We start from the raw sequence: 57,671 nt of genomic DNA, 5'->3' as shown, positions 1-57,671 counted from the left end.
AGCGCATTTTGCGTGGTTTTATGTTGCGTTTCAACATTGGGTTTCTGCGTAACAGAACTGAATAACGATGAGGGATATATTCTTGTTGCGATGAAAATTGAGCAAGGTTACGTACCTAGTCATATTACGGTAGAAGGCGAAGGATGGTTGTCTGATTTGAAGTTTGAGCAAGTTAAGCCTGATTATAATTACTGGATCGAAGTGGTCCCCGCTGGACGATACACATGGGATCGCGTGTATTTAGGAAAAAGAACTTACATTGATATAGCTGATCAGAAGTACGTAATCAATGTTGAGGCTGGAAAAATCAATTATGCAGGCCATCTTTCAATGTATACCGAGATGAATGGTAGTTTAGATACGCTGATTGGTGGCGCGCGATTCTATTTTAATAACAAAGCCAGTAAGGCTTTGTATTATATGGAATCTAATTATCCCGAAGTATTGGCTCAGTATAATTTGAACTATACTGGCAAAGAAAAAGACCATTTTTTTGAATATGCTAAAGAAATTGAAGGGAATCAATTATGAAGCTAATTAAGTCTATTCTCATCGTGTTGATGTTTTTCTCATTCACAGTAGATGCCAATCTTGAAGACGATTTCTTCAGAAATCCAGATGTTGTTGCACCGAAGTTAAGCCCGCAGGGGCAATTCTTGCTATATAAAAAGTTGGTCGATAATAATTATACCGTGGTACTTGCCAGTACAGATTTTAGTTGGGATACCAAGGTGATTAGTTTCAGCCAAAGTTCTAAACGAGCCATTAGTGACTTTAGTTGGTTAGGCAAAGAATATTTTAGTATCACGACATTTGATCGTCATTCCGGGATACAGTTACTTGTATATAAAGTTGATGTAGCGAAAAATGTCACTCAGGTTGCTTTACTAAAACAGACTTATTTATTTGATCCATTACTCGCAGTTGACGATACTTTTATTGCCCAGCGCTATAAAAATGGTAAAGCATATTTATTTGCCATTAACGTCATAGAAGACAGTTTTGAAACACAGTTTCGAAGTAAAAAACGCATATCAAAAGGCCCATTTCCTGAAGGAACATGGTTATTCAATTCTTATGGTGAACCGAACGTTAATTTTATTAGCGAAGGTGGTGTGACAGAGGTTCATATTAAAAAAGCTGATAGTCGTAAGTGGCAACAAGTTTGGCGGCAAGATGATCAAACTAAATTTATACCAGTATGGTTTAATGATGCTAAAAATGAATTATTAGTGTTATCCGAACAGCAAAATGGTTATCAAAGCTTATCTCGATATGATGTTCAGTCTAAGGCTTTTACTGGTGAAGTTTACAGTCTGCCAGGGCGTGATATTGTCGGCATTATTCAAAACCCTTACGACAGCAGCATCATAGGTTACACCTATATGCTCGGCGGTGTATTGGTGCAAAATTATGACAATAAGTTGTCAACATATACTGGCGCATCAGAGGGTAAAGGAGATAAAGAGGACAATTATGTTATTCACTTTGATCAAGATTACCAAAAAATAGTGACGATTAATCAGTCGATCGATTCTCCTTCTGCTTATTATTTATTCGATACGGAAACAGGTAAAAGCCAGCTTATAGGTGAAGAGCGGCCTTGGTTAAACCAATACTCATTAGGCAAAAGTTCTGTGATTAAATCGATTTCTTCTGATGGTGTTGAAATTGAATCTTATTTAACTATGCCAAGCAATTCTACCGCTAAAGATGTGCCTTTATTGGTGATGCCTCATGGTGGACCGTTAGGTGTTAATGACACGCGACACTTTTCAGTTGATGTACATTATTTTGTTCAAAAAGGTTATGCGGTATTAACTCCAAATTATCGCGGCTCATCAGGCTTTGGTAAAAAGTTTCTTAATAGCGGCAAGCGTCAATGGGGCCGACTCATCGAAGACGACATTGAGTCTGCCGTTACCAAAACCATTGCTCGAGAAGATATAAATGGCCAAAAAGTGTGTATTTTTGGAATTAGTTACGGTGGTTACTCTGCATTAATCAGTGCAATAAGACGACCTGATTTATATAAATGTGCCATCTCTTATGCCGGAGTGACAGACATACCATTACTGTTTTCTGATCATAATATTTCTGAAAAGGATGATTCTCGACGGGTATTGATTGATATCCTTGGTGACCCAAACGAATCTTGGGATACCTTAATTGAGTATTCACCAGTGTATAGAATGAATGAATTATCTATTCCAATTTTTATTGCTCAAGGTGGGAGAGATCGAGTTGTCGATTCGGAACATTATTTTAGATTGAAATATGTGTTAGATAAATTAGGCAAATCATATGAGTCTATGCTTTTTGAAAATGAAGTACATGGATTTAATTACATCAATACACAGCAAGCGTTATACAATAATATTGATAAATTCATGCAACAGAGTTTTGCTCAAAGTGAAGTAGCTTCATCCTTATAATCTTAAACAATTAATCAAAGCCACTGTAACTCAGTGGCTTTGCATGCCAGTTGATAGTATTAAATCCTACTTGGCACTGTGAATAAAAAACTTATGAAAAAATATATGTTTTACAATTTAACCACTTTACCGGTGAATGCAACGCCAGCAACAAAGGTACCTGCACCACATTGGAAAGTATCATTACTGCTAGTCAGATTATTTTTGTAATTCGATTTGATTTCAACGACCGCGTTGCCACCTTCTTTAACCGCTCGTTCTTTAAGCGCGATCATTGCCGATAAAAATACCCAGTGACAGGCTTGAATATCAGATTTATTCAAAGCATTGGTCTTTTTGTTAGAACTAAACTCACCCATAATTTTAACGGGTTCAGAATAAGCTTGATCACCAAAATAGAAGGTTACGTTGCTGCCGAGTTTATTTTTTGCATGTTCTGTACTCAGTGCATCTGCTACCGAATAACTGGCGACATCGTCGCGGGCATAAGAAACCGAAGGTGCAATAGCGAGTGCCAGTGATAATGCGATGATTTTGTTTTTCATACTGAGTAACATCCTTTTAATTTATCTTGTTTAAACGGTAAAAATCCATTCTTTGCAGCAAAATAACATTAACTCACTGATTTTACACCTATCAATAATAGTTTTTTCTAAATTTAAATCAAAATTCTCGGTTCATTTTGTCAAAACATTGGGTTAATACATCAATTGAACTTTGGTCTAGGTGGCGAGTAATGTCTTCTGTCAGTTGTATATGCATGCGATTATGGTGTGTATGAAGCTCAGTCCCTTCGCTTGTTAATCCAACTAATATTGAACGCCTATCTTCTTCATGTGGAGAGCGGGTAATTAAGCCAAACTTAACCAGCTTTTCTACCTGAACGGTTAATGTTCCAGTGGTAATTCCAAGTCTGTCAGCTAACTCTTTCATTCTCATCGGCCCATGAGAACCTAGCACCTCTATAGTGTGCACTTGTGCTAGTGAATATCCCGTATCTTTAACGACAGACTGCTCCCAAGAAGACAGTTTGTCGTAAAACTCGATGATTAAGTTATTCAAAGAATGCATAAAGGGCCTCAGCAGTAATTCACTTCGATAGTTAAGTGACTTAGCTTATCAAACTTAGTCAGAGAGTGTTTAATTGATTCGACATTTGCATCTGTTGTTGTACACACCGCTATTGCAGCAGAATAATGATCAGCGCTAATTTTCCAGATATGGATATCAGTAACTTTTGTTTGTTCATTTTCAATCGTTTTAATTATTTCTGATTGATATTTTTTGTCGATGTTTTCATCTAAAAGAATTGGGCTTGTCTGCTTCATTAAACCAAATGCCCATTTGGTAATAATTACCGCACCCACGACGCCCATAATTGGATCTAACCAATACCATCCAAGAAATTTTCCGACTAACAGTGCACAAATGGCTAAAACCGAAGTTAATGCATCTGCTAGCACGTGGAAGTAAGCCGCCTTGAGATTATGATCATGACCACTGTGATGGTCATGATTATGATGCTCCTCATGGTGATCGTGATCGTTATCATGGTGTTCATGTTCATGTTCATGTTCATGTCCATGGCTATGGTGATCACTGTGGTCGTGATGTTCATGGCCAAGTATAAACATACTGGCGATGTTTACGATTAGCCCGATAATAGCAACTAGAATGGATTGATTAAATTGGATCTCGATGGGTGATAATAAACGATGTACTGATTCTGCTAACATGATGATTGCGACAATACCCAATGCTATTGCACTTGTATATCCACCGAGAACCCCAACTTTACCCACGCCAAAAGAGAATTTGTCACTAGCCGCATACTTTTTTGCATAACTATAAGTGAATAGTGTGATACAAAAAGCAGCTGCATGAGTCCCCATATGCCAACCATCAGCGAGCAAGGCCATAGAACCATAAATAGTACCAGCTATAACTTCTATGGCCATAGTGATAACTGTTATCACAAGTACATACCAGGTACGTCTTACATTTTGCTCATTAACTGATGTGAAATTGTGTTGGTGAATATATTTTTGGGCAATATTTTTCATAATAATTTAGTTTGATTATCAAGTAATATGGAATTTATACTATTTGAAAATCAAAGTAAATGCTTGTAATCAATCTTTACTCAATATCCTAAAGAAGTGAATACCGGTTTTAGCCATTTAATTAGAGTGGACTGACTTCAATTTTTTTGAGTGTTTCAGAGCGTATTGATAATACTTGTAATGTGAAGGAAGAATTTAAAGAGTAAACGTTAACTTATTTCTCTCCTAAAGAATGTTTTGCATATGGGGAAGATATGCGGGAAAGGCTATGTGAGCTTTTAACCATAGTTAAATAACTAGGCAACAACTAAATCAGATATGTTGAGGTAACTGTTCAAGATTAGACCAAAGTAGATAGCATACAATGATATAGAGAGTGCTAACCTGAATAAAAAAAGGATTGGATTATTCATGTTAAATAAAATGAGTTTGATTAATGGGTTAGTGATATTTGCAATCGCACTGTTGCTGAGCTATTTAACCCTACCTAATTGGTTATTTGCATTTTTCATCGCTGTCGCTTCAGTTGTCACATTACGGTTTACTCAATACAAAGAAATAGGCTCAGAAGCTATTGAACTACCAAAACAAAATGAACAAGATGCTAATGCTATCAGTAACTCAGCTACACGGATTGCAATTGGCGGAGCAGAAGTGTCGTTTTTTATCGAAAACTTGGCACATGCAATGGGGTTGCAAGTTCAGCATGTTCGAGAAATATCAGAGCGAGCGGGTAATTTAGAGCAAGGCGCTCAACAACTTCTAGGTCAATCATCCAAAGTACGCATATTGGTTGAGGAGGCAAACACGCAAGCGTCGAGTTATGCTATCGAAATTAAACAAGTCGATGAACAACAAAGTAGCCTGTCTACTGAAATTGAATCAACTGCAGGGTTATTAATAGAACTCAAAAATAAAGCAAACGCTATTAGCAGTATCACCGATACCATTAACAAATTATCTGATCAAACAAATCTGTTGGCACTCAATGCCGCTATTGAAGCTGCTAGAGCAGGTGAGCAAGGTAGAGGATTCGCAGTGGTTGCCGATGAGGTTCGTAATCTGGCACATAAAACGGCCGAAGCAACGCAAGGTATCGAGTTATTACTGACAGAAATAGGCGAAAATAGCATTCACTCTGTTGAAGCCATGCAACGAGTTAGTGATATGGGCGGAAAACTTTCTAAGCGCATGAATGAGATTTATATTCTCACTAAAGCAAGCCAAGAGAGCATGGCCAGTGCAGCAAGCGAAATGCTACAAATGGATCAAACGGTAGGTTTTACCGTTGAAAACACTAATGGTATAGGTGCAAATATTGAAGGCATTGGCGCTTCTATACTCAAAGTTGATACCGATTTGATTGAAGCTTCAGATAGAGTGCTTGAGCTAAGTGGCTTTGCTGAACAGATATTTCGTCATCTGCAACATTTTGAATTATCGGATAAACATTCAGTTATTGCTAATGTCGCACTTAATGCCGCTGCCGAGATTGGAACTGTTTTTGAAAAGGCCATTATCAATGGCTCGCTAACACAAGCACAATTATTTGACTCAAATTACCAACCGATTCCAAAAACTGATCCTCAAAAATTCACTACCGGTTTTGACCGTTTTACAGACTCCAATTTACCGAGTATTCAAGAAGCTATTCTAAAAAATCATTCTGATATCATCTACGCGGGAGCTGTTGATGTAAGAGGGTATTTCCCTACTCATAACCTTAAATTTACCAAAGCGTTAACCGGAGATCGCGAACAAGATCTTGCTGGTAATCGCACCAAACGTATTTTTGATGATCCAACTGGTAAACGATGTGGTAGTAATACCGAAAGCTTTTTATTGCAAACTTATAAGCGCGATACCGGTGAAGTAATGCATGACCTTTCGGCGCCTATATACGTTAACGGTAAGCATTGGGGCGGATTTAGAATTGGTTATAAGGCTGAAGAACAATAAAATATACGTCTATCTATCTGGATCATGTTTATCACCTAGTGCGTATTCAATCAAAGAATAATTGATAGGTGATGACCTTGTTTTTCTACTTTTATCAACTGTTATAATCGCTTAGTGCTTAGTGCTTAGTGCTTAGTGCTTAGGTTAAAAGTAGTGTTAATCGCAAAATTTACTCATAACAGAAAACCCCATTCACACCGACCTCAATAATAACTCAAATTTATCCTTTTTCACTTTGGTATGAAAAAGGATATGACAGATTTACAAACTCAAGACGACGTTCTCTGCATTTGCGATATAAGTGTAGAATGTCGATAAATCTCACTCATCACTTCAGTACGCTGTTAATGCTGATGTGCTGACGATAATGAATTTCCTTCGCTATCATAAAATCCTGATGCACTGTGTTCTATAAAACCTAAGTTGATCATTTTTCTAAAAAACGGGTCAGATTCATTATCGCCAATATCAGCAAAGTCGGTCGATTGGTATGCAGAGAATGTATCTAACTGTTGTTGAATCATTTTGTTGTCGTAAGTCACTTCAGTTAATTGCCAATTTATAGCTTTATCTGCAGATTCACCTTTATCTGACAATACAGTACTAATGCTTTGTACTAATTTTTTTGCAGGAAACCACCATATATCAACCGTTTTTGTATTTGTTTGTTGTTGATAATGTTCTAGTTTATCGCAACCCTGTCCAGTCGTTTCAATGAGTGTTGACTGCTGTTGAAATAATGGATGTAGCAATTGTGCATGATATTGCCATGCTTGCTTAGATATCGTTTTGGTTGCTTCATATTCAATGGCACGTTTGTCATCAATAAAGTATGAGGTTTTTTTCATGTGATTATGTGGCAGTGTTGTCCATTGTGTTGCTACATCTTGATTGCTGATATGAAATACAGAGTTTTGGGCTCTTAATAAAACCAGTTGGTTTTGTTTGTTTGGTGCCACGTCGTTAGTCGTTTGCTCAATATTATAGGTCGCCATGAGGGCAGTTGATTGGCAAGTGTCACTTGCTGATGCAAATAACGGGAAAGTGATAGCGGTTAGTAACAATAGAGTTTTCATATATTTTATCTTTTTGGCTGATTAAGTATCAAGATTGAGGCTAAAAGTTAAAGAATAGGGGGCGAACCCCTATTCTTTAATGATGACTTATTTAGCGGTATTTACTCGGCTGCGCCAGAAAGGTTGCCAGCATAATCCATTACATGGAATATTAAGCTTTGCTCATTAGTCCCTGTAATTAAGTGAGCGCCAGGTCCTACTGCAAAAACTCCAACGTCTTCACCCGCATGCGTTTCACTGCCTAATGGTACTAATGACTCTTGGTGGAAACCCGCTGTAGATGTATCAACATCGGTTAAGTCAACACGGCCGGTTACCGCAGCCGCTGCATAACTTGCATCGGCATCAGTTTCGGTCCCTAAATCTCTAAAGCCAAGGCCGTTAGTGTAACCTACCGTTGTATAAGGCATGTCGTCTGAGGCTAAACTTGGGTCGGTCGCACCAATACCAACCACTTTACCTAATATTGGGTTACCACGTTTAGGGTAGCCAGCAATGGTAAATACATGGCTGTGATCTGCAGTAACAATAATTAAGGTGTCTTCTTCGCTTGTTGCATCAACTGCGACTTGTACAGCTTTAGCAAGCTCGATGGCATCATTTAGTGCATTGTATGCATTTCCGGCATGGTGAGCATGGTCAATACGACCAGATTCTACCGTTAAGAAGAAACCTTTGTCGTTATTATCAAGCACCTTAATGGCAGTGGCTGTCATTTCTGACAAGCTAGGTTCACCAGCAATATCATTTTCACGGTCAGCTTCATATTGCATGTGTGATTCGTTAAATAAACCAAATATGCGTGGTGTTGCCTCAGTGTCTATAGCATTAAATGAAGCTTGGTCAACGACATAAACACCTGTTGCGTATTGAGCTTGCCATTCTGCGGTTAGGTCACGGCCATCAGTACGGTCACCTTCAATGGTACTGACTGCATCATTGCTGTTATAGGCTACATCTTTAGGTAAAAAGTGACGACGGCCACCACCCATCACAACTTCAATGCCATCAACATCTACACCGGCATATCTAGCTTCTAAGTTGGCTTCAAAATTAACTAACTGTAATGCAATATCTTCACAATCGGCACGTTCAGGGTTGTTGGCAATATCCATATCTGAGATGTCTTCCCAGTTACGTTCTGCTGACTTTGCATAAGTCGCAGCAGGTGTCGCGTGAGTAATGCGTGCGGTTGAGATTACACCCGTTGATTTTCCTGCAATCTCAGCTAACTCTAGTGCAGTAATCATTTCAATGCCTTTAGTACTAGCACAGTTGCCTCTAACCACATTTTCGTCAACACCTAACACGCCTGAATCTGTTTTAACTCCCGACATCATGGCTGTCATTGTTCCAGCAGAATCAGGCGTTTGTGCATCAACGTTGTAAGTTTTTGCTAAACCAGAAAATGGGAATTTATCAAAGCTTAATTGGTTTTCTTCACCCTGCATGCCTTTATTTTGGCCATCTAAAATACGTGCTGCGGTTACAGTTGAAACACCCATACCGTCACCAACAAATAAAATCACATTTTTAGCTGAGCCTTTAAGTGCGGTTATTTCTTCCGTGCTAGATACTTTTGCAATCGATACCTTGGCATTGTTTGCTAATTGGCTATCTATTTTGTTCCAAATATCGTCTGCCGTTTCTATTTCGGCAGCGCCTTGTCTAAACCATGAATTATTCAAACTGGTTAATAGTTCGGTATCATTTACTGTGGTCGCAGCAGGTGAACATACATATTGAGTTGCTGTTATTTCAGACGCATCTAAAACAGTATCAGCATTTGTATCTATACCTGTGTCAATTTGCATACCGCCATTGATACAATTTTCATTGCCTACTGATAAAAGTGTTTGTGTGATTAATGTGTTGGTTCCGTTAGTACCATTAGTACCATTAGTACCATTAGTACCGTTTACTCCATCTTTACCATTGTCACCGTCGTCGCCACAAGCTGATAATGCACAAACCAAAGAAACTGTTATTGTTGATAGTATAAATTTATTCATCATAAAAACCTTATAGGGTCTATTGACCAACTAAACCAAGAGCACGATTAATTAAATGGAATACAACACTTTGTTCAACAGTACCTTGAACTAATTGCGCTCCTGGACCAGATGTATGAATAGCAACATCTTCTCCTGCGTGAGTTTCGCTACTTAATGGAACAGTAACTTCTTGGTGATAGCCTGATGTAGTGGTATCGATCGCAGTGATGTCTTGACGGCCTGCGATGGCTTCAGAAGCATAAGATGCATCGCCATCTGTTTCAGTGCCTAAGTCTCTGAAACCAAGTCCATTGCTGTAACCTAATGTGGTGTAAGGATTACCATCTGAATCTTCGCTAGGGTCAGTAGCACCAATACCAACGACTTTACCCAAAATAGGGTTACCACGTTTTGGATAACCAGCAATCGTAAACACATGGCTGTGATCGGCGGTGACAATGATTAGCGTTTCTTCATCATTTGTTGCATCTAATGCAGCTTGAACTGCATTTGAAAACTCAATCGCATCATTTAGTGCTGTGCTTGCGCTACCAGCATGATGACCATGGTCAATTCGTCCTGATTCAACCGTTAAAAAGTAACCTTTTGGATTGTTATCAAGTATTTTAATGGCCTTTTCTGTCATTTGAGAAAGGCTTGGTTCGCCAGCAATATCATTGGCTCGGTCGGCTTCGTATTGCATATGAGATTCATTGAATAAAGCAAAAACACGTTCCGAGGTTTCTGTGTCAATGGCATCAAATCCAGTTTGGTCAATAACGTATTGGCCATTTGGATACATAGCACTCCATTCTGCGGTCAAATCACGACCATCTGTACGGTCGCCTTCAATATCGCTTACGGCATCGGCACTATTAAATGTGGCATCTTTAGGTAAAAAATGACGACGTCCGCCGCCCATAACAACATCAATGCCGTCTACATCAACTCCGGTGTAACGTTGTTCTAGATTTTTTTCAAAGTTAACCAGTTGTGATGCAATATCTTCACAATCTGCACGTTCAGCATTATTTTCAATATCCATGTCTGAGATATCTTCCCAGTTACGGTCTGCTGATTTTGCATATGTGGCGGCTGGCGTTGCATGAGTAATACGTGCAGTTGATAACACACCTGTCGACAAGCCTTTTATTTCGGCTAACTCTAAGGCAGTTACCACTTCGTTGCCTTTGACTGAGGTACAAGTACCACGAACAACATCTTCATCAACACCTAGAACACCGGCGTCTGATTTTAAGCCGCTCATCATGGCTGTCATGGTGCCAGCAGAGTCTGGTGTTTGTGCATCTACATTGTAAGTTTTAACCAGTGCTGAATAAGGAAATGTTTCAAAGCTTAAGTAACCTTCTTCACCAGAATTACCGGCTAATTGTCCTTGTAAAATTCGAGCTGCGGTAAGTGTAGAAATACCCATACCATCGCCGACAAACAAGATGACATTTTTTGCTCTTGTTGATCTTGATTGTTGTAATTTTTCAGTGATGGTTGCTTGGCCGTCTTTATACCAAGCATTATTGAGTTGTGTGTCAGTCGTTGTCGCTGCGGTTGCAGCTCCTGCGTATGTTGCCGAAGACAATATACTAGCGATAACCACTGATAAGCCTTGTTTGAGCATATTCATATTACCCTATGTTGTAGTTAAGTTATTTTAGAACGTGGCTATAACATAGTGGGTTACAATGAACATTAGGTAACACTAGGGTTACAATTTATTGACAAATGAGTTTCAGTTTTGTGTATACCTATCAAACGGTTGATTTTACAGTTATTTAATAATGGTCCTAGTATTGGGGTTTTGCAGAATGAAAAGTTTTCTATCTTCTATACTCTTGAATGTCTCATCGGTTACTAAGCTACAAGTTTATGATTAAATTGAATATTTTGTTAGTTCACTATCGTGAAAATCTATCGTAATCTGAGTCGGAATCAGTTAAGTTGATTAGCGATAAAAAGAGCGGCATAGTTGGAGTCATGCACCGCTTGTGTGCTTATTGGAACGATCAATTGCAAGTCTGTCTTGTGGCAGAATAGTTGAGTAAAATGCTATCAATTCAGACTATTAAATAAGGACTGTTTGTATGGGGAAGTTATGAGTAAAGAGATAAGTGATGTAAATAATGAAGTAAAAAGTGACAAAATGAGTCAGTCTGCGTTAAACGCATTAAAAATCGCGTTTACCTACATGCCTAAATCCATTGAAGTGACTAAATATGAGTACGGTGATAATTACCAAAAAATATTAGATCATATTGAAACCGTTAGAGAAATATTATTGATTAATGATGTTGATCCTGAAGAAGTTTATGGTGAGGTGAATCCAGAGAGTACACCTAATTCAACCTATTGATATAGTGGTGTTCAATCATGTGGCGATAAAAATGGATCGCAATGGTTAGCTTTTGGTTAATTTGGGGATAGACTGCAGTAGTTACAAATAAATTAGCATTTTATGCATAAGCGTAAATGTCATTGCAGCTTTTTATCATGATCACGTATTTGTGCAAACAGTGAAAGCAGATAGGCATCAGCATCTTTAAAAGAGTCCCATATAGAGTAGAGTTAAATGGCTAACGAAACTAAAGCTAGACAGTCGTAAACTAAAATTGGACAGCCATAAATGCTTATAACAACCTGAATACTATGATAAAACCATTACTGTTAATTAGTCTGATAATTTTTTGAGCTAATTATTTCATTAGGTTTGATGGTATTTGATTCATATCGACAACAAAAAAGCACCCTAAGGTGCTTTTTTGTTGTTAGACCTGCATTATAAGTTTAGTAAATAAGACTTAATGAACTGAGGTTGATTTGGCGCTTTAGGTGCTGTTTTAAATGTCAGGGTTTGACTGTTTTGACGCAGTTTTAACTCATTGGTAAATTGACATTCAATAGTATTAATTGGGGCTATTTTATTTTTAAAGCTTGGATCGTTTTCACACATAGAAACCATTTCGCTGGCTACCTGTGCACAAAATGAACCGACAGCGTAGTTTTGTAATGTTTTATCATCAATCGTTTTCCAATCGACAGTGGTCTTTATTTTTACGCCACACTGCTTATCAATTTCGCTATTAGCATCAGTGATTTTTTTCTGTTGGTAAGTTAAATGTTTTTCACGATTAAAACTCGCTAACTTAGCTTGAATACCTTTGCCTAGTTGCAATTCGTATTGTGCTTTTAAATCTGCAACAATTGCTGGGTTAGACTCTTCTTTTGTTGATAAATAGGTGCCTTCTCGTGTTTCTGGTATATACAGAGTATACGAGCAACAACCATATCCGTCATCGACACTTACTAGGCTGCGCTCAGAGCCATCATAACTATATTTATAAGCATTGTTACTACCGTGAGGTTTTAAATCGGTCAAAAATGTAACGCCATCAATCTCGTGATTAATGCCCGTTACTTTTATTAACGCCTGTTTTTTGTCTGTTGTTGGTGCAATAACAACGTTAACACCATCACCAGAACTCAGCTCTATCGGGTATTTGGCAAGATCTAAAGCAAAGCTTTTAGATGATAGGAGCACACAGGCTATAAACAATATTTTTTTCACAATAAGTCCTTTTAAGTATTTTAACTATATATTTTATCAGGTTATAACATTGATGTAATGGATTAAAAGCGCTATGTACCAAGTCGTTTTGGTTAATTATTTAGAGGTGCTTCAAACTACCAGCGTTAGTAGTGTGCTTAAGGCTTAATATTTAAAACGAGAACTCACACTGAAACAGTAACCTGTTTTTCTGCTTGATACCAAACCAGCCGCGAGTGCTGCCTTAAATCTACCGTATTGACTCATCAGTTTCCATATGCCACTCAGTTTATTGATGATTTTCGTTCAAGTTTTACATTTGAATAGTCAGAAAGCTATCGCAATCAACGCTAAAAGCAGTTATGTTAATTGTCTTAAAAATGAGTGGCATAGTTTCTTGTTAAGCAAATATTGAAGAATTAATTATAAAATTCATCACAATTAAAGGATAAAATAGATGAGTGAAGAAGTAAAAAATGTTCCAGCGACTAAGGAACAAGCCAAAATAGTTTACTTACTTTATATGGTAGGTTTACTGTTTGGTATTACAGGCATAATCGGTGTCGTAATGGCTTACATCAATAAAGGTGATGCCCCTGAATGGTTAAAAACCCATTATCAGTTTCAAATTAGGACTTTTTGGATTGGTGCTATTTATATCTTCTTAGGCTCAATTTTATCTTTAGTTATCATTGGTTGGTTTGTACTCTTATTCTGGGCGGTTTGGCTAATAATCCGCTCACTCAAGGGCATGAAAGCGCTTGAACTGGAAAAACCCATTGAGAACCCTACTGCTTGGTTATTTTAAAAGCTTAACAATAAAGCAAATAGGGATAGGCTGCGCTAAGCCGTGTTCTTATCTCAAGTGTTGGAGCTAAAAAAGCCACCCTTCTTATCGGTTATAAAAATGGGTGGCATGATTAATTTTTTACGCCTTAGGATATATAGTGCCTAATCAAAAAGATGTATGTTTAAAATTTGGAGTGACTCCTTTTCCAAGCCTCGAAGGGGATAAAATTGGCATTGCTATTGAAACAATTGGCAAGCTTCCCATTAATGGTTTACGGCACAATCCGGAAAATGGTTCTTGTGGCTGGTATATTTGGTGCGGTGAAGACATGTCTAAATATGCAGATTTCTTCAAACCACTTCACGTCAGTCATATTGCAAACTATCTACCTGAAGTAGAAAAATATTTATCGCTCCCGCCAGGCTATCGGTTTTTAATCGCTGGCGAAAATGTGGATGTCTGGCATGATTCATCCCTGGGCAGTATGTAACAAGTTGAAGCTACGGTGCCTAATGACGCATCTAGCATCGCTCTTCAAAACGTTAAATGTCTGTGTAGTTACCATTATTATCCGAGATATAAAATGAAAGATTTAGATGACCACAAAAAAATTGCAGTTCTAATTGATGCTGATAATGCACAATATTCAAAAATTAAAACAATAATGGATGAAATATCTGCGCATGGACATGTCGTTATAAAAAGAGCTTACGGAGACTGGTCTAGTGAATATTTGAAAAACTGGAAAGTCTCGTTGAATGAATTAGCTATTCAACCAATTCAACAGTTCGCATACACGACAGGCAAGAACTCTACAGATGCATCGTTAATAATCGACGCGATGGATTTACTTTATTCTAATAAATTTGATGCATTTGCTCTGGTTTCTAGTGATAGTGATTTTACAAAATTAGCGTCTAGATTACGTGAGTCAGAAATACTGGTTTTTGGAGTAGGGGAAAAGAAGACTCCTATAGCATTTAGAAACGCTTGTGACGACTTCATCTTTACAGAGAATTTAGATACAGATATTGTTAATGTTCCAAAAAACAAATCAGCTGCGGTTAGTAAGTCCGAAAACCTAGCTGTAGAGGCTCTAGTACCTGTTCTCAAAAAAGCTTGGAAGAAGTTTCAAGATGATGATGGCTGGGCAAACCTATCCTCAGCAGGAAGTTTTGTAAAAAGATCAATGCCTGATTTTGATCCTAGGACATATGGTGTTAGTAAATTTCCTGAGATAATTAAAATTCTTGATAAGCATTTTGAAATGACTAAATATAAAGGCAAAGGAACTGTTCATATTGTTGCTTATAGGCCAATAAAATAGTGTTAAACAAAAAATTTAAAGTTGGCTCTTTTTGTTTCTCAAACATATTAATCAACTAGTATTTAACCGTTTTATATAGCTTTAACGACTCTAATTACTCTATATTTTTAATAAAAAAACGCAATTTTGTCCAAATTCTGTCTAGTGAATACTTAAACAATGCCGCCCACAATTATTGACAGCAAAATTGGATAATGAGCACAGTTAATTTCTTAGCCAATAATTTTCGCCTATTATTAGGGCGTAATATGTAAATCAATTATGGAGGATATTTTAGATGAAGGATGATCAATTCAAGGCATGGGAACTAACTCGCGAAAAAGGTAAGTTAAACTTTTTTCTAATTAGAGGCGTTTTGTCATATGGTTTACCAATGTTCATCATAATGGCATTTATGAACAAGCCTTTCGTAGATGGTTTTACTTCTAAAGCCGCAAGCGTTCACATTATTGTTTGGCCATTAGCTGGTTTATTATTTGGTGTAACCATGTGGTACGTAACCGAACGTAAATATAAAAAAGAACTGGCAAGTCGTCTTTATCCCAAGGGGTGAACCAACCCTAATACTTGGGATGTTACTCTTTATCAAGTCAATAACAGTTCAAGAACTGAAGCTAAAAAGCCACCCTGTTAATCGGCAATAAAAATGGGTGGCATGATTAATTGTTTATTTCTAGAGATGAATTGGCAGTCAATCAATAAAATGGGTGGCATGGTTAATTTGTTTGGTTAATTTCTTGCCTGGTATCGACCAATTCCAACAAATAATTTATTCTTTGTAAATCGCTCAACAGATAAATACCATAACGTTATATTTTAAGGAGCGTTCAGTGCAAAAAAGTAGAGTTGGATTGGCGACGATATTGATATTGTTAATCAGTGCATGTTCATCTATCAGCGAGCCTGAAGTCAAAGAAGTGATGAAAGCTGAGCAAAGTAACCCTTTAAAGGTAAAAGATGCTTTAATTGCCACTTTTGTTAAAGCACCAAAACCTAAGGTTGGTACACAACAAGAAGATGTTAAAAATTCTTTATCATCTAATTCAGTTTTAATTCTTCAACAAAATGAAAGCCTTATTGTTGCTCGATTTTATACGAAAAATTCACAGCTGGAATCAATATATGAATATTGCGATTTAGAGTATCATTTTTCATCGTTAAAGTTTGTTCTTGGCCCATATGTTACTGGTGATTGTAGTTCAATCGTTATTAATGCAACTAAAGTAAATTAAAATATAACAAAACATATATGAACCTCCCGTCAGTCAATAGACGCCCCTAAATTATTTAGCTGCTTTTGCAGTTAAATTTAAATTAATCAACAAAGCCATCTACTTCGTATTCTGGTAGCAGTCAAATCATCGTGTTTTTAGAAATAAGAATACTAAAGAATGGCCACTCATAATTGTTGGTTCTAGCACTTAAACAATAGTATCCTTTCCCGCTTAATATCAATTAAGCTGTTAGTGCTGCGTTGGGTTTACCTCATTGCTCACCATTTCCCACTAACTCTCAGTTTATTGATGATTTGCGTTCAATTTTTACATTTGAATAGTCAGAAAGCTATCGCAATCAACGCTAAAAGCAGTTATGTTAATTGTCTTAAAAATGAGTGGCATAGTTTTGCCTTGTTGCAAAAGGAAGATTCGAAATGAATGATATTGCATTAGAAGAAAAACAACATTTTGTTAAAAAACTATTTTCCGGTGGTTTTAGATTAGTTGATGTCTTTTGGGCTGGATTCGTTTTAATAAGTGCAATTATTAGTTTAATTGTTTCAAAATTAACAACGGTAGAGTCGCTAATTATCGGAGATTGTTTAAAGTCCGTTTATTTTATCTTGATTAGTATTGCTGTCTGGAAGTCTGCGAGTACATATCAAGGAAAAAAAACATGGTCAGTTTTAGCTAAAATTTGTTCAATACTAACCATTTTTGCCAGTATTTTTGCTCTTGGATCTTGGGTTATGTATGTTTCTTCAAACTAGCAACATAATTTGGCGTTGAACTAAGCTGCTGTGCGGAACAAAATGATGCTTCAATAGATTGAACTATAGTTATTGAATCAACTAGACTTAGAAAAGATGTGATGGAACACCACAATGGCAAGGGAATTTCAATGAAATACGTACAAATAAAGCCTCGTAATCAATTCAAAATTGCTCTTCAGCCCAGAGCTTGCATCATAAAAGAAAACTTCTTTAGTATAAAACTTATCAATTAACCTTGACTCGGCATAGGGCAAGTCTAACAAGCTGTTTGCGGCATGCAAACTGCGCAACGCACAAATACTAAAACGTTAAGTGCCAAAGAGAGATTCAAGTTTTGCGTAATTATCATATAGTCTTATGCTTTATCGCTTTTTTATTTGGATGTGGACAAAAAGCTGAGTCAACTTCGGAACAAGTTGAGAGAAATATTGTTCAAAGCTTAAAAGTTGGAGATGATGCTAAAGCTATTGAGAATTATCTTAACGCCCAAAATATCCCATTCACTTATGACAAATACACCAATAGATTTCAGGGCATAATTCGAGATGAAAGCTCAAGCTTACATGCTATTACTATTTCAATTGTATTGGATAATCAGCAGGGGTATATCAACGTTGAAGTTAATGATAGCTACACTAGCTTGTAAGGTGCATAACAAATTACCTAAGTTAGTCACATAAAGCCACATCGAAGATAATAAAACGATATAAGCCGATGAGTTAGCGAGTATCCAAAACATGGATGTTTTGGCTAATCCCGCATGGAAGCTGATTTAAAAATCAACTGCCGGCGTCTCCGTGTTCATCAATATTATGTCGTCAATATCTGTTTGTTATTGAGCACTTGCTTACCTTGAAATAGCGCTCACACTACAATCAGCCCCACAATCTCCACGCTAAACCCGATGCCCGTGATGTTGCTTGTTTGCTGGCTTTTTCAAATATCATGCTAGTGCCTAAACAGTAGAAATGGTTTTTGGCGCGGGTGATGGCGGTGTAAAGCAGTTCTTTACTGAGTAGCTGCCATTGGGCGGAGCTGGGTTTATGTGGCAATACAAAGCTGACTTTATCAAACTCGCTGCCTTGGCTTTTATGTACTGTCATGGCGTAGCAAGTGTCGTGGCTTGGTAAGCGTGCGGGTAATACTTTAAGCAGGTTGCCATCGGCCATAACAAAGTGGGCCATTAAACGGCTTGGCTTAGTGCTGTCTTGCAAGATTAAACCAATGTCGCCATTAAATAAGCCTAAGTTGTAATCGTTACTTTGAATAATGATCGGTCGGCCTAAATAGAACTCATTTTGAGGATTAATCAGTTTGGCGTGTTTAAGGCTGTCGGTGATGGCGATATTCATTCCCTCAACCCCAAATTCACCTGCTCGCATGGCACACAAGACTCGATATTGGTTAAAGCTGTCGATGATGGTTTGTTCAGAATTCGGTAGTGTTATGGCGCTGTCTTGTCGATCCGCTTGATCGATAATGGCCTGTTGATTTATCCTTTGCTGATTTTCTTGTACCAAACTCAGATACTCACCATAAGCCTGCACCGATAATGCCAATAATGCTTGTTTACCTGTGTTATCTCCCAGGGCATTATGCTGATGTTCAAACCAATTCAATTCGGCATGATTATCTTGCCACACTTGACGAATCGCATGCACATTAGATTGATTAACCGCATTGGCTAATAGGCCAATACCGGCATCGCCTTTAAAACGATGGCTGTGCATCAACATACACAAACTGTCACCAATTTTAGGTTGTTGATGAATAAACTGACTGACATCTTGTTGGGTTAATTGCTCAATGAGCTTTGCCTGTGCTGCGCTGTAACGCATTGACCATGGTGATGCCTGTTGCTGATTAGTTTGTTTTAAGCCAACACAAATATCCGCCAGCACTGCGCCAGCTTCTACTGATGCGAGTTGATCTTGGTCGCCTAACAATATTAAGCGGCCATGAGACGGTAGGGCGCTGAGTAATTTGTACATCATGGGTAAGTCGACCATCGATGCTTCATCGACCACCAGTAAATCTAAGCGCAACGGGTTATCCTGATGATGCCTGAATTGGTACGAGTTTGGGATAACCCCCAATAGTCGATGCAATGTTGAAGCTTCTTCAGGTATTTGTTTTAGCGAATCAGTTAATACTTTCGCCACTGCTGGGTCGCTGACTTGGGTGAGCTGTTGCAGTAAACGATGTTTAGACGCCTTGATCGATTCACTCAGCCTTGCTGCTGCTTTACCTGTAGGCGCGACTAAACGGATTGTTAGCGGCGACTGGGTTAACAGTAACAATAATAGTTTAGTTACTGTGGTGGTTTTACCGGTTCCTGGGCCACCAGTGATCACCGCTAATGCTTTGGCTAAGGCTGTTGCCGTGGCTATTTTTTGCCAGTTAAACGGGCTGCTATTGCTGTCTTCTGCGGTAAATAAACATTCAATGAGTTGCGGCAGATTACTGTTAGCTAGGTCGATTTCAATTTGTTGATTGGCTAATTGGGTCAACTTAGCCGCCACTTGAGTTTCAAAGAAATGGTACTTATTTAAATATAAACGCCCATGCTCAAAGATCATTGGTTTGTTGTCACCGGGCTGGCCGACGGCATCAAATAGCGCGATTTGTTCAATCAATTGTTGATGGTTAAGGTTAATCCGACAATTGATTTCCGCGTTGCCGCGGTTGTCTTCTGCCATGGGATTGGCTAAATCAATTTGCTCGATGACTAAACAACTGTGCTGATTCGACAATTGCTGGCTAAGCATGGCGCAAACAAGCAAGAACAGTTTCGGCTGTTGTTCGCTAATTGCGGGATCGTTATTGATGGTTTCAATATTGGCCAGCTCTAAAGCAAAATGACGATCGAGTGCAGTAATGAGCCGCTGTTCTTGCCAAAGGTGCAATAACTCAGTGATTGGATGGGTGAGTATTAGCATGATGACGTCTCCGGCGCACGATTGTCTGTATTGCCTGTAAATAAGCGGTCGAGTTGTTCGATTAATGCTCGCGGTGGTTTGTCATAAAATACCCCAGCACCAGGATGCTCAGGATGCATGCCGCGTAAAAAAAGGTAATAGCAGCCGCCAATATGCTCTTGATAATTGTAGTTTGGTAATCTAAGCGATAAGTAACGATGCAACGCCAAGGTATACAAGATGTATTGCAAATTATAACGATGAGCATCAATGGCTTTAGCCATGGCTGAGTGAGTGTAGTCGTTATAGTTATCGCCCAGATGGTTAGACTTATAATCGGCAATATAAAATTGACCTTGGTGCTCAAAGGTTAAATCGATAAAGCCTTTTAACATGCCTTTTAGAGTATCAAAGTCGAGTCCGGCGACATAACCGTGCTGCTGCAAAATATGATTTAATTGCGATGCTTGTAAGGTTGAAATAGGCAAATAAAACTCCATTTCGACCATTTTTTGCTTCATGCCTAATTGGCTTAATGTCAGTGATGTGTCCTGTGACGATGGCTCGATAAACAGCGGCGCGGCCAATATTTGCTGATACCAGTCCATTAATGGTTGTTGCCATAGGGCTTCGTCAAATCCATATTGTTTCATGGCTTTCGTTAGCGCAGGCGTCAGCTCGGTGTCTGCTTGGGTAAAATCAAACAGTTCTAACACTAAATGCATAAAACTACCCGCATTGGCGCCGCGTTCAAAGGTAAAGCGATCAAGTTCTGGTTCGCTGGTGAGTTCATCTTGTAACTGTAATTGGATTAACTCATCTGTGAAGTCTTCATCGTCGGCACCGGGCGCGACTCTCTCGTGAGGCAGATGTTTCACCAAGCCAGAATAACTGCCAACACGCCATGCAAGGCTCTGTACTCGAGTGACTTTTTTGGCCGCTAGCGGGTCATTATTGTCGTGGATATCGGCGAGCACTGAATCGTCAATATCGTTGCCTAAGCATTCCACACTCATTGCCGGTAACGTGACAATTGCATTCACTTTGGCTTGAATAAGAGCAAAGTCAGTTTTCTTGTCGGTAATGCCTAACAGATAACCGATACCTGTTTCATGTAATTGGCTGCTGATCCCCGCCTTTAATTGACGGCTTTGGTTAGCAATATACAAATAACACACGTAAACCGGCCGTGTTAACGCCACATACAGTAGGCGTAAATCTTCAGCGAGGGTTTCTTGTTTGAGTTGTTCCCAGCCTTCGTCGGTCGCGTCGATATCCCAAATAAGCTGCTCATTTTTATGGTACATCATCGGCGCAGGGCGTTTTTTATTGCCACGGGCTAGGCTAACAAACGGCACAAAACATACCGGATATTCCAAGCCCTTACTTTTATGAATAGTGACAATTTGCACTAAGTTCTGCTCGCTTTCTAAGCGCAGTTGCTGCTCATCACCGCCATTGTTACCAATCAGTTGTTGCTCGTACCAATTGATAAGGGCACTACTGCCATCTAGCTCAGTGGCCTTTTGCTGCAGTAATTCGGCTAAATGCCTAAAGTCGGTTAAGCGTCTTTCGCCAGAGGCTTTAAGATCTGCTGCGTTGTCGTCATCAGCATCATTAAAGCTGTTGTCACTATTGCTGCCATAACTGTTGTCATTAGTAATGTCAGCCGTGACAGATTGCGATAGGTAACGATGAATTAGCTTGGTTTCGCTGGCAAAGTTAAGCAGCGCAGGCATAACGCCGCGTTGTTGCCACAACTGATGCCAATGAGTGAATTGATCTAATACCTGCTGGCGTTGTTCTTCATCTTGGTTAAATTGATGGATCCGTTGGGCATTAAAACCAACAAGCTCAGTGGCCAGTGCGGCGCGGATAGCGCGTTCATTTTTAGGCGTGGCTAAGGCATACAATAAAATCGCCATTTCACGGGCTTCAATGGTGTTAAATACGCTGTCTCGGCTTAAAAATACCGCGCCAATTTTACGTGCTGATAATTCCGCTTTCATCACGGCCGCTTCGTTACGGTCGCGTACCAATATGGCAATGTCTTTGGCAATGAGCGGTTTAGCTTCCTGTTCAAGGCTGTTATTAACTTTACATAATCCCTGTTGAGCTTCGGTGAGTAAGCGCTTTATTTCACTGGCAGCATCAGCGGCTAAGCGTTGTCTTGCGGTAGTTTTGTTTAAGCCATTAACATCGTCTTCGGCTAATAAGCGGATCCGCAACGCCGCTGGATTGGTTGTCGCTTCACTCAGGTGTTTATTGGCTGCCGATGATGGGGTTTTAACAATATCATAGGGGATAGCTTGGCTAATAAACGGGTCTTGGTGTTGACTAAATAGCTGATTAACGCCATTGACTAACTGAGTGGATGAACGGTAATTGGTGTCAAGATTATAATGGGCCTGTGTTTGTTGGCGCGCGGCAATATAAGTGTAAATATCGGCACCACGGAAAGCATAAATAGCCTGCTTAGGATCGCCAATCATTAATAAACTTAAGCGACCCTTGTTAGCATCATCATCGTTGTTGTCATTACCATTATCATTATTGCTAATGACATCTGGGCTGTTCACCCTTGTATCTGCGGTTAGGTCCAGCTGTGATGCTAACGGCTGTTGATACACCTGATTAAAAATGGTGAATTGTAATGGGTCGGTGTCTTGGAACTCATCAATTAATGCGACCGGAAAACGCTTAGCAATGGCATGGGCGAGGGTGATCGGGTTTTGGCTGAGCGCCATGGCTAAGCTGAGTAATAGGTCATCGGGTGTCATTAAATTGCGTTGCTGTTTTTGGCCGGCAAAGCGTTGGCGAATACCCTCTCGGGCGCGCACTAAAAATGACGGAATAAGCTGATTAATTAACTCAAGTAATTGCTCAATATGCTCCAGTAACGGCGCTTCATCTGCACTGGGGATAACGCCACCTTTATTGAGTTTAAGCTCTGATAATGCCAATTGCTCCAGCGCTTTTATTGGCGGTAATCCTTGGCCAAATTTTACCCAGTTACTAATGCTATCAAACAGTTGGCTTAGCTTAGGATAACCGTCGGCGCCTTTGCCAAAACGTTGACCGTTTAATGGTAGCGATTGCAATAATTCAAGGGTGCTGTCGTGCAGGCTTTGCCACAATAAGGTAAAGCGGCTGATACTTTGGCTTAGCTGTTGTTGCAGGGTTTCAAAAGCCAGTGGCTGCTTTGACAATACCGCTTGGCTTGCACCTAATAACGGTCGCAGTTTTTGTGCTAACACGTCAGGTTCCGCAAACACATCACTAATGGCTTGGGCTAAAAAGGGCGGTAATGGATAACACACTTCACGCCAGAAATCGCGCACTGCATGGTGTAAAAACTCACTGTCGTCGAGGGTAAATTCGGACTCAAATAGTAATGACGACTCAAATGCCATGTCTGACAACACGCGTTGGCAAAAGGCATGAATGGTAAAAATGGCCGCTTCATCTAACGACTTTAACGCTAAGTCTAAGCGTCTTAACGCAATAGGACGTTCATCTTCCGAGGTGTCTTGGTAAAGCTGTTCAATAAACTCATCATTGACGGCTAAGCCTAAAAAGCGTTTAAACGCTAAGTTAATCCGTTTACGAATTCGGTCTCTGAGTTCTTCAGTGGCGGCGTTGGTGAAAGTAACCACCAAAATTTGCTCACAACTTAGTGGTGCTTTACCGCCGTGGCCTAACAATAAACGTAAATACAAACCAGAAATAGTATAGGTTTTCCCCGTACCAGCACTGGCTTCAATTAAGCTGGAACCGCTAAACGGTAAGGTGAGGGCATTAAGCGGTGTCACGGTAATAGCGTCCATTAATGCGCTCCTAGTTTAGCTGCGTTGGCAATGAGTTGCGCTTGAATATCAACCGCGGTGCCACTGACAAAGGTGTCTAATTCTGCCAATTTATCTTTGTGATACTGGCTTAACATGGGTTGCAGTAAATGGATGGCTAATGCCCCAAATGTCGCTTCGCTAAAGTCTTCTGGAAAATGGAATAAACGCTGGTTATGTGGGTCGTGCCCTTCGCCGAATTGGTTTTGGCCGTCATCCCATTTTTGCTGGGCTTTAAGCAGCTTTTCTTCATGGTCGCCATCGGTTTCAACATAGGCGAAAGCCGTTTTAGGCATAAAGCACAAGGGTTGAGTTTGCCCCTGAATAAAACCACGGATAAAGCGCATGAGTTGTGCCTGTGCTTGTTCAGCAGTGATAGGCGCAAAGGCATGAAAATGGCCAATGTCGAGTAAGTAACTGAATTGATTTTTACCCATGCCCGAGGTGGACGAATTGGCCATGGCGTTGATGCATAAATGACGCAAGTATACTCGAATAAAATCTCGTCCGTGGGCAGTGCCGGGGCGGTAATTGACTAAGCCTTTAGGCAAAATGTCGTCAATACGGCCGACAAGATTGACTCGCACGATGGACGAATGGGTTGTATCTGCTTGTTCTGGTAAACCCTGCACAGATAGAGCATGCGCTGGAAAATCTTGCATCGGTAAATCAAAGTTAAGATCAACATTCAGCGTGAGCATGGCTTGTTGGTCTTGTAAAAACTGCACCCGATTAATCAACGGCGATATATCGCGTAAATATTGGTTAATTAGCAAGTCGTCAAACGGCGCCATGGGCAATTCACCGCTGGTTTTGAGTTTGCTGAGTAATTCGAGATCTGGGCTGTCGAGTTGATGTTCAATGGCATTGTCGAGCATGCGTGATTGCAATAAATAACGCTCGAGTGCATTTAAGCTAAACGGTTCGTCATTGTCATCGGCTTGAATATCCAGTGATAAATCGACTTTTAAACTGCGGTTGAAAAAGAATTGCGCTGGATTACGATAAAAACGGATTAATGCCGACAATTCGAGTTCGACCACTTTAATGCCTTCGCTATTAATATGAGTATGGGCAAATACTTCATCTGCCTGTTCGGCCAACAAAGGTAATGCTTGCTCAAAAAAGTGATTGTTAATGGTCGCATTGGCTGGTGGCGGACACCATTGGGCATTAAAACTGTGTTGCAGCTTATTCACACTATCAGCCGATTGTGGTGTTTCTCGGAAAAGTTTAGCGTCAAAAGGCTGCAAAGGTTGTGCTTGAATAAGCTGTGCCAGTACGGCTTTGTCGGCATCATCAAGATTGATTTCTACTTGCTGTTCAAGCTGTTGCTGTAAGGATTGCGGTAGGTAGCTGAGTTGGCAATATTCGACCAATTCAGACACTAGCATTGAGGCAATGCGCTCAGCATTATCGCGCTCACTGTGGCCAATATAACTGATGTAAAGTTGCTCTCTGGCCGACAGTAATGCTTCTAAAAATAAGTAGCGGTCGTCTAATCGGCGCGAGCGATCACCTTTTTTAGGGCCAAAATGCGCCATTAAATCAAACCCGACAGGATGTTGTACCCGCGGATAGACACCGTCATTCATTCCCAGCAAGCACACCACTTTAAAGGGGATTGAGCGCATTGGCATTAAGGTACAAAAATTCACGCTACCAGCAAGGTAACGTTGGCCGACCCGAGATTCAGTTAAGCGCTGATTAAACCACTGCTTTAGGACTTCAATATCGACTTGGCCTTGATGACCGGCGCTTTCAAGCTCAGTGTCTAGGGTGACTAATGCATCTCGAATGGCTTGAATTTGTTCACGCTCATCATCTGTGGTGTCGTAGCAATCGGCGAGTAGTTGTTGTAATTGTTCAAGGCGCTCTGCGGTGCTGTAGTCATTGGCAAATAAGTTAAAATAAGTGTCGATGGTTTCTAAAAAGTTGAGCAACTTACCTAATGCCTGCGATGATTGACCTTCAATGCCTTGTACCATTAAAGTATCGCGATAAATATCGGCATCGTCGTTAAAAGCGTAGCCTAGGATTAAACGCTTAATGCCAAATGCCCATGAGTTTTGCGTAAAAGGCTGCACACCTAGTTGGCTACGAGTTTGTTCACTGCGGCCCCAACGGACATTGGCATCGTCTAGCCAGCGGCGGATTAATGATAATTCGTCATCATCGAGTTGGAAGCGACGCAAAATAGCAGGCACTTCTAAAATACCAATAATGTCTGTGAGGCCAAAGCGACTTTGATTGATATTTAACAGGCTTAAAAAGCTATTAATCAGCGGCGACTCTTGCGCTGCGCCCCTGTCTGCAATGGCGTAAGGTATGTAGTAATCGCCTTTTTGCGGATTTTTGTCGGCAAAATACTGACTGTTGGCTGTGCCAAATACCGCATCAATATACGGAGCATACGCTGCGACATCGGGCATCATGATCACGATGTCTTTAGGGCTTAAGTCGCTGTTGTTTGATAACAGCTCTAAAAGGTGATCGTGTAAGGTTTCAACTTCGCGCAGGGCACTGTGGCAACTGCGTAAGGTAATTGAGTCATCACTAGGTAATAAGGTGCGGCGAGCATGAATGTTTTGATAAACACTGGCGTTTGGCCCTAATGGCTCACCGAGTGTTTCCATTTGTAAGATATCGTATTGCACCCCATGCAGCAGATTATTCGGCTCGGGCTCAACATAACAGTCGTAACCAAAATCGGTGTGTTCTGGCGGCAGAGATAGTAATAAATCCAGCAGTTCGCGGCCCATTTGACCATTATTAGCCAGTATAGGATTACCTACTTCGAGTTTGTCTTCCCAGTCTTGGTCGAGTTGCTTTTTGTTGGCATATTGCAACGCCATGCGGGCGCGAGTTTTCGGCTCAATAATATCGCCCCAATAATGCTGGCAAGGGCTGAGAGACAACATAATGACATCAATGCGACTGGCTAAATGGTACAGCACATCAAGAGTTTGTGGCGGCATGGACGAAATACCAAACACGTATAAGCGAGCGGGCAACATCGATAAATCGGTATCTGGATTGGCCAAGGTTGCAATTAAATCGGCATGTAAATTGGCGCGATGATAATGGCTGGCGTGCAAATGATGTTGGTTATAGTCAATTAATGCTCGCCACAGGATCGGTTGCCATTGTTGGTTTTCATCTAATGCTAGGCGGTTGTCGATGCTTGATAACGGCTGGTTTTGCTCCCACGCTAAAATCCACTCAGGGCGGTAAACCAAGTATTGGTCAAAAATATCGGCAATGCGGCCACACAATTGAAATAGCTTAATTGCATCATGTGATTGATTGAGCTGCAATATGGCGTGGCTGTTTGCTGTATGAACATTAGTTTCAGTATCAATATCAGTATCAGTATTCGCGTCTACATCTGTATCAAGAATATCTGTATCAGCAATATCAGTAGTGGTATCAACTTGAGGCGATAAGTACTGTTTGAGTGGACTAAAATCTGGGTTATCTAGCAGACTTGGTAATAAGTCCATTAACTTCCAGGTCATCGCAGCTTTAGTAAAGGCGTTATCTTTTGGTACATCGGGCAGCAAGTCGTGGCATAACTGCCAGGTAAAACTAGAGGGTAACGGGAACGACAATGCGGCGGCGATACCATTGTGTTTAGCGATTTCTAAACGCAGCCAAGTCGACATCCCGGGGCTTTGAACTAACACATGCTCACTGGCTAATAAACTGACGTTATCTAAACGAATAGCCAACAGTTTGGCCAGTTGTTCAGATAACACTTCCATCTGATTAGATTGAATTAAAGTAAGCATGGGCGACCCGCTAATTTGAGATTAATTCATTCTATGGACTCTGCCTTAAATCATCAATCAAAACCGTTAATAATCAGGATGATTGCTGATGTTGTGCACAAGTTCAATTGCGCAGCAGTCGTAAACGTAATCGACGATACAACTGCTTAAAGTGTTGTTGCTGTTGCTGGGTTTGTGATTCCGACAGCGGTTGATATTTAAGTGCTACATAGGCATCGCTTAGGGCTGTAAAGTCCGCTGCCACTTGAGGAGCAAGGGCGCTTAAATGGGCGTTAACCGCTGTGGCGTAGGCAGACGGTGCTTGACCTTGTTGACGGGCGATGCCTTTTTTCGCTAAGCGTTGGCAAATGAGTTGATAGCGTTTATTAAGCGGATCTTGTTGACGATCAACACTGAACAACCCGGCGTAATAGGCAATAACCAATGCGATAATGATAAAGCTAACAATCATCAGTAAGACGATTTTAGTGCTGCTAACATCACCCAATAATTTTGCTAACACTTGTTGTTTACGTTGCTCGTCAAAACCTAATACCCACACACTCCAGTAGTAATCGACACTGGCAAACTGCTGGCGTAATTCATTTAACCACGGGTATTGTTTCATGTGCAGTGTGCTAAAAGGGCTGTCTTGTAAGTAGCTGCTTTGGCTGTCAAAGGTGGCATCAAAGCCATCTAACACCCGCTGTGGTGCAATCATCGCGGTAGGGTCAAAACGTTGCCAACCTTGGCCTTCAAACCACACTTCGGTCCACGCATGGGCCATGTATTGATAAACACTGTAATAGCCCGCTTTAGCATTATAATCTCCGCCCTGATAACCCGTTACCATACGGGTTGGAATGCCGCTAGCGCGTGCCATAAACACGAGTGCTGAGGCGTAATGAGCACAAAATCCTGCACGGTTTTCAAACAGAAAATCATCAATTTGTTGCTCGCCGACACGAGGCGGACTCAAGGTGTAGTAATAGGCTTGTTCAGCAAAGTAATTCATCATCGCATTAATGCGCGCGTGTGGATCTGGATAATCTTTGGCGAACTGCAAACCGAGTTTTCGGGTTTTTGGATTGCTATTGGCTGGCAACGCAAGGTTTAGCTGCTGAGTATGTGAGTCGAGTTTGAGATCCATAATAGTGTCAGGATATGAGGTGACTCTATAACTCATACGCTGATCGACAGGCCTTAACGAGTACAAGCGATAATCTGCTAACTCAACCACTTGATCATTTTGGCTAAATGCTTCATCTAAGCCATATAGCCATTTTTGATGACTGGGTTCGCTAATGACCACATAGTCGATTTTTTTACTGCTAGCTTTGGTCGAGGTGTTAGGGGCCTGGCGCATGGGCTTGTTAAAGTATGCTTGTCGCTGAACTTGTTGAATACTGGGATCTTGACGCCAGGTTTTGCCGTCATAATTTTCCATCACCAAGGTACGCCAATATAAGTCTTGGTTGGCAGGCCCTAGGGTGCTGCCATCTGGATTATCAAAACCAACTCTAAAGGCTAGCTCTGCTGAACGAGTTAGCTTACTAATGTCACCAAATGACACTTCATCAGACAAACCCGTCTTGGCTGTTTTCATATTCGGCACTAACCATAGCGGGCCTAATCTGGGGAACACCACAAACAGTAATATGGCTAACGGTAGACTTTGGAGAATTATTTTAAGACTAAAACTTAGGTTGGCCAGCTTGTTTGATTTGTCTTGATAGACGCTGATTAACACGCCGGTATTTATAATAGCCACGGCTAATAAATGCAGAGTATTAAGCATGCTTTGTTGATCAAGTAAGGTTAGACCAATAAGAAAATAGCCCACCAACACAATGGCTTTTACGTCTCTGAGTTCGCGCATTTCAATGTATTTTAATGCGTAACCTAAAATTAATAAGTTAACCAACGCATTGAGTAAACCTATTTCACTGGACACTAAGGCGAGGGTGGTAGCGGCGCCAATGGCTAAAGAGGTTACCAATATTTTTGGCGGTGCCGCCACTTTGCCAAGAAAAATCCCCAGGCGCCAAACAAAGCAAATCGCACAAATACCAATGCTCCATAAAGTCGCTTGTTGATACAAAGGGCTCAGGATGGCGACATTAGTGATTAACAACCAAAACAAGGTATTGCGGCTAATGATGGCATCAAAGTTATCGGTCATGATGATTCACCCGCGGATTGGGTTGCCACATGACTCGGATTAAAATCTGGGTTCATGTTTGTGGGAGCATGGTAAGTCGCAATGGCAGTATGACAGGCCACTCGATGTGCTTCGCCTGTTTGCTGATTGATAATATGGTCATCCAAAATTAAGCCAAATATTTGCTGGGATTGGCTTAACTTATCAACTTGCCATGCGAGTTTACTGAGCCTGTGTTCAATGTCATTGCCTGATGTATTGGCCAAGGTTAACCAAACGGGTAATCCTTCTGGTTCAGCAAACTCTTTGGATAACATGCCTTTATCTTGAGCCCATTGTTTCCATGCTACTTGTTTGAGTGATTCACCCGGAATATAGCTGCGTAAGCCTTTGTAGTCGTCAACACCTGGGCGCAATTTTCCGTGTTCATTAGGGTTATCATTGTCGCTAATGTGGCTTGAAAGTTCGATGTCACACATTTCTGGTTTAGCAAAAATAACATGATGGATGTCTAAGTCGACATAGGACCATGCGCGGCATAATCCTAACGGAAAGTAGGATGAAACTTTGATCCGTCCAGGATTTAACTTGCCACGTGTAGGGTGTTCAAATGGCACAGTCGCTATGGTTTGTTCGTGCATTTGTTTAACACGAACATGGCGCTGATAACTAAATTGCAAACAAATTTGCTGGTGGGTGGTATCGGGATTATGTTGTCGAGTATGGCCAGTTAACATGATGGGAAATGGCATATTGTCACCAGCATAACCTTGCGGTGGTGTGACGGCATTAAATGTTAAACCAGCAAGGTTTTTATAGCTGTAAATTATGCAGGTATGGAACACACTGGCGAGTAATAAGCTTAACCCTATCACTAAGTTATTTTGATAATTGGTGCCAAACAAATACAGTAAAACGATTAGCCCAATCCACACTAATCCAAAACCACTTGGGAGAATAAAAATGCCTTTATGGCTGAGGGTAATCTGCTTTTGCGGTGGCAAGCGTTTACTTATCCACCTTGACCAGCGTCGAGTTAACGATGCTGGAATTAACCGACGTAACCTAGACTGCTTAATAGCATCATTGGCGTAAGTTGGTGAAGCAGATTTGGTTGATGCGGTCGATTTAGCCATATGAGTCTGCACTATTTGCATATTGGGTTAACGAATTGGGTTAACGCTGGCGAGGATAGTGTCAGACAAGGCTTGGCCTTGAAATTGACTACTACTGCGAATGCGATGTTCGGCAACTGAGGCAAATACCGCTTGAATGTCTTCGGGTACCACGTACTGACGTTGGTTGATAAAAGCCCATGCTTTAGCGGCTTGTAGCAGAGCAATACTGGCGCGCGGCGATAAACCGTTGGCGGTATTGTGTTGCCGAGAATAATCGACCAAGGCAATTAAATAATTCAGCACAGCATCAGATGCCGACACTTGCGCCACTTGTTGTTGCAGTAACATTAACTCTTGCGGGGTTAAGCATTGTGATAATGATGCTGGTTTATTGGCTTGAGTGCGCGACTTTAACATGGCTAACTCGGCTTCTGCGCTGGGATATCCGATGGAAATCCGCATCATAAATCGATCGAGTTGTGATTCTGGCAACGGGAAGGTACCAGCTTGATCAACCGGATTTTGGGTGGCAATAACAAAAAACGGTGAACTCAGAGGGTGGGTGATGCCATCGATAGTAATTTGTTGCTCTGCCATGGCTTCGAGTAAAGCACTTTGGGTTTTGGGGCTGGCGCGGTTAATTTCATCGGCCAACAACATTTGATTAAATATCGGGCCTTTATGAAATATAAACTGTTGTTGTTCTTTACTGTAGATGGACACGCCAAGAATGTCAGCCGGTAGCATATCGCTGGTAAATTGGATCCGCTGGTAACTCATGCCTAAACTGCTGGCAATGCCCTGGGATAAGCTGGTTTTGCCCATACCGGGTAAATCTTCAATCAGTAAATGACCTTTGGCGAGGATACAAGCGACGGCAAGTTTTATCTGCTCAGGTTTACCTAGCAGAACTTGGCTTAGTTGGTTAAGTAATGTTTGAATTGTTGATTGCGACACGAAAACTCCAACTGTTGGTAATAAACCGTTGTGGGTTTATTAGAGGCCACTGTGTAGTGATGTTTTATCATTATGGTTTACTGGTAAGGTCTATCGTGATTGTGTTTAAAGATTGATGTTTTATAAACGTGATGAGCTAAAGCATCAATAAACCTTACACATACTGGGCTAATGTTCTTATTATGCGATTAAAATCATACGTTACCTTGCTCACCCGCATTAAGCAAAAAAATACCGCCAGATAGCGGCGGTATCGGTAACAATTAATAAGCTTTAATAACGATAGCTAAATTCTTTTTCGCTAAACATCCCTTCAGTTGATGTGTTCTTTTGTTGGAATATCATTCGATAACTCAGTACCGCTTGAACATATTCGCGGGTTTCAGTATAAGGAATTGTCTCAATAAAACTCATCACATCTAAGCTTCCATTAGAGGCTCTTAACCAGCGTCTAACGCTACCAGGGCCGGCATTATAAGCTGCTGTTGCTAGCACGCGGTTTTGATTAAACTGTTTAAGTAACTCACTGTAATAAGCACTGCCTAACATAATGTTCACTTTAGGGTCGTACAGATCTTTAACATTATTAAACCGGATTTTGTTCTTTTTAGCCGTTTGTTTGGCTGTAGCTGGCATTAACTGCATTAATCCTCGGGCACCTACACCTGAGGTCGCGTATGGATAAAATGCACTTTCTCGACGAGAAATAGCCCGGATTTCATCAATATTCACTGCATACTTTTTGCTGGCTTTAACGAATTCATCGTTGGATGCCGCTGGAAAACGTAGTGCTATTGAATCCCATAACTTGCCTTGAATACTGGATTCAACACTGAATGCATGCCAGCCGTTGTTCAAGGCAAATAAACCATATTGTGCGGTCATTTCAGGGGTATGGCGGCGCATTAAATACAGCCATTCGTTACGGGCATCAATTTGCTTATCTAAAGCCATTAATTCAACCACGCGAGCAAGCCCAGGGTCTTGGTTCAATGCGGCTTGCAACTCTGGATTAGGCGTTAAATTATCATCATTCATCGCCAGAGGTTTGCCTAAGGCTTCTGCTGCATTAAAACCGTAGAAATTACGTTCGCCACTTAAGGTTGATTGTAATTGAGTTGCACGGTTTTTGTCATGACGAGAGGTCATCTTAGCTTGCCAATATTGCCAGCGTGGATCAGCTTTGCCTTGATCGCTTAATAGGGCTAAATATTTATCTATTGTGTCTAAGTCTTGCTCACGAATGGCCCAACGCAGGCGCATTTCATATAAATCATCAGATTGAAGTAATGGCAGCATGGCATCAATATGCGACACCAATTGTTGGTCTTGCTTAATTAGTGCTCTACGAACTAAATAGCGATTAAGTTGGCGACCGGACGCATCGCTAAAACGATTTGTTTTTTGGTATTTAACATACAATTTAATGGCTTGATGTAAATGTTTGCGAGCCAACTTACGCAGTCCAGCATCAACAATATCGCCAATGATAGGCTTGGAACTGGAAAATTTCTTCATATGACGCAAAATGTTGGGATCGCGATAAACCGACAATAGTAATTTGGCTTCACTTTTATGTTGGGTGATTTTTTGCGATAAATAGCTTAATAAACTTGACTGATTAGCATTGAAGCTCAACAGCATACGTGCCCATATTAATTCTTGGGTGCGATAACCGGCTTTAGTCCATTGATTAATCACGGCATCACATTCTTTAGGACGAGAATAACCGTGAACCCATATACGTTCTACACCCTTGTATGCCATGGCTTTATTACCGGCATCAAGTTGTGCTTGGTAGTAATAACATTGCAGGCGGATATCATTTGGTGTGTCTGGCGAAATCACTAAAAAATCTTGCCAATGTTGTTTTTTACCCGCATTAAGCAGGTATCGATAACGCAGATTATTGTAAAGTGGCGTGGTATCGAATTGGTTGATTGCATTGAGCGCTTTGTCACCAGGAGATTGCACTATGCTGTCTACATTTGCGTGGTAGTCAAGATAAACCGTTAATGGATAGTCGGCGAGTTTTTTGCGTAAGGCTTGATATTTATCGTGTTGTTTTTTATCCAATGCTTGGCGAGCATCAAGGTAAGTTTGCTGCTGCGATGTCAACGCATGCGCTTGGCTAAGAAAAGCCAACGATGTGCTAAGTAATAATGCGCCAGTAATAAAAGTGTTTGCCCAAGTGTTACGCATTTAAATGAGAATCTCCGCCTCAGTATTTCGTTAGTAATCAGTGTTTGTTATATCAATTTTTTGTTATATAAGTTGTTTTACGCTGGTTAAGGACAATGAGGTTTGTTACCTAAATAAAGGTTAATCATCATCTATTTATCCGTTACCCATTATCAGTTAGCCATTACTTTCATGTTTCTCGACAGACTCATCAAGTGCTCGATTGAGCAATTGTTTGTCTATCTGTTTACTGGTATCAACGCCTAATTGTTGCATATGATGGGCTTGCCTAATGAGGTTGCCTTTACCTGAAGACAACTTGGACATCGCATTTTGATAGCTTTTATCTGCGGTGTCTAAGGCGCGGCCGAGTTTATCCATATCTTCTAGATAACCACATAATTTGTCATAAATGCGGCTGGCTTGTTTAGCAATGTTTTGCGCATTTTGGTTTTGATATTCATAACGCCATATATTATTAATCGTGCGTAAGGCCACCAGTAAATTGGTTGGGCTTACCAGCATGATATTTTGCTCAAGGGCGAAATTAACCAAGCTCGAATCGTATTCTATGGCCAGTAAAAATGCCGGCTCAATGGGAATGAACATTAGCACATAGTCCAAACTTTTGAGACCATGTAGTTTGTGATAATCTTTTTGACTAAGGCCTTTAATGTGCTGCCTAATCGATAATGCATGTTCTTTTATCGCTTGGTCACGAATGTCCTTGTCTTCGCTATTAAAGTAACGTTCATAACTGACTAATGACATTTTGGCGTCGATTACCACGTCTTTTTGCTCGGGTAAATGGACGATAACGTCAGGCTTAAACCGCTTGCCATTGTCGTCTTTTAAATCTTGTTGGGTTTGGTACTCGTGGCCTTCACGTAAACCACTTTCTTGTAATACCCGCTCTAAAATGACTTCCCCCCAATTACCTTGCTGCTTGTTGTCACCTTTCAATGCTTTCGTCAGGTTAATGGCGTCTTGGCTCATTTTTAAGTTGAGATCGCGTAAATTATCTAATTGATGTTTCAATGCGCTACGTTCAGATTGCTCATGAGTATATGACTCTTGAATTTGACGTCTAAAGCCTTCTAACTGTTGTTTTAGCGGCCCGAGCACACCGTCCATTTGTGAGACGTTTTGTTGTTTAAAGCTTTCACTGCGTTCTTCAAAAATACGATTAGCAAGGTTTTCAAATTGCAGTTTAAGGCGTTCCTCTGCAGACTCGAGCAAGACGATTTTATCTTGTAATGATTTTTGTTCTGTTTCTGCTTTAACCAGAATGGTTTGTTGCACAGCGTTAGATTTGGCTAAATTGAGCTGTGACTCCATTAAACGATGTTGGGCTTCGAGCATTTGTTGTTCAACAAGATTAACTCGGTCGGCTTTGGTTTCTGCGCTAGAAAGCTGGGCAATCAAATCTTCTATTTTGCTTTGCAGATGATTACTGTGATCAATCTTATCATCGAGATTATCTTGTAATCTCGACATTTCAATTTGAACTTCATTGAGTTGTTGGAGTGTTTGCTGTTCATGTTGCAGTTTGAGCTGCTCCCATCGTTGACGTGTTAAGCGTTGATTGATTAGGGCGCCAATAAGAAAGGCGAGTAATGCAACAGCAACCAAAGCAGCAATTTGAGGAGGCGTTAATGACACAGCAAAAGGCATAACAAAAACCGATAGAAAATAATAGCTAAGGGTCGCACGGCTAATAAACGCCTGCAAGGGGTAAACTAAGGATTTAATGAAATAGTGGATAATGATTAAAATTAAATCTAAGCGTAATATCAGTTCGTATTAGTCGTAAAGTTGCAGGCATTTATGTGATCTTTACTGATAAAGACAGATTGAAGATATTTTTAGTATTTTTTTGCGGTCAATTGCAATAAAAGCCTGATTTTTCCTGTCTATTGAGTAGCGTAAGGCAGATGATACTAATACTTGGCTGTCGATAAATATTTTAACGAGGTGATTTATGACCGGTAAAAAAGGTTTTACTCAAGGCATACATAAACGTGCTTCTTGGCATATTCCTGATAACCAAGTTACGCCTGAATCGGTATTTAATGATCGTCGTAACATCATTAAAGCTCTAGGGTTAGGTGCATTGGGAGCGAGTTTGCCGGGTCAGGTTCAAGCCGGTATTTTTGATTTATTTGGCGAGCAAAAAGCGCAAAATCCTTTCGTGACTCAAGGCCTGCAATACGCTACTCCAGCCAAGTTTGTATTACCTAATCCGAAAACACCTGAAGATAAAGTGATTCGTCATAATAATTTCTATGAATTTGGTGCCAGTAAATCGGACCCATTTGATAATGCACAAAATTTTAAGGTTGATCCTTGGACGTTAACTATCGACGGTTTAGTTGATAAGCCGATTACCCTAGATTTACATGAATTGACGACCCGTTTTGCCCTTGAAGAACGCACTTATCGCTTACGCTGTGTTGAAGCATGGTCGATGGTTGTTCCTTGGGTCGGTTTTTCGTTAGCCAGCTTACTTAAACAAGCAGGCGTGCAAAGTAATGCGACCCATATTGCCTTTGAAACGCTATTTGACCCAGACCAAATGCCAGGGCAAAAGAGCCGCTTAATGGGCGGGGGGATCCACTATCCTTATGTTGAGGGCTTAACAGTTGCTGAGGCAATGAACGATTTATCGTTTTTAGCCGTAGGCTTATACGGTAAAACCTTGCCGCCCCAAAATGGTGCTCCAATCCGCTTAGTTGTGCCTTGGAAATATGGTTTTAAAAGTATCAAGTCTATTGTGCGGATTCGGGTGATGGATAAACAGCCTCCGACAAGTTGGAATCAATTGGCCTCAAGTGAGTATGGTTTTTACGCCAATGTAAACCCAGAGGTTGATCATCCTCGTTGGTCGCAGGCATCTGAACGCAGCATTGGTGAAGGCGGTTTATTTTCTGCTAAACGTATCCCAACCCAAATGTTTAACGGTTATGGTGATTCAGTGGCTGATTTATACAAAAATATCGATTTGAGGAAATTTTATTAATGCGGATTAGTCCTCGAGGTCTGTTTTGGTTAAAGGTGTTGTTGCATATAAGCTTTTTATTGCCAGCCTTTTATCTCGTGGCGCTAGTATTAACCGACAACGCGGGTGGCGATCCGGTGCAGTATATTATTCACTACACCGGCATGGGCGCGATTAATAGTTTATTAGTGACTTTGCTTATTTCACCCATAGCCAAACGATTTAAAATAGCGGCGCTGATGCAAACTCGTCGTTTGGTAGGCTTGTATGTTTGCGCTTATGCGCTATTACACATAAGTGCGTTTATTAGTTTAGATTTGCTGTTTGCGTGGGGTTTATTGTTCGAAGAAGTGATTAAGCGGCCCTATATTTTGGTCGGTGCTGCAACCTTGATTATCATTTTGTTACTGGCGATTACCTCTTTGAATCGTATAAAGCGCCGTATGGGTAAGGGCTGGCAATCATTGCATAATTGGATTTATGTGGCAGCAATATTGGCACCAATCCACTTTTACTGGTCAGTAAAGTCGGAAATTATCGAACCCAGTATTTATATTGTACTCTTTGCGGCCTTGTTATTTTACCGCAAAGACAGTATTTATAAGTGGTTGAAACCGAACAAATAATGTTAGCAGAGCTTTTATGCTAGCTTCATAGTTTATGCTAACGTCTTAATTTATGATTGAGGCCGTTAGTTGAAAACGCCGCAAACACAGTAAATGCCATTACCGATATCATAATAATTGCCAACCTTAACCAAGGTTGTTCAAGTGACATACGCATGTCGATAAAGTTAAACGTAGAAACTGACCATACAAATACCACACTGATCAGTAAACCGAGTTTGAGTAATGTGTGTATAAATGCATGCCTAATTAATAACAGCAAGGGTAAGCTCACGGCTATGATGGCCAATATATGTTGATCAAATCGTAAAAAATGTGCGCCCAATAATAAGTAAGCCAAGCTGATAATGGTTACTCGCCACCACATAAAATCCTCCTCAATAACCTGCCATAACCAATGTGACCACTAACGGCATAAAAGTGTCATCATTAACGTAATATCTTGTGTCAAATAACATTACAGTTGACGTTAATTTATACAGCATAACGCTGAATTAAAGGTCGTTTTTGACTATTAGTCACAGATTATTAAATTAACATGTCTGTTTTCCTATTTTTACTGATTAATTTATCATCATTAATGATGTTTTTCATCCAAAGTCGTTCGTTAAGGATTAAATGATGTTTGTTGCCATTATTCTGTTACTTTTCTCTTGTATTACTTCGCTTGATGGAATTAATCCGCATTACTATTGTTAATAAACCTAATGGCGAGCTTAATATAGAATAGTTGAATTATTTGTGTCTTTAGTTACCCATCTCTTAACTCAAATTGAGGTTAAATAGATTGAAAAACAATATGGAGTTTCAATAATGAAAAATGTTGTAATGTTTGGACTATTGGTTTGCATCATGGTGCTAAGTGATGGGAGCTGGGCGCAAGAGACTGTTCAAACAGAGACAGTCCGAAATGAAATGCCTTATAAAGCAACGGCTGATTGCAATGATCCCGTTAATACGCGTGAAATGAATGACTGCGCTAGACAGAAAACCGATGAGGCACAGCTTAGGTTAGATAAATATATCGCTAAAGCTAATGAGCAATATCATGATGATCCAAAGGCGGTTGAAGCACTTCAACTGTCGCAACGAGATTGGTTAACGTATAGAGAATCTTATTGTAATGCTATATATCAATTGTGGCGAGATGGCAGTATAAGAGGCGTGATGTACCAAGGATGTATGCTGCAACTTACAGTGCAGCGCACTCATAATATTTGGCAAGACTATTTAACGTTTATGGACTCTAGTGCGCCGATATTACCTGAGCCGCATTAATTATTGACATTAATCAGATGTTTTTATAAACGACGGTTATTTACTGGTAGCTTCTAAAGCCGTTATTTTATCCCAAATCTGTTCTGATTCAGCCGTGAGTAATGAATAGGTTTTGATATCGCCTTTACGCTGGGCTTGCATGGCTTGTTCAAGTATTAAATCATAGCTTTTACGTAATTTTTTGGCTGGATTAGGCTTAAAGAATGACAACATATTTTGCCTCTATACAATTGTGAATGTGATTGTGAATGTAATTGAGACTCTACTGATGAATCTTGTTTTTAAATACGACGTAAATTAGCTTTTAGTTCAATAATGCGATGCGATTTATAGTTAGTTTTATATTTGCTTTTTATACTTTACATAAAATTATTAACTGTTGGCATTATCAATAAAAATGTCATTTCTTGGTAAGCTATGCAAAAGGAATGCTGGTTAAAATGTTATTTTTTAAAAGCTTAAACTGGATTTTTTAAGCTTTAATTATCATATTGTTACTTTACCTTGGAGTGTATTTCACTCCAAAGTAAATCATTTTCGGCTCGTATTACATCTTGTTATTGGCAATGAGATTACGCAGAACACTGCTCTAGTTGAGCATTTTTCTTACTCATTTGCAGATAACTTAACAGCCACATCATTAAGCCGCCGGCAAATAGCACTGCTGCTACATAACCAGTCTCGTTAGGCATTGCCCCTTGTGCGATAAACATGCCGCCCACCCAAGGGCCGATAGCATTGGCGGTGTTAAATGAACATTGTACTAATGCACCTATCATTGCATGACCATTTGGCGATACGTCCATGAGTAAGGTTTGAATGAGTGTAGCTAAACCCACACTGCAGCCTATAAAGAAAATCACCGTATACAATAACCAAATATTATGGCTGGCACTGACGTAGGCAAGCGAAAATATAATAGTACAAACTAAAGCGATACCGGTGGTTTTTAAGGCGGCGCGATCGGCTGCTTTGCCTAATACATAGTTACCTAAGGTACAACCAATACCAAACATAACCATTGCGATTGAAATTGTGTATGCCGGTGTTTCAGTCACCACTAAAATGGTATCGGCGATGTAAGTGTAAATACAAAATACGCCACCAAAGCCAATAATGACAATGCCAAGAATTGACCAGACCAATTTATTCTTTAACACGCTAAACTCATTGATTAAATTTGATGGTTGGTTGTTTTCAATTTTTGGGATCACCACATATACGCATACTAATGCAATTAAGGCGAGGACAGATGCACCCGCTAAACAATAACGCCAACTTAAGTTTTGGCCGACTAAAGTGACAATTGGAACCCCTACAATGGTGGCTATGGTTAGGCCCATAAATACTTTAGACATGTAACTTGCGCGTTTATTTTGAGGGGCAATATCGGCAGCCAATAAAATAGCGGCACCAAAATAAGCGCCATGGGGCAGGCCACTTAAAAAGCGAAATACAATAAGCTGCTCAAGTGAGGTTGCCATGGCACTTAAGCCATTAGAAATAAACATTAATGTTAAAAATATTGTTAAGGCATGACGTTTTTTAATGTTGGCTGTTGTCAACATTAAAATAGGTGCACCTACAACAACCCCTATCGCATAAGCACTAATAGCATAACCACTTTGTGACGGTGTTGAGGCAAATGTCTCGCTAATTAATGGCAGCATTGGCATCATCGAAAACTCTGATAATCCTAATATAAATGTGCCTAAAGCTAATACTAGTAAAATGGCGGTGGTGTTCAGTTGGCTAGGTAATGCTGCAGCCGATGTCATAAAAAATCCTGTTGAAAATAAGGGAGTAGGGTGAATTGAACCATTAAGCGATTGAAGTCAGGTAAAACCTAAACACTAATTGGTCCGTTAGTGCACAACTAAACTAACGGGCCAATTACGGTCTATTAGTCTTGCCAGCGTTGCTTAATGTATAAAATGCTGGGCAAAGATTGCTGAAATAGTGTCACTAACTGCGGGTCAAAATGTATGCCGCTTTGGTCATGTAAAAATGCCATGGCTTTGTCGACAGTCCATGCTTCTTTGTAAGGGCGTTTACTGGTGAGAGCATCAAATACGTCGGCAATTGCCACAATACGTCCCTCAATAGGAATATCTTCACCTTTAAGTCCATGAGGGTAGCCGCTGCCATTCCACTTTTCATGGTGAGTCATCGCGACTAATTTGGCTAAGGTGATTAAATCTGAATCTGATTCACCTAGAATTTCGGCACCGATTTCAGGGTGCTTTTTCATGATGGCAAATTCTTCAACGGTTAGCTTACCCGGTTTAAGCATAATGCTGTCGGGAATACCTATTTTACCAATATCGTGCATTGGCGCTGCATGGAGTAAATTGTCGGCGGCCGATTTTGATAGGCCATAGGCAAGAGCAATAATTTTAGAAAAATGGCTCATGCGCATCACATGCATACCGGTTTCATTGTCTTTGTATTCTGATGCACGCCCTAAACGTTGAATGACTTGTAAGCGGGTACGGCGCAAGTCTTCAGCTTGCACTAAAGATAAATGAGTACGAACACGTGCCTTAACCACTGCAGGTGACACGGGTTTAGTGATGTAGTCTACTGCGCCCATATCAAAGCCTTTAGCTTCGTCAACTTCGTCACTTAACGCCGTCACAAAAATGACAGGTACAGCTTTGGTGCGTTGCTCTGTTTTAAGTTGCTGGCAGACTTCAAAACCGGTCATACCCGGCATCATCACATCGAGCAAAATCAGATCAGGCAAGTCGCGTTCAATTAAACGCAGAGCTTCTTCGCCACTTTTTGCGAAAATTAGTCTGTACTGATCCTCAAGCATTTTCTTTAACACTCTGAGGTTAGCGGGTTCATCGTCGACAATAAGAATTGTCGGCATACGGTCTTGGTTGCTATATATCATTCAATTCAGTCTTTTTACTGTGCGGTAATATGAGACTCAAGGGCAATGAGTGCGGTTACTGCTTGTTCAAATTCAAAGTCGTCTAGAGCATTTTGTATTGTAATACATTGGTGTTGATAAGCCGATGGGGTAGCTGCAATCAAAGACTCTACATCGGGTTCATTGTATTGATTGTTTCGAGCTGCCATTTCAATACGAGTGATGATGTGCAGTAATTCCTCGCTGCTCATCGTGTCGCCCGATTGTGTGTGTTGACTACTTTGACTGTTTTGTTGCCGACTAAGATACGTCGTTACATCAGTAAAAGCTTGTTCAATAATGGGCAATAAAGCCGACAACTCTGTTTGCGACTTTGTCATGGTTAAGTGTTCAGCATCGCGAAATAGTCTGCTTAGCTGTGAAAGTGCTAAATTACCTGACAAGCCTTTTAGTCCATGTAAGAGAGTCTGAATACTTTGCCAATCGGCTGCAGCTGTCAATTGTTGAATACGTTGACAACTATCATGTTGCTTAGCCATAAATGCATGAATTTCTTTGATAAGAGTGGGTTTGTTTCCCCACATCGAGATGCCTTTTTTTTCATTAACAACTTGCTTGTTGTCGGTATCAACAGCGGTATTATCGACGACTAGATTGTCTTGCTCAAGTGTTAATGCTTGGGCTATTTCATGATTAAGCAATATCATATCGATAGGCTTATTGGCAAAACCATCCATGCCGGCATCTAAGGCTGCTTTGCGATCTTCAGGCAACACACTGGCTGTTAATGCAATAATAGGCATGTGTGGTAACTGTTCACTTTGCTCTTCTTCCCGACGTGTGCGCGAGGCGGTTAGTCCGTCCATTATCGGCATCTGTATATCCATTAATACAATATCAATATTGTCGCTGCGCATCCGCAGTAGGGCTTGTTTTCCGTCTCGGGCAGCGATGACCGTATGTCCCTGACGTTTTAACATAATAGTTAATAGGTCAATATTTTGTTGAATATCATCCACAACTAAAATGCTCAGTGGGATAAGGTGATTTGAATCATCGGTAATTGCTGGAGCTTTTTGATGTTTCGGTGCCGTTAACGGTAATCCAAATCTAAAACAGCTACCTTTGCCGAAAATACTATTGGCAGTGATTGTTCCGCCCATTAACTCGACCAATTGTTTGCTAATAGTTGTACCAAGTCCTGTGCCACCAAAGCGACGGCTCATACTGGCATCTGCTTGAGCAAAAGCATCAAAGACTAAAGATAATTGTTCTTCTGTCATGCCGATGCCGGTATCCTTGATTTCAAAATCGATACAACCGCTTGGCTTGATATCAATATTAATATCAACCCCACCATCGGCAGTAAACTTGATAGCGTTACCAATAAGGTTGGTTAATACTTGGCGTATTCGGTCAGGTGCACCGTGATAAAATGGATCCACATCCGCTGACACATTAACATTTAAACACAAGCCTTTATCACTAGCTTGTAACCATAATGTCGATACCACAGAGTCGATTTCTTCTATTAATGAAAAATCTCTGAACTCTAATGTAAACTTTCCTTTGTCTAATTTTGCACTATCGAGAATATCATTCAGTAAATGCAATAATGATTTTGCGGACTGATTAATGGTCCGTAAGTGCTTACGTTGTTCTACTGGGAGCGAGTCGTCGAGCAAAATATCGCTAAAACCAATAATGGCATTCATTGGGGTGCGAATTTCGTGGCTCATATTAGCTAAAAATGCTGCTCGTGCAGATGCGGCTTGCTCGGCTTTATCTTTGGCAATTAATAATGATTGTTCCATTTCTTTGCGCTCGGTGATGTCCATAATAAAACCGTCGAGCCATTTATCTTTTGTATCCAAGCCATCAACATGAATGCCATAACCCAATAGCCAACGGATTTCTCCATTGGCATTATAAATACGGTACTCTAGGTAAAACTGTTGATGATTCACCTGTTCAGTAATATTAATCAAGTCGTCTGGGTGTACGTGTTCATAAAAATTACGTTTTTTACCTGTACCTACATAATCACTTGCTGGGTAACCGGTTATTTGTTCAACCGCGTCGCTAATAAATAACATTGGCCAATCTTCTGCATTTAAACAGCGATAGGCGATACCCGGGATATTCGAGATTAGTGAGCGAAACTGGGCTTCGCTTTTAATCAATGCACGTTGCATTTCAATACGATTACGCAAATCACTTATGTACATCACAAACAAGCTTTTGCCTTCTATGCGTGTGTGGCCAATCGATACCCTAACGGGTATTGATTGGCCGCTGATGTGTAGTGCTTCAACATCACGTCCATCACTTTTTTGTTGTGGTTTATTATTATCTAAGTAACTGTTTAAGTAAGAATTGAAGTCGACAATAAATGGAGATGGGATAAAGTCACGAATATTTTGGTGGCACAGATTTTCGAGGTTCCAGCCGAGCAAAGATTCGACTGCTTGGTTGCCGCTTTCTATACGCCCTTTGGCATTAAAGGTAATGATCCCATCAACGGCAGTGCTAATGGTAGCGCGATAACGAGCTTCGCTTAATTTGGCTTGATATAAAGACGTTTGGTATTTAACCAACATATTGACGACTAATACCAATACAATGATAAAAACGGTAATGGTTGCTACCGCAATCGCTAAATAGAACGACATCATTTCGGTTTGTTCTGAAAATTCAAACCCTGGTGGACGGACAAAGCGTGCTGCAGCCATACCGATGTAATGCATACCAGAAACGGCTAGACCCATAACCACAGCAGCAATGGCATTTTTATGTAAGTCACTTAACGTAAAGCGACCTAAATGATTTAAGCTAAAACGGATCCACAACGCCAAAATTGCCAAAATAACAGCAACAATAATCGATAAGCCAAAATAGAATAAGTTGTAACGCAGCAAAGGGGCCATTTCCATAGCCGCCATGCCGACATAATGCATGGTACCAATACCTAAGCCGGTAAGAATGCCGCCAAATATGAACTGGTTAAGTTTAGGCTTAGGAGTAGAAATGACATTTAATGCTACCCAAGAAGCAGCAATGCTAGGGACAAAAGACAAAGCGGTTAAGCCTACATCGTAACTCACCGGTGTACATAAGCTAAATGCCAACATACCGATAAAATGCATTGACCATACACCACCGCCTAAGGCTATGCTGCCGCAGCTGGTTAATAAATATCGTTTATATTTATTAAGGGTTAGCGCTGCTTGAGACGCCACTTGCAATGCCATAAAAGAGGCTAATATTGCAATGGTGATAGAAATAAACACCACCATAGGCTGAAAGTTACCAACAATTAACAGGTTTTCATCTGTGACGGCAAATAGGGTGCGGATTGTTTCAAGCATAATAATTAGATGAATGTCGCTATTAAAATAAGTAATTAAATAGGCTATCGGCCTGAAAGTGAAAAACCGCAGTAATTCGTCTGATTTTTAACTAAAGCCTGTGCTAAATCAATGTTTAGTTAATATACGTTGAGTTAATATTAAAGGTTTACTTTTTTGCGAGACTTTGTGGTTTGCTCGCTACAATCGTTATAAAAATGTGGTCATTATGGGGGAGTGTTTTGGTTTTATGATTAATTATTATCACTTCTGTTTATGGCCGGTGTTTAGATAACCGTTAATAGGGTTGTTGAGGCATTATCACTCTAATGATATTTATTAAACTGTCTGAGCTAAGTCTTCAGTGTAAATATTAACCTTCACGCTATACATTAGCTTTTACTGTAAACATTACTCACCATGCATCTTTAGTCTAATGTAGTGCTTTTTTACTTGTGAGTCAGGCCGTTAATTGGTTAGCTTGAACATGACAAAACGCATGCAAGGAGGCTTTAATGGTCAAACAACATCAGGCACAACTACCGCTTACTCAAAGTGAATATCATGGTGTCACTTCAACGACGCTTACCGATAAAACCATTGGTCAATATTTTGATGATATTGCTAATACTTACCCAGACAATCTTGCTGTAGTCGTTCACCATCAACAAATTCGCTGGAATTACCGTCAGTATCAAGCAAAGATTGATGCCCTTGCGACTGGATTATTAACGCTTGGCATTGAGCCTGGCGATAGAGTCGGCATTTGGTCTCCTAACAATATTGAGTGGTGTTTAACCCAATTTGCTACTGCTAAAATTGGTGCCATTATGGTGTGCATTAATCCGGCTTATCGCCCTGAAGAGCTGGAATACTCCTTGAGTAATGTGGGTTGCCGAGCAGTTATTTGTGCAGATAAATTTAAGTCCAGTGATTACTTACAGATGTTAAATGAGTTGCTGCCAGAGTTAAGCACCAGCACTGCAGGTAAGCTCACTACACTCTCACTGCCTCAACTCGAGTTTGTGATTCGAATGGGCACAGACCGCACTCCCGGCATGCTCAACTTTAATGATTTGCTGCTGGAGGTTAACGACGATGCTCAACATGTGTTGGCCACCATTGCTGACTCTCTCAATACACATGATGCCATTAATATTCAATTTACCTCTGGTACTACAGGTAGCCCTAAAGGCGCGACGTTATCTCATCACAATATTTTAAATAACGCTTATTTAGTGGCTGACGCCATGGGCTTTACTCAAGCTGACAAGTTATGTATGCCAGTTCCTTTATATCATTGCTTCGGCATGGTATTAGGCAGTCTTGCTTGTGTTATTCATGCTTCAGCAGCAGTGTATCCCGGAGAGTCTTTTGATCCGCTTACCACCTTGCAAGTAATAGCAAATGAGCGCTGCACAGCGTTACATGGCGTACCAACCATGTTTATTGCCGAATTAGAACATCCACAATTTAACCGGTTTGACCTTAGCTCATTGCGTACTGGTATTATGGCGGGGGCCACATGCCCCGAAGAAGTCATGCGCCGTGTACAAGAGTTAATGTACATGACAGAAGTGCTAATTGGTTACGGTCAAACCGAGTGTAGTCCGTTAAATCACATCACTGAAATTAACTCCTCAATCGAAAAACAAGTGCTCACCGTTGGTCGAGCATTGCCGCATACAGAAGTGAAAATTATCAATGAGTTTGGCGATGTGGTTGCTATTGGTCAACCAGGTGAAGTGTGCAGTCGAGGTTACTGCATCATGCAAGGTTATTGGAACGATCCGGTTAAAACTGCCGCCACTATCGACAGTACCGGCTGGCTACATTCGGGCGATATAGGTCAAATGGACGAGCTTGGTTATGTGCAAATTGTTGGCCGCATTAAAGATATGATCATCCGTGGCGGTGAGAATATTTACCCACGCGAAATAGAAGAAAAACTCTACAGCCATAAGGACGTACAAGATGCCGCAGTGTTTGGAGTACAAAGTGACAAATACGGTGAGGAAGTTTGCGCATGGATTAAAGTACGCGCCAATGCCGATATTACCGAAGACGATATTCGTCATTTTTTAACCGAGAAATTTGCCTACTTTAAAGTGCCGCGTTATATCAAGTTTGTTGAACAATATCCCATGACAGTTACAGGGAAAATACAAAAGTTTAAAATGCGCGAGTTGATGTATCAAGAGTTACATCAAGCAATAAATTAATCATAGGGCTGAATGCCTTTGACGTATTCGTTTTAATCTACGTGGCTAATCCCCTGTATTAATGAAACCGGGGGGCAATAGAGATTTTAACGTGGTTATCTTAATCATTTTTATGATTAAATGAGCGCGACAATGAGATAAACGATAACCTTGAACTTTGGATTCTTCATAGACAATCTAGGTCCCCTTAATTATTCATGTCAGTTTTGAATAATATTTAATCTATAGTCGATAAAGGAGTAATACGATGAAAGTTTGCGACATCATGACCCCCAGTCCAGTGTGTATTAGTAACGAAGCTAGCCTTAAAGATGCCCACCAATTGATGCAAAGTCGCAACGTGCGCCATCTACCAGTTATTTCAGAGCAAACTGGACAACTCATGGGCATGCTGACCCACAAAAAGATGATTGCCAGTGTACTGAGTATGCTCAATAAATATGGTCAAGGAGCATTAGACCGAAAAGAGCGCTATACCCCCATTGCCGATATTATGGATACTCAAGTGCAAAAACTAGGGTTAGATGAGCCGCTTACCATAGTCGTGCAATATTTTATCGACAATAAACTTGGCTGTCTGCCGGTTGTAGATGAGCAAAACAAAGTGCTGGGAATTGTCACCTCATCAGATTTTGTCAAATTGTGTCAGCGCTTATTATTGACACAAAAGTAATTAAGTTCATAAAATCAAAACAGAGCTAATTTAAGCTTGAGAGATACTCTTATTAAGGTTTATGTCGCAGGTTATTATATCATTTATGACTAAGCCTAATTAAGTTAACACGTTGAAATCTTTTCATTAGATGAGTACGTAAAGTGCTAGAGATGGATTATTAATGACAATAGTATGTGAAACCGAAAGATTAATGATCAGACATCTTAATGTTAATGATACTGCGTTTATTGTGCAGTTATTAAATGATAAGTATTTTATTCGTTATATCGCTGATAAGAAAGTTCGAACTCATGCCGATGCCATTGATTATCTCACCAATGGTCCAATATTGAGCTATCAAGTTTATGGATTTGGTTTAAATGTAGTGTTACTCAAAGGCACTGATACGCCAATCGGTATATGCGGTTTACTGAAAAGAGATGAACTGGATTATCCAGACTTAGGTTATGCATTCTTACCAGAATTTTGGGGACAAGGTTATGCTGCCGAGGCCGCTAACTCAGTCCTTAAAGAAGGTATTATTACTCATTCTTTGAGTATCGTTTTGGCCGTTACGTTAATTGAAAACTTAAGCTCCAATAGCTTGTTGAACAAAATAGGCTTTCATTTAACAGAAACAATTGATCTATATGGCGCTCAAAATAACATGTATGAGTACAGAGCCTAAACGGGCAATAAGAGCGTTCAAGAAAAGATAGAAAAGCGCAAACAAGAAATTATTGCGGAACGAAACAGAAAACAACGGGCCATCAAAAAAGCAGAAGATGACAAACTCAAACAGGAAGCCTAGTTAAAAATTTATAATCCTCGCCCAGACTGTGAAACCTACACCAGCGATGAACACATGGTTGAATGCGTTGAATATCGAAGTGAACAACGCAGAAAATTTGAAGCAGCTTATAGAAAACTAAATATCAATTAAGCTAATAGCGTTAGTACTGAGTGACGCAACTACATTATTAAGAAACAAAAAACAGTAAACATTAAAAACCTTATTATGAAAATAACATAAGTTGTAATTATGAGCTGAAGGTTTGACCGGAGTTTGACCGGATTAATAAAATTCACGTATTGTTTTTATATACAAAAAAGCCTGTAAACAGTTGATGTATACAGGCTTTTTTTATTTTTGATTTGGTCGGTATGAGAGGATTCGAACCTCCGACCCCTGACACCCCATGACAGTGCGCTACCGGGCTGCGCTACATACCGAATTTTGTGCAACTGCTTCAAATATGGACAACTATAATATTTATATTTAAGTCAGCTTGTGAAGCATCACTTAGTTAGTCTATTGGCTTTGGGGTGACTAAGTGGATTAGCACTTTATCAACAGTAATTAACGAGTGCAAGCAGTTAGTTATCAGCCATTTATCGATTGATTATAAACTATCCAGTTGCTGAAAAGCATACATGATTCAATGTTGTAATAAGCAACCAAGCTAAAATCTCAACCGATAATCAAGGCTCTATTGATTACTCTAAAGACGGCCTTATTGATTGTAGAGTCTACGGCCTTCACGCATGACTTGGATCAACTCTGGCGCGCTCATTTTTTTATCCAAGCGTTTTTTATAATCAACATCATAGATGCGGTACTTGCCAAATCGATCTAATACGGTTATCTCAGATTTTTGATAAATAGCAAAGCGGCGGCTGTCACCTATGTATACCCATGTTTGGTCGTTAGGTTCAAGCAAGTTGCGACCAGAGCTATAATCTGTACTTGGGTTAGTACAACCTAAAACATGGCTAAGTAAGGTTGGCGCAATGCCGTAATGGCTGGTGCGGTAGTTTACTTTATTGCCGTGGGTGCTGTCTGGCCAATGAATGATTAACGGTACTTTGACATTACCTGGTGATAAGTCATTGCGCGCATCATTGGCGTTACTGGTAAATACTTGACCGTAAGTGCCTGTAATCAGCACGACAGTATCATCGCTGACATTATTGAGAAGGGTTTCGAGTTGTTGGTCTATAAAGTTTAGCGATTGACGATATTGATTAAACAACACTTTTTGCGCTGGTTTTAAAGGCATATGCGGTTTAATGGTTTGTACCCCTAAAAATCCTACCGGGGTGTCGTAATCTTTTGGTGCCGTTAGGTTTACCAGTGCAAACCAAGGTTGAGTTTGATTTGGTTGCCATGCATTCACCGCGTTAATGGTGTTGATGTCGGCGTCTGCACTGCCATTATCACCTTCGCTGATGTGGATGTTAATGCCGTTAAACATGGCGCTTTTTGCTGTGTAGCCATCATTTTGTGGTGCAAACATCGCTAATTGATAACCTTGTTGCGTAAGGATATTAGTCAATATTGGGCTAGTATTATCAAATTCTTTGCGATCGCTATAGTTGCCTTGTAAGCCATACATGAGGGTAAACATGCTGGTGTCAAAGTCGGTTCCACCCACATAATGATTCATAAATCGCTGGTTTTTAAGTCGATATTGGCTTAAAAAAGGCATAGTGTCACTATCAAGCATGTCTGCGCGCAAACTGTCGATACTGATAAATAATATATTTGGTTGGCTGTCACTGTCTGCCGTGCACTGCATTGGGTTTATTGGGTAGCTGAGTTTACGTGATTTATTGCTACGTGATTCCGTTGGTTGCATGCTGCTGTCTATGCCGTGGTTTTCCATAAACGAACGTGCCGTTGCTGGATAAGACACAGGGTAGGCATCGTCGAAACGGGTTATTTCGGTCATGTTGGTGGCATCGGCCCAAATATGGATTAAGTGACTACTGACAAAGCAGATACCGACAAACAGTACCACTTTATTGCCCCATTGTTTTTTCTGAATTTTGTCGATGCGTTTCCACAAAAAGTTGGCCGCGGTAAGTTCGACAATCACAATAACGATAGGGGTGATAATGTAGGATGTACTGTGTAATAAAGCATTGAGGTCTTGCCAGGCCAAATCGAATGCAAATGGACTTAAATGAATACCATAGTCGTCATAAATAATGGTGTCATAGAGTAGGGTATATAATCCCAGAGAGGCAATAAACGCTGCAAAGCCACGTAATATTTTAGAATAAGGCAGTAGTAAGGTAATTGGGAAGATAAAAATTAAGTAACCAATAAAGGCCAAAAAAGTAAAATGACCTATGGTGCTGATGGCAAGATATGACCAACCTATTATGGTATCAGGGTAGCCGACACTGCCAATATATCGAGCGCCAATTAACATCGCCAATATGCCATTAAAGAAGGCAAACCAGTGACCCCAATTAACTAAGCGTGACACTTTATCACGCGTCATTTGCTGCTTTTTGCGCTCGATCATTTTAACTCGTATTCCTACGTTATTATCACAGACTATCTCAGTGTAACTGATTGTTAGCGTTAGTGATAAATTTATTTAACCAGCTACTTAACTGATTGTGTTAGTGCTTTGGCAAATTGCTCTGCGACTTTTTGGCGAGATTCATTTGGGACTTTTTTGTCGAGTAAATGAGTCACGCAGTTACCTAATACCATTAGGCTTAAATCGGTAGGCGCTTGGTGCTTAGCCAGTACAGCAAGCAACTCGCTGATAAGTGCTTCAACTTGGGTGTTTGTGTATTTAGATTGAATTGCCATAGTCAGAAAACGTCAATAAAGAATGAATTAGCTGCACATAATAACGGATTTAGTGGCTAATCGCCTCAAGTTTTATTTGGTCTATACGAGGAATTTCGTAAACCCTTGTTCGATTTATACGATTGGTCTGATATCATTCTTTTTAAAATTATCATCTGCGACCGACTAGGATTAACAAGGCTTATGAGTATTAGCATTGAACAAGCAATTATTCACGAAATTTCTCAAGACGGACAAGGCCAAATGCATTGTCGTTTACGTCCGCAACCGTTGTTAAATACTCACGCTGTTGAAACCATGTTAGAAGAGTTACACCAGACTTATTCAGGGAAAGCGGGTAAGGGTTTTGGTTTTTTTGGTACTCATGGCGATGACGGTGATGCTAATGATGCATTTTCTAATGCGTTAACGGGCTACCGCAGTGGTGAATTAGGTTTTGTAGAGTTTACCGGGCAAGCCAGCGAATTGTTACAGCAAGAATTGTCTAAGTATGATTTTAGTCAGGGTGGTTTTTTGTTAATGTCTTGCTACACCAGCATGACCAGCGACTATTTATTTGTGGCGTTATTAAGTGCCAAGTCGTCGATGACGGTATTAGATGATATGGAGTTGTCACAAAATAACCATTTAGATTTAAGCAATATTCAATTAGCTGCGCGCATTGATTTAACTGAGTGGCAAGCTGATAAAAGTTCACGGAAGTATATTTCGTTTATTCGTGGTCGTGCGGGCCGTAAAGTGGCTGATTTCTTTTTAGACTTTATGGGGTGTGTTGAGGGTGTTAACACCAAAGCGCAAAATAAAACCTTAATCCATGCGGTTGAAGACTTTGTCGCGGGCAGTGAGTTAACCAAAAACGAGCGCCAAGATTGCCGCAATAAGGTATTTGAATATTGTGCTGAGCGAGCGGATTCTGGGGATGTCATTGAAGTTAAAGATTTGGCCGACGAATTAGCTGATTCTGGTATGGATTCGTTTTATGATTTTGCTTGTGGTGGCAGTTATGAGTTGGACGATGAGTTTCCGGCTGACAAAGCCAGTTTACGCAGTTTAAAGAAATTTTCTGGCACTGGCGGTGGCGTAACCTTGAGTTTTGATGGTGGCCATTTAGGCGAGCGAGTTATTTACGATCCTATTTCTGACACCATTTTAATTAAAGGTGTACCAGCCAATTTGAAAGATCAACTAGATCGTCGCCTGAAAGGTGAATAATGGCGAATAAACGTTAATATCCTTGATGATAAAGCGTCCTATAACGGCGCTTTTTTTATAATATTATTGATAGTAACCATGTACGCTTGGTCAATTGAGTGTCTTTTTGATAATTAGTGAAATAGTTGACAACGGATGTGATTTTTAACAACACGTATACATGTGTACAGAATGCTTTGATGCAGTATATAAGCTGATATTATTCAACACTTTTATAGATATAGATTCTTCCTTTAAAAAAGATGAGATTCATTTGTGGTCTTAACATCGCTTTAAAGCAGGGCATATGACTTTATTGTGTTGATTAGATTGTTAATGAACGTTAGCAATAACTGGTATGATTTTTGGTGTGGTTGAAACTTTTTACTTTTCATTCATGGGTAGTTGAGTAAACTAGCGCCACTTTTCAGTATTTTTGTTTGCTATGTCATTAACGGCATAACAAACTTTGGGGGAGCGATGATCACTGCATACGCCTATCAAAATAGACAACTCATCATCACCGAATTAAGCGTTGGCGATAAAGTGCCAGAGTCGACATTGTGGTTGGATTTATTAAGACCTGAAGATGAAGAACGTGAATGGTTGAGCTTGTTCTCTACTGAAGAAGTCCCTGATGAAGAAGATGTTAAAGAAATTGAGGCCTCAGCGCGTTTCTACCAAAACCAAGACGGTTTACACATTAACTCACTGTTTCCACAGCGCGTGGGTTCTGATGTTCGCGCCGTAAACGTGTCATTTAACTTACGCGAACAGTTTTTACTGACCATACGCGAAGAGGACGTCGGTCTTATTCGTCTGTTGCGTAACTACTTACGTTTAGGTCGTCTTGATTTGACGACACCACAAGGGTTGATGCTAGAGTTATTCTATTTAAAAGTGGACTATCTATCTGACTTAATTGAAGATGTTTATAGCATATTAGAAAATGTCGGCGAGCAAGTTTTTAATGACGAAGAGCTTGATGATGTATTTAAGCTTATCACCTTACAAGAAGACTCTAACGGTAAAATTCGTTTAAGTTTGTTGGATACGCAGCGCTCATTACGTTATATGCAACGTTATTATCGTGATAATTTGTCCGATGAAAACTTAAAAGGCATCCGTGAGATGTTGTCGGATATTGAATCATTAATGCCACACAGCCAGTTTATTTTCGATAAATTACAATTCTTGCTGGATGCGGCAATGGGTTTCAGTGGTTTGCAACAAAACAAAATCATTAAAATATTTTCAGTATCGGCAGTGGTGTTTCTGCCGCCGACATTAATTGCCAGCAGTTATGGGATGAACTTTCACCTTATGCCTGAGCTTGATTGGCGCTTTGGTTACCCTTTAGCGGTGGTATTAATGCTTGCCAGCGCGGCAGGGACCTACTTTTTCTTTAAAAGAAAAGGGTGGTTGTAGTAGTCATCTCAATAACAAAATTAACGCCATCAATTGTTGTCAGTTGATGGTTTTTTTATGTGTGTGATATCCATTTTAGAGTAATGGATTTAGTGATTTTCAGTATTAGTTTTTACCAATGGCAAAACTAATTTTATCTCGTGGACTCAGATAAGCATGAATTTTGGGGGGCAGTGACGCGGCGGGTAAACTGCGCACAATTGTCATGTTTTCATCTTGAAGATTGATAATGGGCATTAAGTCTTTAGGTACTAGTTGGTCGTATACAATGATATTAGGTGACAATAATTGTTGTAAATTGACTGAGATGACCATGGCAAATTGCCCGCTAGACAATTCAATAATGCTACCTGGCGGATAAATACCTAACATTTTTATTAGCTTACTAACATATTCTGCATTTAGTTTTTTACTGTAATTTTTGTACAAAAAGCCCAAGGCTACGCTGGGTGTTTTGCTCTTTGTTTGATTTGAGCCGTTACATAGAATGTCATATTCATTGACGACAGCGATTAACTGCGACAATTTATCGAGCTTGTCTGCTTTTAGTCCTTGCGGGTAGCCTGTTCCATCGAGGAATTCATGATGGTTGGCAATCAATGGTTTAGCTGCATCCGGAAAACTATCTGCCAACTTTAGAAAGTTAATACTCATCAAAGGATGTTGTTTAATATAGTTTTCTTCTGGGGTAGTCAGCTCTACTCGTTTGTTGAGAATGGTACTAGGAACCTTAAGTTTGCCAATATCGTGAAATAAGGCGCCTATACCTATAGTTTCAACTTCTTCTCGACCCCAGCCAAGTTCTTTTGCCATCAGCATACACAGCATAGCTACGTTTAATGAATGATGATAAATGTGCTCATCATTTTTTGCGTCACTCATTAAGTGTAATGCTAGATTGTCGCTACTAAGCAGCATGTTTGTTATGTTACTAATGAGTTCTTTTGCTTCACCAACAGCATTAAGTGGACGACTACTCACTTTAGAGACCATTGACCGCATCATGGCGACAGAACGAGTAAATTGCTGTTCTGTTTTCTTTAAATCGCGTTTGAGTTTTTGTTGTTGCTCAATTTTTTCTGACTTTTGAAGAAGCATTTTTTCCTTAAGTGCGGCTAAGGTATGCTCATCTGTTTTGGGGGTATTAATATTATCTGATGTGACAGGTTGTATATCACTTTTGTCGGGGTCAAAGAAAACATCTTTTATCCCTAATCCTTTGATAATTTCAATTTGCGCTGTATTTTTGATTTTAAAGCTGCCAAACAGGAAGGGGTGATCTTTCCAAGAAACAGGCAAACGGATAAATGTTCCGATTTCTAATTGCTCTACAGCGATTTTTTTATTTTTTTTCATATTCAATAGATAGTTACTTTAAAAGAACAAAAAGCTATGTTGAGCGTTGTCCTTTACAGATACCTGAATCACGTGGCAGCATATTACTATAAATTGATTAACAATGGTTGGCTTAAGATGGATTTTATTGAAGTATATCCCAATGCGATGAGTAATGATTTATGTGACCGCTTAATTGCTGCATTTGAAGCGCATCCTAGCGTAGCTCTTGGGCAAACTGGTTTTGGTGTTGATACCGAAAAAAAGCACAGCCGTGATTTAATGTTAGATACTTTTGATGATTTAGCTGAATTAAAAAATGAATTACTCGATGTGACATTAACTCGTGTTACTGAATATTTAACTCAGTATTCACTCTGTCTCATGGGGGCTGTGTCAGTACAAGTCGCTGATGAAAATGGTCAGCCACAGACCTTAACGCCTGCTAATTTTGATAACTTAGGTCGACCAAGAGCGGCGGCGTTAACTAAGTACTTGTATCGAAGTGGTACGATAAATATACAGCATTACAAACAGGGTGTTGGCGGTTATCCCCATTGGCATTCAGAACAGTTTCCTCAAAATGATCATAATGAAGCCTTACATCGTGTTGTTTTGTATATGTTCTATTTGAACGATGTTGAAGAGGGCGGCGAAACGGAGTTTTATTATCAACAGCGTAAAATAAGCCCTAAAAAAGGCACTATGGTGATTGCCCCTGCCGGTTTTACTCACAGTCATCGCGGCAATGTGCCCATTAGCAATGATAAGTATATTGCCACTTCATGGGTGATGTTTAATCGGGCTGAACAGCTTTATGCAGCGCTGAGTTAGTTTTTTGCCTTGGTAATATTTTTTCTTAGCATCAACTCGATTAATACTTGAGTTTTTTTGCTGAATGTAAAAATAGACAAGCCTTAAATTTTTTATATTAAAAGTTATTTTTTATTAGTATGTTAAAAGATGGTCTTGGTTTGTTTATAAACAAATATTTTGCACATTTATTTGAAGTTTATTGATTAAATAAGAATAATTATAGTTATCTTTTTCCATATTTGTCACATTCCGATTGCTTTGTCTATGTGATCGGGTGTTAGGTAAGTTAGAATAACCACATTAATTCACTACCCTTAAGATTAAGATGAAACTAACACATATATTATCGGCTAGCTTATTGAGTTTATTTTCGACGTTTGCATTAAGCGCCACCTTTACGTTTACTGCTATACCTGATGAAGATGAAAGTCAGCTTCGTACTCGCTTTGATAAAGTGGCGGTTTACTTATCAGAGCAATTAGGTGTGGAAGTCAAGTATATTCCGGTCAAGTCATATTCTGCTGCAGTAACGGCGTTTCGTAATAACCAAGTTCAATTAGCATGGTTTGGTGGCTTATCTGGGGTGCAAGCTCGTCGTTTAGTGCCCGGTTCTGAAGCCATAGCACAGGGTTTTGAAGATCAATTTTTTAAAAGCTATTTGATTGCAAATCATTCAATTGACCTTATGCCATCTGATAATTTCCCTACACTTAATAATTACACCTTTACGTTTGGATCTAAAGATTCAACCTCAGGGCGCTTGATGCCACAGTATTTTATTGAAAAAAATACTGGCAAGCCAATTGAGCAGATTTTTAAACGCATTGGTTTTTCTGGTGACCATAGCCGTACTATCAGCCAAGTTGAAGCGGGTGTATATCAAGTAGGTGCAGTGAATTACAAAGTGTGGGACACCGCCGTTGAAACCGGTAAAGTTGATACCAGTAAAGTAAAAGTCATTTGGGAAAGTCCGACTTACCAGGATTATCAATGGACTGTTCATTCGGGCATTGACAACGATTTTGGTGCTGGCTTTAAAGATAAACTCACTCAAGTGTTAATTGGCATGACTGATAAAGATTTATTGGCCAGTTTTCCTCGTGAATCATTTGTACCTGCCAAAAATAGTGATTATGAACCGATT

The 57,671-nt window shown here is 40.1% G+C and carries 44 protein-coding genes and 1 tRNA gene (2 of these 45 cut by a window edge); 21 read left to right on the top strand and 24 right to left on the bottom strand.

All coding sequences use genetic code 11. The features are described from left to right. Both FCN25_RS01960 and FCN25_RS01955 read left to right on the top strand, forming a co-directional pair. A protein-coding gene (locus FCN25_RS01960) for a hypothetical protein (protein ID WP_137221504.1) crosses the window boundary here: on the top strand, positions 1 to 531 show its 3' portion. The gene continues 27 nt to the left of window position 1, outside the view; only the last 531 of its 558 coding nucleotides appear in the window; its start codon lies beyond the left edge, outside the window; it ends in the stop codon at positions 529 to 531. After that, complete coding sequence (locus FCN25_RS01955) at positions 528 to 2,435, top strand: S9 family peptidase (protein WP_137221502.1); 1,908 nt, start codon at positions 528 to 530, stop codon at positions 2,433 to 2,435. The genes FCN25_RS01960 and FCN25_RS01955 overlap by 4 nt, the downstream gene beginning before the upstream one ends. Before the next feature lie 110 nt (positions 2,436 to 2,545). Here the strand turns inward: FCN25_RS01955 and FCN25_RS01950 are convergent, their stop codons facing one another. The 3 genes from FCN25_RS01950 to dmeF form a co-directional block, all read right to left on the bottom strand. Further along, positions 2,546 to 2,980: an excinuclease gene (locus FCN25_RS01950; protein WP_137221500.1), complete on the bottom strand. Its 435-nt coding sequence runs from the start codon at positions 2,978 to 2,980 to the stop codon at positions 2,546 to 2,548. 118 nt (positions 2,981 to 3,098) lie between these two features. Continuing rightward, complete coding sequence (locus tag FCN25_RS01945; RefSeq protein ID WP_137221498.1) at positions 3,099 to 3,506, bottom strand: MarR family winged helix-turn-helix transcriptional regulator; 408 nt, start codon at positions 3,504 to 3,506, stop codon at positions 3,099 to 3,101. Between the two features lie 8 nt (positions 3,507 to 3,514). After that, entirely contained in the window at positions 3,515 to 4,498 is a 984-nt protein-coding gene (gene dmeF, locus FCN25_RS01940; RefSeq protein ID WP_137221496.1) for a CDF family Co(II)/Ni(II) efflux transporter DmeF, read from the bottom strand. 411 nt (positions 4,499 to 4,909) lie between these two features. Here dmeF and FCN25_RS21220 point away from each other — a divergent pair, with 411 nt between their 5' ends. After that, positions 4,910 to 6,457, top strand: coding sequence for a methyl-accepting chemotaxis protein (locus tag FCN25_RS21220; RefSeq protein ID WP_137221494.1), 1,548 nt, complete (start codon positions 4,910 to 4,912; stop codon positions 6,455 to 6,457). A 344-nt stretch (positions 6,458 to 6,801) separates the two neighbouring features. Here FCN25_RS21220 and FCN25_RS01930 read toward each other — a convergent pair whose 3' ends face one another. From FCN25_RS01930 to FCN25_RS01920, 3 genes are all read right to left on the bottom strand, one after another. Beyond that, a complete protein-coding gene (locus FCN25_RS01930; RefSeq protein ID WP_137221492.1) occupies positions 6,802 to 7,533 on the bottom strand; it encodes a hypothetical protein in 732 nt (243 codons plus the stop codon). Positions 7,534 to 7,634: 101 nt separating this feature from the next. Beyond that, positions 7,635 to 9,548, bottom strand: coding sequence for an alkaline phosphatase (locus FCN25_RS01925; RefSeq protein ID WP_137221490.1), 1,914 nt, complete (start codon positions 9,546 to 9,548; stop codon positions 7,635 to 7,637). Between the two features lie 16 nt (positions 9,549 to 9,564). Further along, positions 9,565 to 11,169 (bottom strand): alkaline phosphatase, encoded by a 1,605-nt coding sequence (locus tag FCN25_RS01920; protein ID WP_137221488.1) that lies wholly within the window; start codon positions 11,167 to 11,169, stop codon positions 9,565 to 9,567. 468 nt (positions 11,170 to 11,637) lie between these two features. Here FCN25_RS01920 and FCN25_RS01915 point away from each other — a divergent pair, with 468 nt between their 5' ends. Then, positions 11,638 to 11,895, top strand: a complete 258-nt coding sequence (locus FCN25_RS01915; protein WP_137221486.1) for a penicillin-binding protein — start codon at positions 11,638 to 11,640, stop codon at positions 11,893 to 11,895. A 423-nt stretch (positions 11,896 to 12,318) separates the two neighbouring features. On the opposite strand, the gene FCN25_RS01910 is transcribed toward FCN25_RS01915, so the two are convergent. Further along, positions 12,319 to 13,107, bottom strand: coding sequence for a hypothetical protein (locus tag FCN25_RS01910; protein WP_137221484.1), 789 nt, complete (start codon positions 13,105 to 13,107; stop codon positions 12,319 to 12,321). A 436-nt stretch (positions 13,108 to 13,543) separates the two neighbouring features. On the opposite strand from FCN25_RS01910, the gene FCN25_RS01905 reads away from it, so the two are divergent. The 7 genes from FCN25_RS01905 to FCN25_RS01875 all read left to right on the top strand — a co-directional run bounded on the left by FCN25_RS01905 (position 13,544) and on the right by FCN25_RS01875 (position 17,839). Further along, positions 13,544 to 13,894 (top strand): hypothetical protein, encoded by a 351-nt coding sequence (locus FCN25_RS01905; protein WP_137221481.1) that lies wholly within the window; start codon positions 13,544 to 13,546, stop codon positions 13,892 to 13,894. Between the two features lie 139 nt (positions 13,895 to 14,033). Further along, positions 14,034 to 14,366, top strand: a complete 333-nt coding sequence (locus FCN25_RS01900; protein WP_137221479.1) for a hypothetical protein — start codon at positions 14,034 to 14,036, stop codon at positions 14,364 to 14,366. 93 nt (positions 14,367 to 14,459) lie between these two features. Further along, positions 14,460 to 15,203, top strand: coding sequence for an NYN domain-containing protein (locus FCN25_RS01895; RefSeq protein ID WP_137221477.1), 744 nt, complete (start codon positions 14,460 to 14,462; stop codon positions 15,201 to 15,203). Between the two features lie 277 nt (positions 15,204 to 15,480). Beyond that, positions 15,481 to 15,756, top strand: coding sequence for a hypothetical protein (locus tag FCN25_RS01890; RefSeq protein ID WP_137221476.1), 276 nt, complete (start codon positions 15,481 to 15,483; stop codon positions 15,754 to 15,756). A 277-nt stretch (positions 15,757 to 16,033) separates the two neighbouring features. After that, positions 16,034 to 16,435 carry a hypothetical protein gene (locus FCN25_RS01885; RefSeq protein ID WP_137221474.1) on the top strand — a complete coding sequence of 134 codons (402 nt, stop codon included), beginning with the start codon at positions 16,034 to 16,036 and terminating at the stop codon, positions 16,433 to 16,435. Positions 16,436 to 16,854: 419 nt separating this feature from the next. After that, positions 16,855 to 17,190 carry a hypothetical protein gene (locus FCN25_RS01880; protein ID WP_137221472.1) on the top strand — a complete coding sequence of 112 codons (336 nt, stop codon included), beginning with the start codon at positions 16,855 to 16,857 and terminating at the stop codon, positions 17,188 to 17,190. Between the two features lie 337 nt (positions 17,191 to 17,527). Next, the gene (locus FCN25_RS01875; RefSeq protein ID WP_137221470.1) at positions 17,528 to 17,839 is read left to right on the top strand and encodes a hypothetical protein; all 312 of its coding nucleotides are present in this window, start codon (positions 17,528 to 17,530) and stop codon (positions 17,837 to 17,839) included. Positions 17,840 to 18,068: 229 nt separating this feature from the next. Here FCN25_RS01875 and recD read toward each other — a convergent pair whose 3' ends face one another. The 8 genes from recD to rmuC form a co-directional block, all read right to left on the bottom strand. After that, positions 18,069 to 20,132, bottom strand: coding sequence for an exodeoxyribonuclease V subunit alpha (gene recD, locus FCN25_RS01870; RefSeq protein ID WP_137221469.1), 2,064 nt, complete (start codon positions 20,130 to 20,132; stop codon positions 18,069 to 18,071). Further along, entirely contained in the window at positions 20,126 to 23,938 is a 3,813-nt protein-coding gene (locus FCN25_RS01865; protein WP_137221467.1) for a UvrD-helicase domain-containing protein, read from the bottom strand. Before FCN25_RS01865 ends, recD begins: the two co-directional genes overlap by 7 nt. Continuing rightward, positions 23,938 to 27,747: an exodeoxyribonuclease V subunit gamma gene (gene recC / locus FCN25_RS01860; RefSeq protein WP_137221465.1), complete on the bottom strand. Its 3,810-nt coding sequence runs from the start codon at positions 27,745 to 27,747 to the stop codon at positions 23,938 to 23,940. The genes FCN25_RS01865 and recC overlap by 1 nt, the downstream gene beginning before the upstream one ends. Positions 27,748 to 27,850: 103 nt before the next feature. Further along, the gene (locus tag FCN25_RS01855; protein ID WP_137221463.1) at positions 27,851 to 29,908 is read right to left on the bottom strand and encodes a DUF3488 and transglutaminase-like domain-containing protein; all 2,058 of its coding nucleotides are present in this window, start codon (positions 29,906 to 29,908) and stop codon (positions 27,851 to 27,853) included. Then, on the bottom strand, positions 29,905 to 31,023 hold the full coding sequence (locus tag FCN25_RS01850; protein ID WP_137221461.1) for a DUF58 domain-containing protein: 1,119 nt from the start codon (positions 31,021 to 31,023) through the stop codon (positions 29,905 to 29,907). The genes FCN25_RS01855 and FCN25_RS01850 overlap by 4 nt, the downstream gene beginning before the upstream one ends. Before the next feature lie 27 nt (positions 31,024 to 31,050). Further along, entirely contained in the window at positions 31,051 to 31,962 is a 912-nt protein-coding gene (locus tag FCN25_RS01845; RefSeq protein ID WP_137221459.1) for a MoxR family ATPase, read from the bottom strand. 273 nt (positions 31,963 to 32,235) lie between these two features. Continuing rightward, the gene (locus FCN25_RS01840; protein WP_137221457.1) at positions 32,236 to 34,164 is read right to left on the bottom strand and encodes a transglycosylase SLT domain-containing protein; all 1,929 of its coding nucleotides are present in this window, start codon (positions 34,162 to 34,164) and stop codon (positions 32,236 to 32,238) included. Positions 34,165 to 34,320: 156 nt separating this feature from the next. Beyond that, positions 34,321 to 35,817, bottom strand: a complete 1,497-nt coding sequence (gene rmuC, locus FCN25_RS01835; RefSeq protein WP_137221455.1) for a DNA recombination protein RmuC — start codon at positions 35,815 to 35,817, stop codon at positions 34,321 to 34,323. A 307-nt stretch (positions 35,818 to 36,124) separates the two neighbouring features. On the opposite strand from rmuC, the gene msrP reads away from it, so the two are divergent. Further along, positions 36,125 to 37,162, top strand: a complete 1,038-nt coding sequence (gene msrP, locus FCN25_RS01830; RefSeq protein WP_137221453.1) for a protein-methionine-sulfoxide reductase catalytic subunit MsrP — start codon at positions 36,125 to 36,127, stop codon at positions 37,160 to 37,162. Further along, on the top strand, positions 37,162 to 37,767 hold the full coding sequence (gene msrQ / locus FCN25_RS01825; protein ID WP_137221451.1) for a protein-methionine-sulfoxide reductase heme-binding subunit MsrQ: 606 nt from the start codon (positions 37,162 to 37,164) through the stop codon (positions 37,765 to 37,767). Before msrP ends, msrQ begins: the two co-directional genes overlap by 1 nt. Before the next feature lie 37 nt (positions 37,768 to 37,804). Here msrQ and FCN25_RS01820 read toward each other — a convergent pair whose 3' ends face one another. Further along, positions 37,805 to 38,134: a hypothetical protein gene (locus FCN25_RS01820; RefSeq protein WP_137221449.1), complete on the bottom strand. Its 330-nt coding sequence runs from the start codon at positions 38,132 to 38,134 to the stop codon at positions 37,805 to 37,807. Positions 38,135 to 38,580: 446 nt separating this feature from the next. Between FCN25_RS01820 and FCN25_RS01815 the strand changes: the two genes are divergently transcribed. Next, positions 38,581 to 39,045 (top strand): lysozyme inhibitor LprI family protein, encoded by a 465-nt coding sequence (locus tag FCN25_RS01815; protein WP_137221447.1) that lies wholly within the window; start codon positions 38,581 to 38,583, stop codon positions 39,043 to 39,045. Between the two features lie 36 nt (positions 39,046 to 39,081). Here FCN25_RS01815 and FCN25_RS01810 read toward each other — a convergent pair whose 3' ends face one another. The 4 genes from FCN25_RS01810 to FCN25_RS01795 all read right to left on the bottom strand — a co-directional run bounded on the left by FCN25_RS01810 (position 39,082) and on the right by FCN25_RS01795 (position 45,291). Then, positions 39,082 to 39,258 carry a DUF6435 family protein gene (locus FCN25_RS01810; RefSeq protein ID WP_137221445.1) on the bottom strand — a complete coding sequence of 59 codons (177 nt, stop codon included), beginning with the start codon at positions 39,256 to 39,258 and terminating at the stop codon, positions 39,082 to 39,084. Between the two features lie 359 nt (positions 39,259 to 39,617). After that, on the bottom strand, positions 39,618 to 40,823 hold the full coding sequence (locus FCN25_RS01805) for an MFS transporter (protein ID WP_137221442.1): 1,206 nt from the start codon (positions 40,821 to 40,823) through the stop codon (positions 39,618 to 39,620). A 125-nt stretch (positions 40,824 to 40,948) separates the two neighbouring features. Continuing rightward, positions 40,949 to 41,944 (bottom strand): two-component system response regulator, encoded by a 996-nt coding sequence (locus FCN25_RS01800; RefSeq protein ID WP_175405814.1) that lies wholly within the window; start codon positions 41,942 to 41,944, stop codon positions 40,949 to 40,951. Positions 41,945 to 41,958: 14 nt separating this feature from the next. After that, complete coding sequence (locus tag FCN25_RS01795; protein ID WP_137221440.1) at positions 41,959 to 45,291, bottom strand: MHYT domain-containing protein; 3,333 nt, start codon at positions 45,289 to 45,291, stop codon at positions 41,959 to 41,961. Between the two features lie 494 nt (positions 45,292 to 45,785). Here FCN25_RS01795 and FCN25_RS01790 point away from each other — a divergent pair, with 494 nt between their 5' ends. The 3 genes from FCN25_RS01790 (at position 45,786) to FCN25_RS01780 (ending at position 48,835) form a co-directional block, all read left to right on the top strand. After that, positions 45,786 to 47,492 (top strand): AMP-binding protein, encoded by a 1,707-nt coding sequence (locus tag FCN25_RS01790; RefSeq protein ID WP_137221438.1) that lies wholly within the window; start codon positions 45,786 to 45,788, stop codon positions 47,490 to 47,492. 247 nt (positions 47,493 to 47,739) lie between these two features. Then, positions 47,740 to 48,165 carry an HPP family protein gene (locus FCN25_RS01785; protein WP_137221436.1) on the top strand — a complete coding sequence of 142 codons (426 nt, stop codon included), beginning with the start codon at positions 47,740 to 47,742 and terminating at the stop codon, positions 48,163 to 48,165. 163 nt (positions 48,166 to 48,328) lie between these two features. Beyond that, positions 48,329 to 48,835, top strand: coding sequence for a GNAT family N-acetyltransferase (locus tag FCN25_RS01780; RefSeq protein ID WP_137221434.1), 507 nt, complete (start codon positions 48,329 to 48,331; stop codon positions 48,833 to 48,835). A gap of 468 nt (positions 48,836 to 49,303) precedes the next feature. Here FCN25_RS01780 and FCN25_RS01775 read toward each other — a convergent pair. From FCN25_RS01775 to FCN25_RS01765, 3 genes are all read right to left on the bottom strand, one after another. Beyond that, positions 49,304 to 49,380: transfer RNA gene (locus tag FCN25_RS01775), tRNA-Pro, on the bottom strand. A 281-nt stretch (positions 49,381 to 49,661) separates the two neighbouring features. Then, entirely contained in the window at positions 49,662 to 51,461 is a 1,800-nt protein-coding gene (locus FCN25_RS01770) for a DUF3413 domain-containing protein (protein ID WP_137221432.1), read from the bottom strand. A gap of 83 nt (positions 51,462 to 51,544) precedes the next feature. Next, positions 51,545 to 51,757: a YejL family protein gene (locus FCN25_RS01765; protein ID WP_137221430.1), complete on the bottom strand. Its 213-nt coding sequence runs from the start codon at positions 51,755 to 51,757 to the stop codon at positions 51,545 to 51,547. Positions 51,758 to 51,940: 183 nt separating this feature from the next. On the opposite strand from FCN25_RS01765, the gene yejK reads away from it, so the two are divergent. Together yejK and corA are read left to right on the top strand one after the other, a co-directional pair. Next, entirely contained in the window at positions 51,941 to 52,969 is a 1,029-nt protein-coding gene (gene yejK, locus FCN25_RS01760; protein WP_137221428.1) for a nucleoid-associated protein YejK, read from the top strand. Between the two features lie 459 nt (positions 52,970 to 53,428). After that, positions 53,429 to 54,376 (top strand): magnesium/cobalt transporter CorA, encoded by a 948-nt coding sequence (corA, locus tag FCN25_RS01755; protein ID WP_137221426.1) that lies wholly within the window; start codon positions 53,429 to 53,431, stop codon positions 54,374 to 54,376. A 105-nt stretch (positions 54,377 to 54,481) separates the two neighbouring features. Here corA and FCN25_RS01750 read toward each other — a convergent pair whose 3' ends face one another. Then, on the bottom strand, positions 54,482 to 55,732 hold the full coding sequence (locus FCN25_RS01750) for a DUF3391 domain-containing protein (protein ID WP_137221424.1): 1,251 nt from the start codon (positions 55,730 to 55,732) through the stop codon (positions 54,482 to 54,484). A gap of 117 nt (positions 55,733 to 55,849) precedes the next feature. Here FCN25_RS01750 and FCN25_RS01745 point away from each other — a divergent pair, with 117 nt between their 5' ends. After that, on the top strand, positions 55,850 to 56,545 hold the full coding sequence (locus FCN25_RS01745) for a 2OG-Fe(II) oxygenase (RefSeq protein WP_137221422.1): 696 nt from the start codon (positions 55,850 to 55,852) through the stop codon (positions 56,543 to 56,545). A gap of 307 nt (positions 56,546 to 56,852) precedes the next feature. Beyond that, positions 56,853 to 57,671, top strand: the 5' portion of a protein-coding gene (locus tag FCN25_RS01740) for a putative selenate ABC transporter substrate-binding protein (protein WP_137221420.1). 36 nt of this gene lie beyond the right edge of the window; the window shows 819 of its 855 coding nt (coding positions 1-819); its start codon is at positions 56,853 to 56,855; its stop codon lies beyond the right edge, outside the window.

The organism is Shewanella sp. MEBiC00475 (genome assembly GCF_005234075.1).
In the GTDB taxonomy this organism is placed as follows: domain Bacteria; phylum Pseudomonadota; class Gammaproteobacteria; order Enterobacterales; family Shewanellaceae; genus Shewanella; species Shewanella polaris.
The sequence above is the reverse complement of the archived record's forward strand: the minus strand, read 5'-3'. Positions and strand labels throughout refer to the sequence as shown.

What these genes read in the sequence shown, in the direction of transcription:
- FCN25_RS01770 (WP_137221432.1), bottom strand. Translation starts at nt 51,461, where the DNA reads ATGATCGAGCGCAAAAAGCAGCAAATGACGCGTGATAAAGTGTCACGC.
- FCN25_RS01805 (WP_137221442.1), bottom strand. Translation starts at nt 40,823, where the DNA reads ATGACATCGGCTGCAGCATTACCTAGCCAACTGAACACCACCGCCATT.
- FCN25_RS01785 (WP_137221436.1), top strand. Translation starts at nt 47,740, where the DNA reads ATGAAAGTTTGCGACATCATGACCCCCAGTCCAGTGTGTATTAGTAAC.
- msrP (WP_137221453.1), top strand. Translation starts at nt 36,125, where the DNA reads ATGACCGGTAAAAAAGGTTTTACTCAAGGCATACATAAACGTGCTTCT.
- FCN25_RS01895 (WP_137221477.1), top strand. Translation starts at nt 14,460, where the DNA reads ATGAAAGATTTAGATGACCACAAAAAAATTGCAGTTCTAATTGATGCT.
- yejK (WP_137221428.1), top strand. Translation starts at nt 51,941, where the DNA reads ATGAGTATTAGCATTGAACAAGCAATTATTCACGAAATTTCTCAAGAC.
- FCN25_RS01865 (WP_137221467.1), bottom strand. Translation starts at nt 23,938, where the DNA reads ATGGACGCTATTACCGTGACACCGCTTAATGCCCTCACCTTACCGTTT.
- FCN25_RS01950 (WP_137221500.1), bottom strand. Translation starts at nt 2,980, where the DNA reads ATGAAAAACAAAATCATCGCATTATCACTGGCACTCGCTATTGCACCT.
- FCN25_RS01955 (WP_137221502.1), top strand. Translation starts at nt 528, where the DNA reads ATGAAGCTAATTAAGTCTATTCTCATCGTGTTGATGTTTTTCTCATTC.
- FCN25_RS01745 (WP_137221422.1), top strand. Translation starts at nt 55,850, where the DNA reads ATGGATTTTATTGAAGTATATCCCAATGCGATGAGTAATGATTTATGT.
- FCN25_RS01780 (WP_137221434.1), top strand. Translation starts at nt 48,329, where the DNA reads ATGACAATAGTATGTGAAACCGAAAGATTAATGATCAGACATCTTAAT.
- FCN25_RS01930 (WP_137221492.1), bottom strand. Translation starts at nt 7,533, where the DNA reads ATGAAAACTCTATTGTTACTAACCGCTATCACTTTCCCGTTATTTGCA.
- recC (WP_137221465.1), bottom strand. Translation starts at nt 27,747, where the DNA reads ATGCTTACTTTAATTCAATCTAATCAGATGGAAGTGTTATCTGAACAA.
- FCN25_RS01765 (WP_137221430.1), bottom strand. Translation starts at nt 51,757, where the DNA reads ATGGCAATTCAATCTAAATACACAAACACCCAAGTTGAAGCACTTATC.
- FCN25_RS01945 (WP_137221498.1), bottom strand. Translation starts at nt 3,506, where the DNA reads ATGCATTCTTTGAATAACTTAATCATCGAGTTTTACGACAAACTGTCT.
- FCN25_RS01880 (WP_137221472.1), top strand. Translation starts at nt 16,855, where the DNA reads ATGAATGATATTGCATTAGAAGAAAAACAACATTTTGTTAAAAAACTA.
- FCN25_RS01920 (WP_137221488.1), bottom strand. Translation starts at nt 11,169, where the DNA reads ATGAATATGCTCAAACAAGGCTTATCAGTGGTTATCGCTAGTATATTG.
- msrQ (WP_137221451.1), top strand. Translation starts at nt 37,162, where the DNA reads ATGCGGATTAGTCCTCGAGGTCTGTTTTGGTTAAAGGTGTTGTTGCAT.
- rmuC (WP_137221455.1), bottom strand. Translation starts at nt 35,817, where the DNA reads ATGCCTTTTGCTGTGTCATTAACGCCTCCTCAAATTGCTGCTTTGGTT.
- FCN25_RS01915 (WP_137221486.1), top strand. Translation starts at nt 11,638, where the DNA reads ATGAGTAAAGAGATAAGTGATGTAAATAATGAAGTAAAAAGTGACAAA.
- dmeF (WP_137221496.1), bottom strand. Translation starts at nt 4,498, where the DNA reads ATGAAAAATATTGCCCAAAAATATATTCACCAACACAATTTCACATCA.
- FCN25_RS01795 (WP_137221440.1), bottom strand. Translation starts at nt 45,291, where the DNA reads ATGCTTGAAACAATCCGCACCCTATTTGCCGTCACAGATGAAAACCTG.
- FCN25_RS21220 (WP_137221494.1), top strand. Translation starts at nt 4,910, where the DNA reads ATGTTAAATAAAATGAGTTTGATTAATGGGTTAGTGATATTTGCAATC.
- FCN25_RS01890 (WP_137221476.1), top strand. Translation starts at nt 15,481, where the DNA reads ATGAAGGATGATCAATTCAAGGCATGGGAACTAACTCGCGAAAAAGGT.
- FCN25_RS01800 (WP_175405814.1), bottom strand. Translation starts at nt 41,944, where the DNA reads ATGATATATAGCAACCAAGACCGTATGCCGACAATTCTTATTGTCGAC.
- FCN25_RS01925 (WP_137221490.1), bottom strand. Translation starts at nt 9,548, where the DNA reads ATGATGAATAAATTTATACTATCAACAATAACAGTTTCTTTGGTTTGT.
- FCN25_RS01790 (WP_137221438.1), top strand. Translation starts at nt 45,786, where the DNA reads ATGGTCAAACAACATCAGGCACAACTACCGCTTACTCAAAGTGAATAT.
- FCN25_RS01815 (WP_137221447.1), top strand. Translation starts at nt 38,581, where the DNA reads ATGAAAAATGTTGTAATGTTTGGACTATTGGTTTGCATCATGGTGCTA.
- recD (WP_137221469.1), bottom strand. Translation starts at nt 20,132, where the DNA reads ATGCTAATACTCACCCATCCAATCACTGAGTTATTGCACCTTTGGCAA.
- FCN25_RS01840 (WP_137221457.1), bottom strand. Translation starts at nt 34,164, where the DNA reads ATGCGTAACACTTGGGCAAACACTTTTATTACTGGCGCATTATTACTT.
- FCN25_RS01905 (WP_137221481.1), top strand. Translation starts at nt 13,544, where the DNA reads ATGAGTGAAGAAGTAAAAAATGTTCCAGCGACTAAGGAACAAGCCAAA.
- FCN25_RS01750 (WP_137221424.1), bottom strand. Translation starts at nt 55,732, where the DNA reads ATGAAAAAAAATAAAAAAATCGCTGTAGAGCAATTAGAAATCGGAACA.
- FCN25_RS01855 (WP_137221463.1), bottom strand. Translation starts at nt 29,908, where the DNA reads ATGACCGATAACTTTGATGCCATCATTAGCCGCAATACCTTGTTTTGG.
- FCN25_RS01820 (WP_137221449.1), bottom strand. Translation starts at nt 38,134, where the DNA reads ATGTGGTGGCGAGTAACCATTATCAGCTTGGCTTACTTATTATTGGGC.
- FCN25_RS01850 (WP_137221461.1), bottom strand. Translation starts at nt 31,023, where the DNA reads ATGGCTAAATCGACCGCATCAACCAAATCTGCTTCACCAACTTACGCC.
- corA (WP_137221426.1), top strand. Translation starts at nt 53,429, where the DNA reads ATGATCACTGCATACGCCTATCAAAATAGACAACTCATCATCACCGAA.
- FCN25_RS01810 (WP_137221445.1), bottom strand. Translation starts at nt 39,258, where the DNA reads ATGTTGTCATTCTTTAAGCCTAATCCAGCCAAAAAATTACGTAAAAGC.